Source organism: Pseudomonas sp. ICMP 3272 (assembly GCF_001466905.1).
Lineage (GTDB): Bacteria > Pseudomonadota > Gammaproteobacteria > Pseudomonadales > Pseudomonadaceae > Aquipseudomonas > Aquipseudomonas amygdali.
The window spans coordinates 1-57,671 of sequence record NZ_LKEK01000056.1; the positions used below are offsets into that span (position 1 = coordinate 1).

Sequence of the window (57,671 nt, forward strand, 5' to 3'; positions counted from 1 at the left end):
GATGTTCTGCGCAACGCCTGGACCGCAGCCGACTGCTCGCGCATTGCACTATCGTGCGGCGCTCCGCGTCGCATGCCGTTCTGGACGCTCCGCGTCCTCTTGCGACGCAGAGCGTCGCGACCTGCATTCCCACGCTGGAGCGTAGGGAACGATAATCCCGACTATCGTGCGATGTTCTGCGCAACGCCTGGATCACAGCCGACTGCTCGCGCATTTCACTATCGTGCGACGCTCCGCGTCGCATGCCGTTCTGGACGCTCCGCGTCCTCGTTGCGGCGCAGAGCGTCGAAAATCGATCCGATCACCCCTCCCCGCGCAATGCCTTGAGCTTCTGGATCACGGTCGCGGCTGACTGCTCACCGAGCAGTTGCTCGCGCATCTTGCCCTTGTCGTCGATGATGTAGGTCACCGGCAGCGCTTCGGAGGGCGGCAGGCTGTACTGCTCGGCAGGGTCCTGAGCCAGCACGGTGAATTTGATGCCCAGTGCGTTGGCAGCGCTTTTCAACTCATCGCCCTGCAGGTTGTCAAAGTTGACACCCAGCACCGTGACCTTCTTGTCCTTGAGCTGTTCGGACAATGCGTTGAATTCCGGTACCTCGGTACGGCATGGGCCACACCATTCGGCCCAGTAGTTCACCACCAGCCAATGCCCCTTGATTCGCTCACTGGCCACCTTCTGGCCGTTCTGGTCATTGCCCAGGTCCACGCCACATCCGCTGAGCAGCAAGCTGCCGAAAAGTATCACTGCTGCTGTTAATCGCCTTGCCATTTGTTTCCTTCCTCGCCCCGTTCAACCTGCAATCACTTATATCCAGGCTACGACTATTGACCATTCGATATGTCGGACAGTGCCATCGCTGGTTAGAATACGCCACCCCACACAAGATGCGACGTGCAAATGACCGATCTGACGCTGTATCACAACCCGCGCTGCAGCAAGTCCCGCGGCGCGCTGGAACTGCTTCAGGCCCGCGGCCTGACGCCCGATATCGTCCTGTACCTGGAAACCCCGCCAGACGCAGAGCGTTTGCGTGACCTGCTCGGCAAGCTGGGCATCACTGCCCGGCAACTGTTGCGTACCGGCGAAGACGATTACAAGCAACTCAACCTGGCCGACCCGAGCCTGAGCGACGAGCAACTGATCGCCGCCATGGCCGCGCACCCCAAACTGATCGAACGGCCGATTCTGGTCGCTGGCGACAAGGCTGTGATTGGCCGCCCACCCGAGAACATCCTGGAGCTGCTGCCGTGAGCACACCTTACATTCTGGTCCTCTATTACAGCCGCAACGGCTCCACCAGCGAAATGGCCCGGCAGATTGCCCGCGGTATCGAGCTGGGCGGCATGGAAGCACGACTGCGCACCGTTCCCGCTGTTTCCGCCGACTGCGAAGCGACCGCCCCCGAGATCCCGGAAAACGGCGCGCTGTACGCGACCCTCGACGACCTGAAAAACTGCTCAGGTCTGGCGCTGGGCAGCCCGACGCGCTTCGGCAACATGGCCGCACCGCTGAAATACTTCCTCGACGGCACCAGCAACCTGTGGCTGACCGGCGCACTGGTCGGCAAACCCGCTGGCGTCTTCACCTCCACCGCCAGCCTGCACGGTGGTCAGGAAACCACGCTGATGTCGATGCTGCTGCCGCTGCTGCACCACGGCATGCTGATCATGGGTCTGCCCTACAGCGAATCGGCGCTGCTGGAAACCGCCGGGGGTGGCACGCCTTATGGTGCCAGCCATCACGCCGGTGCCGACGGCAAGCGCGCGCTGGACCGTCATGAGACCGACCTGTGCCGTGCACTGGGCCAGCGTCTGGCCAAAACCGCCTTGCAACTGGACACCGCCCGCAGATGAATCGGCAGGGCGTGGTCTGACGCTTTCAGTTAAATCGCAAACTTGCAGCGCAAGGGTCGGTCTGAACCCTTGTCCTGCCTGTTGAATTTCTTTGGAGAACCGATGCAAGACTACAAATGGCTGAACGAGTATTGCCTGAATCGATTCGGCTCCGCCAAAGCACTGGAAGCCCACCTGCCCACCCCGAAGACACCGAAACAACTGCAAGCCATCAGCGCCGACCGCTATCTGTCGACCATGGCCCTGCGCGTGTTTCGCGCAGGCCTGAAACACAGCCTGGTGGACTCTAAATGGCCGGCGTTCGAGGAGGTCTTCTTCCGCTTCGACCCGGAAAAAGTCGTGCTGATGGGTGCTGATCACCTGGAGCGGCTGATGCAGGATGCGCGCATCATCCGCCACCTGGGCAAACTCAAGAGCGTGCCGCGCAATGCACAGCTGGTTCTGGACATCGAACAGGAGCACGGCAGTTTCGGCAAGTTCATCGCCGAGTGGCCGGTCGATAACATCACTGGCTTGTGGCAGTACCTGGCCAAACACGGCAACCAGATGGGCGGACTGTCAGCGCCGCGCTTTCTGCGCATGATTGGCAAGGACACCTTCATTCCTACCTGGGACGTGGTGGCCGCGCTGAATGCGCAGGATATTGTCGACCGCGTGCCCACCAGCAAACGCGATCAGGCCATTGTGCAGAACGTCTTCAACCAGTGGCACGCAGAAAGCGGTCGGCCGATGTGCCAGCTGTCAGCCATGCTGGCGTTCACGGTCAACCACTGACAGCTGTCAGATATTCACCACATTGACGAACCGCGATGCAGCGGTTTCGTCGATGCGCAGGTTACTGAAGTCGAACAGGTTGCGGTCAGCCAGTTGTGAGGGCTGTACGTTCTGCAGGGCGCGGAAGATGCTTTCCGTGCGACCCGGGGTCTTGCGCTCCCAGTCGATCAGCATGTCCTTGACCACCTGACGTTGCAGGTTCTCCTGAGAGCCGCAGAGGTTGCACGGGATGATCGGAAATTGTTTCAGGTCCGAATAGGCCTGAATGTCCTTTTCATGGCAATACGCCAACGGACGAATCACCACGTTACGGCCGTCATCGGCCCGCAGCTTGGGCGGCATGGCCTTCAGTGAGCCATTGAAAAACATATTGAGGAAGAACGTCTCGACGATATCGTCGCGATGGTGCCCCAGTGCCATCTTGGTAGCACCTATTTCATCAGCAAAGGTATACAGCGTGCCTCGACGCAGCCGTGAACACAGCGAGCAGGTCGTCTTGCCTTCAGGAATCAATTCCTTGACCACTGAATAGGTGTCTTTCTCGACGATGTGGTACTCGATACCCAGCTCTTTCAGATACGCAGGCAGCACGTGCTCAGGAAAGCCGGGCTGCTTCTGGTCCATGTTGACGGCCACGATGTCGAATTTGATCGGCGCGACTTTCTGCAAGTGCATCAGCACATCGAGCATGGTGTAACTGTCCTTGCCGCCGGACAGGCAGACCATGACCTTGTCACCCTCTTCGATCATGTTGAAGTCGGCAACCGCCTCGCCGGCCAGCCGACGCAGACGTTTCTGCAGTTTGTTCTGATTGACTGAAAGGGTGCCCATTTATGGAAATATCCGCTGACGGTAGCTTGAGAAAAGCCGGGCATTTTACCTACAACCGACCTTTGGTTAAATATGCTGCGCGCGTGCTGTTCAGGCTGGCAATCGCCTTTGATCAAAAACGACCACCGGGCGGCCAACATTTTCAGAGCGTAGCCACATTGCGGCATACTTGGCGTACTGGAGAACCCTAAAGCATGCCCGACCAACTCAATTCACGCGTTGAAACCTGTTACCAACAAGCCGAAACCTTCTTCAAGCGCACCTTCAAACGCCCGGTGGTCAGTTTCCAGTTGCGCGGCCAGAAGGCTGGTGTCGCTCACCTGCACGAAAACCTGCTGCGCTTCAATCCGCAGCTCTACAAGGAAAACGCCGAAGACTTCCTGCGCCAGACCGTGCCGCATGAAGTCGCGCACCTGATCGCCCACCAGCTGTTTGGCGGCAGCATCCAGCCGCATGGCGAGGAATGGCAGCTGATCATGCGCGGCGTTTATGAACTGCCGCCCAACCGCTGCCACACCTACGCTGTCAAGCGACGCAGCGTGATCCGTTACATCTACCGCTGCCCTTGCCCGGACAGCGACTTTCCGTTCACGGCCCAGCGCCACAGCATGGTTCGCAAGGGCCGGCGCTACCTGTGCCGCCGCTGCCGCGAGCCATTGGTGTTCAGCGGCGAGACGCGCACGGAATAACTCCCCAGACAAACGACAGGCATAAAAAAACCCATCCGAAGATGGGTTTTTTATCGCCTGACGGTTATCAGACGGTTTTGGTGGTATTCACCGCACCGGCTGGAGTCGGGCCTTCGGCAACGCCGAGGTCATCTTCAGGACGGGTTTCCAGGATGGCAGAGCCACCGGAAGTCAGCTCGGACTGCAGCTTGTCGGTGTCCAGCTCGCCGACCCACTTGGCAACCACAACGGTAGCAACAGCGTTACCTACCAGGTTGGTCAGGGCGCGGGCTTCGGACATGAAGCGGTCGATACCCAGAATCAGCGCCAGACCGGCAACCGGCAGGTGGCCGACAGCCGACAGGGTTGCAGCCAGAACGATGAAGCCGCTACCGGTTACGCCTGCAGCACCCTTGGACGACAGCAGCAACACCAGCAACAGAGTGATCTGGTGAGTGATGTCCATGTGGGTGTTGGTCGCCTGAGCGATGAACACGGCAGCCATGGTCAGGTAGATAGACGTACCGTCGAGGTTGAACGAGTAACCCGTCGGGATAACCAGACCCACGACAGATTTCTTGGCGCCCAGACGCTCCATCTTGATCAGCATGCGTGGCAGGGCCGATTCCGACGAGGAAGTACCCAGTACGATCAACAGCTCTTCACGGATGTAACGAATCAGCTTGAAGACGCTGAAACCGTGAGCGCGGCAGATTGCACCCAGCACCAGCACCACGAACAGCGCGCAAGTGATGTAGAAGCAGATCATCAACTGACCCAGCTGCACCAGCGAGCTTACGCCGTAGGCACCGATGGTGAAGGCCATGGCACCGAACGCACCGATGGGCGCCAGCTTCATGATCATGTTGATGATGTTGAACATCACGTGGGCGAAGCGATCGATGAAGTCCAGAACCGGCTTGCCGTACGAACCCAGACGATGCAGGGCGAAGCCGAAGATCACCGAGAACATCAGGACTTGCAGGATATCGCCGTTGGCAAACGCGCCGACGATGGTGTTCGGAATCACGTTGAGGATGAAGCCGACAATGCTCTGATCCTGACCGGCAGTGACGTAAGCCGCGATCTTGGATGCGTCGAGCGTGCTGACGTCGATGTTCATGCCGGCACCCGGCTGAACCACGTTGACGACGATCAGACCGATCAACAGAGCGATGGTCGAAACGATCTCGAAGTACAGCAGCGCATAACCGCCGGTCTTGCCGACCGACTTCATGTTCTGCATGCCGGCGATGCCGCTGACGACGGTACAGAAGATGATCGGCGCGATAACCATCTTGATCAGTTTGATAAACCCGTCACCCAGCGGCTTTAGAGCCTTGCCGGTGTCCGGGTAGAAGTGACCGATCAGGATACCGATGACAATCGCAACGATTACCTGAAAATAGAGGGATTTGTAGATGGGCTGACGAGTCGTCATTGCAGTTTTCCTCAAGGGCGTCGTCGGCATCTTCACCTGATGCACGCGAGCCTATAAAGCGCTAACCCTCCTGCACTGGAGGGATTTGTTTTGTCGAGCTGCGCAAGGCAGGCCTCTGCCATGTAGATAGCAATAGACGTGCCATAGAATCAAATAGCCATCAAAACCCCGCATTACAAGGCGCAGACGGGTAACGGTAGACGCAAACCGAAAAAGACGTGGCGGTTTTCCGCCGTATGGTGGGAAAAATGGGCACACAGTGGCGGGTATCCGCCGTCTTTATGTGGTGACAGGAGTGCTCGGTGACGCGCAGAGGTGACGCGCAGAGGTGTGACGAAGAGCGTCACGAACGGCATTCCCACGCTGGAGCGTGAGGAACGACAGGTGTCCGGGAGAACACTGCCCTCACTGCGCCAGGAAATGAATCCTGAACGCCGCGCCGCCCAGCGGGGAATCGCCCAGGGTCAGTTGTGCGCCGTAGCTTTCGATGATGTCCTTGACCACCGCCAGACCAATGCCCTGTCCGGGGTTCTGGCGGTCCAGGCGTTCGCCACGCTCGAGAATGCGCGCGCGCTGGCTCTGCGGAACGCCGGGGCCGTCGTCTTCGACGCACAGTTCATCGCCGCCCGCTGAGCGGGTAAAGCTGACGCGTACTTCGCTCAGGCACAGCCGATAGGCGTTTTCCAGCAGGTTGCCGAGCATTTCCAGCAACGCACCCTCTTCCATGTGCACCTGACAATGCTCCGGCAGGTCGAGCGTGGCCTTGACCTGTTTGTCGCGATACACCTTGTCGAGCGTGTTGCACAGGCTTTCGACCACGGGCCGCAGCATGACGTGGTGGCGCACCAGACCGCTCTTGCGCAGGCTGGCCCGTTGCAGTTGATAGCCGATCTGTTGGCTCATGCGCTCGATCTGCGATTGCAGCACCCACGCCTGCTCGACATCTTCGGGGCGCTTGGCGATGTTCTCGCTTACGCCCTGCAAGACCGCCAGCGGTGTTTTCAGGCTGTGGGCCAGGTCATCCAGCGAATCGCGGTAACGAATCCGCTGTTCACGTTCGCTGCGCAGCAGGCGGTTGAGCGAGTCGGTCAGACGCAGCAGTTCGCTGGGATGCTCCTCGCTCAGACTGTCGCGCACGCCGGCTTCCACCTGATCCAGTTCCTGGCTCAAGCCGCGCAAGGCACGCAGCCCCCAGGTCAGGCCCATCCACAGCAACCCGAGCAGCACCGCGAGTGCTGCGCCAAAGCCCAGATAGAGCTTGCGGCGCAAACCGTCGATGGTTTCCTGATAGCCGCGCAAGGGCTGCACGGCAACGATGCTGAACGCGGCATTGCGCCCGCCGAGCAGCCGGATCTCGACGTCATAGACGAAATACTCATCGCCATTGATTTCCTTGATCTTGGTGAACTCGCTGCCCTGCCCGTCATACTGCGGGCGGTAGTCGATGTTCTCGCCTTCGGTGGACAGTGAGCGCCAGACCATCTGCCCCTGGCGGTTATAGATGTAGCCCAGCAGACGGCTGCCTGGCAGGTTGAACTGTTCGCCCGGCAGCACGGACGGCATCAATAGATGACCGTCTTCGACGCGCGCCGCGGAAATCATGGTGGTCACGTCGGAAGCCAGGCGTTGCTCTATCGCCCCGCGCAGCGCCAGGCTGAACGCCCCCTGCAAAGCAGGCAGCATCAGCAGCATGAAGATCACCGCCAGAGTGGCGGCACCCAACATCAGGCGCAGGCGAAGCGAACGAATCACGTACAGCGCTCATTGAACAGATAACCCATGCCGCGCACGGTTTCGATAGGTTTGAACGCCACGTTGCTGTCCAGCTTGCGACGCAGGCGGCCGACCAGCACTTCGATCACGTTTGGGTCGCGCTCGTCGTCATCAGGATACAGTTGCTCCATCAGGCGCTCTTTGGGCACTACTTGCTGGTGATGGAGCATCAGGTATTCGAGGATGCGGTATTCGTAGGCGGTCAGCGCCAGCGGTTGTTCAGCCAGCGCGGCGTGCTTGCGATTGAGGTCCAGCAGCAGCGGGCCAGCCGTGATGGTGGACTGAATGAAGCCGCTGGAACGCCGCAACAGGGCGTTGAGCCGCGCTTCCAGTTCTTCGAACTGGAAGGGTTTGACCACGTAGTCGTCAGCGCCGGCCGCCAGCCCTTCGACCTTGTCCTGCCAATTGCCGCGCGCGGTCAGGATCAGAATCGGAAACGCCTTGCCCACCGTGCGCAACTGCCGAATCAGGTCCAGCCCACCGATGCCCGGCAAGCCCAGATCGATCACGGCCAGGTCGTGATTGAATTGCGTGACCTGATACAACGCTTCCTCAGCGTTGGCCACCGCTTCCACCACATGTCCCGCTTCGGTCAGACGGGTTCGCAGGTGGTGGCGCAGCAGCGCTTCATCCTCAACTACCAACAACTTCATGCAGCTCTCCCAGGCACAATCGCAGCCTCAAGACAAAGAATGAAACGACATCGTCGCATCAGTACTCAACAGGCGGGCGCTGACGGGCACGTGTTGTGTCACATCATAGCTGCCCAGCAGGATTTCGCGGCTGACAGGCACACCATTGTGAGTCCCTGTCAGGGTGCCGTAAACCGGCGGTGAATAAAGTGTGCCCACAGAAACATTGGTATGTGCCTGTTCCCCGAGCGCATGCCCCCAGCTGTTGGCGTCATCAAGCCTTTCGCTGGTCTTGCCGAACTCGATACGAGCCACGTCAAGCCGACCATCGCCCGCCTGTGCCGCAGCGCTGCCACCCAGAAAAGCCAAGGCCAGGAAAAACTTGTTGAGATTCAACATATCGACTCCTTTTGCGCTCGGGGACGCTGTCAAGGTACGGCCCAACAGTAATCGCGCCGGGCTGAACCCCGACTGAACACGGCATGAACCGGCGCTGAACAGTCATCTACACCGGATGCTGCGGAATCGGCTATGGTTGTTTGCGACCTCAAACTATCAAAAGGAGCTGACCATGCGTGTGTGGATTGCAATGATCATGATGGGCCTGACCGGACTCGCTCAGGCAGCTATCAAGACCGAGCAGATCGATTACAAGAGTGCCGACGGAACAAAGCTGGTGGGTTACTACGCTTACGACGACGCGGTAAAAGGTCCACGCCCCGGTGTTCTGGTGGTTCACGAGTGGTGGGGCCTGAACGACTACGCCAAGCGCCGCGCCCGCGATCTGGCCGCCCTGGGCTACAGCGCCATGGCTATCGACATGTACGGCGAAGGCAAGAATACCGAGCACCCGAAGGACGCGATGGCGTTCATGCAGGCTGCGCTCAAGGACAGTGATGCGGCCGACAAGCGCTTTGATGCCGGGCTGGAGCAATTGAAGAAGCAACCTCAGACCGACCCGAAAAAGATTGCGGCAATCGGTTACTGCTTCGGCGGCAAGATCGTGCTGGACGCGGCGCGGCGCGGCGAACCGTTGCTGGGCGTAGTGAGCTTCCACGGCGCACTGGTCACCAATACCCCGGCCAAACCGGGCATCAAAGTGCCGATGCTGGTCGAGCACGGCGCCAAGGACAGCATGGTCACCCCTGAAAACGTTGCTGCGTTCAAGAAAGAAATGGACGACGCCAAGGCTGACTACAAATTCGTCAGCATCGACGGCGCCAAGCACGGCTTCACCAACCCCGACGCCGACCGCCTGAGCCACGGCGAACACGGCGGCCCGGACATCGGCTACGACAAGGCTGCCGATGAGCGCTCTTGGTCAGACATGCAGGTATTCTTCAAAAAGATATTTGGTTGAGTAGCAGAGATAATCGCGTCCTGGGTCGTAAGAGGACGCAGAGCGTCCGGAAAGGCATGCGACGCAGAGCGTCGCACGATAGTTGAGATGATCGTTCCGCACGCTCCAGCGTGGGAATGCAGGTCTCGACGCTCTGCGTCGTCAAGAGGACGCGGAGCGTCCAGAAAGGCATGCGACGCAGAGCGTCGCACGATAGTTGAGATGATCGTCCCGCACGTTATGCGTCAATACCAGCGCTGAATATCGATCAAACCGCGCTGCCCCTCATAATCGCGAGCGCTGGAGTATCTCCAGTGCTCACCGACATCCACATAACCCCTCTTTACCGGGTTATGGTGAATGTAATCGAGCTTCTGACGCATCACCGCTTCATTCCACACCAGCTCCGCATGAGCCCCTTCCTGCCAGACCTGATAAACCCTGTCACTCTTGTGCAGACGCTTGACGAACCGCAGACGCTCCAGCGTGCTCTCGGCGTTGGCGTTCTCAAGTGCTTCGATTATCTGTCGAGCCGTAAACGACTTGAAACTACTCACACATTTGTCCAGAGCGGGCGCTTGGGCCACGAAGTGCAAATGGTTTTCCAGGACGACATACCCGAAGAGCTGCAGTCCCTGATGAGCCTGTTGATAGCGCCAGGCATTCAACAGAATGTCCACCAGAACAGGCCGGGTAAAAAGCGGCAACCACTCCACCACTGTGCAGGTCAGGAAGTGAGGCTTTTCAGGTTGGGTGATGGTGTACCGGCTTCGGCCCATGAGTTCATCCTTGAATCATCAGAGGCCCGAACGGTACATCCCGATTGAGTGGGAGGGAATGATGAAAGTGTGACCAGTTTTTTGCTCTACCTGGCAAAGAGGACGCGGAGCGTCCGGAAAGGCATGCGACGCGGAGCGTCGCACGATAGTTGAGATTATCGTTCCGCACGCTCCAGCGTGGGAATGCAGGTCGCGACGCTCTGCGTCGTCAAGAGGACGCAGATGTTACCAGTGCCCTTCCCTCAAACCCGTTCCCCCGGCAAAATGCCGCCCATGACTCAATTACCCGACCTTCCCGTCTGCTGTCCCGAACTCGTTCAGCACTGGCCGTTGCCGCATGCGCTGCCGGGCGCGGTGCTGGTCAGTGGGCGGTTCGATCCGCTCAAGCTGGTCGACGGCGACTTTCAGCGTGGTGCGGTGCAGATGCCTGCGAGCATTCAGCGCTCGGTCGCCAAGCGTCAGGTCGAATTTCTCGCCGGTCGGCTCTGTGCCCGCGAAGCCATGCGCCAACTGGATGGCCGCCTGCATGTTCCTGCGGTGGGTGAAGACCGCGCGCCGGTCTGGCCCGCTGATGTCTGTGGCTCGATCACCCACAGCACCGGCTGGGCCGCCGCTGTGGTGGCGAACAAGCGGCAATGGCGCGGGCTGGGGCTGGACACGGAAAACCTGCTGAGCCATGACCGTGCCTCGCGACTGGCCGGGGAAATTCTGACGGCTGCCGAGCTGGCCGACATGGCAGCAGGCCCGCAGGATCAGATCGCGTTGCGCGTGACCCTGACCTTTTCGATCAAGGAAGCGCTGTTCAAGGCGCTCTACCCCATCGTGCAAAAGCGCTTCTATTTTGAAGACGCGCAACTGCTGGAGTGGTCCGCCGACGGCAGCGCCCGCTTGCGCCTGCTGATCGATCTGTCCAGCGAGTGGCACGCAGGCAAGGAACTCGACGGCCAGTTCAGTGTGCTGGGCGATCATCTGTTGAGTCTGGTCGCAGTCGAAGGCTGATCAGCCGGACAGCGGACAATGCTCGCAACGCCCGACCCACTCCACCCGATGACTCAGGCAGCACACACGCCGTTGCCTGCGCGGTTCACCACCCTGCGCCTGCGGAACGTAACGCACCGCCTGAAACAGAGGATTGGCGCGCCCGTCCGGCCTTTTCTTCTCGCTTAACAGCGCCAGCCCCGCAGCCAGCGACACATCACTGCACGTGGCCAGTTGAGCAAGGCAGCCCTCCAGATAATCCCCGGCGCTGCTCCACAACACCGCGCAGGGCAGCCCGCCATAGGCGCTCAATGCGGCAATAAAGGGCTGCAGATTGTCATCAAGCAACCCGGCAAACTGTTGAAACGGATCAGCCGGAATGCCCCGCCAGGCCTCTCCCTCACCCGCCAAACGAACGCCATTCGGCAGGCCACGTTCATCCACTGCCAGTGCGACCTGCTCAAGCGCCAACGGCCAATGCCAGCCATGCACCAGACTGGCAACCAGCACCGGTGGAATAGCCTGCATGAAGTAAAACTTGGCCCACTGCGACACCAGCACCGGCAATTGGCTGGGCATCAACTGCGGCCCGTAAATGCTCAGCAGTAACTGATCAAGCCGCTCGGCTTGCAGCAGATCAGACAACGCCACTACAGGGCGCGAATCAGGGCGCGAATCATCTGCCGCCAGCAACGTCTGCCCGAAGCGCTCAAGCGGACCACTGAACAGCTGAGCACTCAACGCGGCACCTGCGTACGCGGCCAGGACAGGCTGAAACACGCGCCGCCCAAGCTGACACTATGGCCAATCAGCGCGCGGCCTTCGTGCCAATGGATGATCCGCCGCACAATCGACAGGCCCAGCCCATGCCCGCCTGACGCTCGGGTGCGGCTGTCATCGATACGCATGAACGGCGTGAAAATCTGCTCCCATGCCTCTTCCGGAACGCCGGGACCGTCGTCGTCCACATCAATACGGCACTGCTGCGCCTCCAGTCGGTAACTGATACGCACCTCGTTTTCCGCATGGCGCATCGCATTGCTCACCAGGTTCTGTACCGCACGATGCAGATAACGCGGTTCTGCCTCGACCCAGGCTGCTTCGCCCTCTTCAGAGGTCAAACATTCGCCCCGTGAAACCCTCACATCGGCGCGCAAGGGTGCCAGTTCGGCGATCACCTGATCGATCAGCGCATCCAGATCGACACGCTGGAAATTCAGGGTCGGCGCGCCCTGCTCAAGGCGCGCGTAAGTGAGCATTTCATCGACCAGCTTGTCGAGGTCCTGAATATCGCTGTCCATGCCGCGCATGTATTTGCGCCGCGCCTCGAGAGTGGTGGCGTCGCTGACCATCTCCAGACCGAAACGCAAGCGTGCAACCGGCGTGCGCAACTCGTGAGACACCGCGCGTACCAGTTCGCGCTGGATCATCAGCGAGCGTTGCAGGTGCTCGGCCATACTGTTGAACGCCGCCGCCACACGCCCCACCGAGTCGGAACCCTCGGTCGGCACGCGGGTTTGCAGGCTGCCTTGGGCGATCTGCGTCGCTGCGGCTTCCAGCTCCAACACGCGCCGCTCCAGACGCCGCACCAGCAAGTACACCACCAGACCGATAAAACACAGGCCCATCAAGGCGATCACCAGCAGCCAATGCAGCGGATAGGGGTTCATCTGATACAGCGGGCCGATTTCCAGCACCCAGTTGGTGTCGACGATTCCGGCCAGCACGCGGATCGAGTCGCCGCCCTTGCCCAGCGCCATGACCGTATCGCCCTCATAGACACGGCGGCGCTGGTCATCGTCCAGATCCGCCTGATCCAGCGCCAGCAGGTGCAGGTCGAAACCAAAGCCCTTGTCGATGCGCAGGGCTTGCAGGCGTGCCGGTTGCTCATCGACCGGAAAGCGCACCAGCTCGTCGATCAGCAGGTAAATAGTGGCTCGCGCCAGTTGCTCGGTGATCTGCTGCACCTCGCCGCTCAGCAGCAGCGGTTCCTTGTCGCTCAACTGACGATAGACCCTGGCGGCGTGCGGGCCGATCTGCTCGACCACCACCTGCCCACGCGCCAGACGACTGCGCGCGCCGCTGTCCAGTCCAGCCTGCTCGATGCTTTGCAGGCTGAGGGGAATGCCCAGCAAGCGCTCCCAGATCGCCAGGGCGCGGCGGCGCTCGATGTCGTTGAGCGGCACAAGGTTATCGGCCATCACCGTAAAGGTGCCGTGGGCCAGACGTTCGCGGTATTGCTCGCCGCGCGACTGATTGAGCACGTGCAGGGCGAACACGCCAAGCAGCGCGACCAGCACCAGTACGCCGAGCATGCCGCCGTAGATCCGCAGAAAGATCGAGTTCATAAGGTCAGCCGCTGAACACGTGGCCGCTCATGTCCTGCGCCGCTTCGGGCACAAACAGATAGCCCTTGCTGCGCACGGTCTTGATCAGACGCGGGTGGATGGGGTCGTCGCCGATTTTCGGGCGGATGCGCGAGATACGCACGTCGATAGAGCGATCCTGCCCGTCATAACCCACACCGCGCAGCGCAGTGAAGATTTCCTCGCGGGACAGCGTGCGCCCGGCGTTGGCCACCAGCAGCCACAGCAGGTCGAATTCGGCGCCGGTCAGTTCGATGCTCTGCTCGCGCAGCCAGGCCTCGCGCAGGGCGTTGTCCACCACCAACGGGCCGAACACCAACCGCCGCAGCTCTGCAGCAGGCACCTGCGGCGCTTCACTGCGGCGCAGCAAGGCATGAATACGCGCCAGCAGCACGCGCGGATGCACCGGTTTGCAGACGAAATCGTCAGCCCCGGTATCGAGCCCCTGAATATGATCGGTGTCATCGGTGCGCGCGGTGAGCATCAGAATCGGCCCGTCGTAACGGTCACGTACCGAGCGACAGATACTGAAACCGTCCTCGCCGGGCAGCATCAGGTCAAGAATCACCAGATCCGGCTGTTCGGCAATGATTCGCGCCGCCGCCAGCGCGCCATTGCCCTCAATACTCACGCGCAGGCCGTTGTTGTGCAGGTAATCGCTGGTCAGCTCGGCCAGTCGCTGGTCATCTTCGACAATCAGTACATGCCAGGTGTGTGGCTCCAAAGCAATCTCCCCTTGTTGTGATTGACCCATTGTTGTTATTCAAAACAAGGGTTGCGGCACCGCGTCGCAGGCGAGTGTAGCAACCGCCGCCCGCCTCGCACGACACCCGACGCGGCTTAGCACATCACATGCCAGACAGGTCTTGCAGCAGCGTTTTTTTGTGATAGGGTTCGCGCCCTCAAAAATCAGCAACCTGTCGCCAGCACCTACAGAAATCGGTGACAAACGGTCACGATCCAGTAGTTATGCGGCCTACACGCATGGTGTGCGATTCATACACAAACTACACACACTTTATCCACAGGCGGTGCGTTGCAATTCATGTCCAAAACGCATTATCTTGTAGCCCGGCGACGAGACACACCCTACATGTGGGGTTTTGCGCAAAAACACCAGCACAACTCAAATGGGAAATTCAAGCATTTTTGTTGCGTCTGAGGGGTTGAACTTCAAGCCAGTTTAGGCACCCAAACCGCTCGCGCTTGAGCCAGAGCCATCCCGTACACGTTTTGCAACATCGAACACGCATTCTTCATCAGATTTTCAAAGGATCGGGCACAGCCCGGTCCTTTTTGGCTTCAAAACCTGGAAGCGGCTTCACCTCCCGCTTCCACCTTCGTTTTGGAGCCCTTGAGTCGCCTTTTGCGACTTACTGCTCGAAACGAAACGGTGGGCAGCAATGCCCGAACAAACTTAAAGGAACGTGGAGTCACACATGCAAACAGACACAACTCGCGAGAACTCGCCGACCGGCGCGCCGCAGGCCAGCCAGACCCCACAGGACCTGTCTGCCACTGCTCCCGGTCAACTGCGCGTGATCAAGCGTAACGGCACTGTCGTTCCTTACACGGATGACAAGATCACCGTTGCCATCACCAAGGCGTTTCTTGCAGTTGAGGGCGGCAACGCTGCCGCCTCGTCGCGCATCCACGACACCGTTGCACGCCTGACCGAACAGGTCAGCGCCACGTTCAAACGGCGCATGCCTTCGGGCGGCACCATCCACATCGAAGAAATCCAGGATCAGGTCGAACTGGCGCTGATGCGTGCCGGCGAGCAGAAAGTGGCTCGCGACTACGTCATCTACCGTGATTCGCGCGCCAAGGAGCGTGCCGTTCGCGCCCCTGAAGATCAGGTCCAGGCTCACCCGTCGATCCGCATCACCCTCGCCGACGGCAGCTTTGCGCCGCTGGACATGGGTCGCCTGAACACCATCGTTACCGAAGCGTGTGAAGGCCTGGCTGAAGTCGACGCCAACCTGATCCAGACCGAAACCCTGAAAAACCTGTACGACGGCGTGGCGCTGAAAGACGTCAACACCGCACTGGTCATGACCGCACGTACCCTGGTCGAGCGTGAGCCGAACTACTCGTTCGTCACCGCCCGCCTGCTGATGGACACCCTGCGCGCCGAAGGCCTGGGTTTCCTCGGTGTCGCCGACAGCGCCACCCACCACGAAATGGCCGACCTGTACGCCAAGGCGCTGCCTGCCTACGTCGCCGCCGGTATCAAGTTCGAACTGCTCAACCCTGTGCTGGCCGAATTCGACCTCGAAAAACTCGGCAAGGCGATCAACCACGAGCGCGATCAGCAGTTCACCTACCTGGGCCTGCAAACCCTGTACGACCGTTACTTCATCCACAAGGATGGCGTGCGTTTCGAACTGCCGCAGATCTTCTTCATGCGTGTGGCCATGGGCCTGGCAATCGAAGAGAAAGCCCGTGAAGACCGCGCCATCGAGTTCTACAACCTGCTGTCGTCGTTCGACTACATGTCCTCGACCCCGACGCTGTTCAACGCTGGTACTCTGCGTCCACAGCTGTCCAGCTGCTACCTGACCACCGTGCCGGATGACCTGTCGGGCATCTACCACGCGATCCACGACAACGCCATGCTGTCCAAATTCGCAGGCGGCCTGGGTAACGACTGGACACCGGTTCGTGCGCTGGGCTCGTACATCAAGGGTACCAACGGCAAGTCGCAAGGCGTCGTACCGTTCCTGAAAGTGGTCAACGACACCGCCGTTGCAGTCAACCAGGGCGGCAAGCGCAAGGGCGCTGTCTGTGCCTACCTGGAAACCTGGCACATGGACATCGAAGAGTTCATCGAGCTGCGCAAGAACACCGGTGATGACCGTCGTCGTACCCACGACATGAACACCGCCAACTGGATCCCTGACCTGTTCATGAAGCGCGTCTTCGACGACGGCCCGTGGACCCTGTTCTCGCCATCCGAAGTACCGGACCTGCACGACCTGACCGGCAAGGCCTTCCAGGAGCGTTACGAGTACTACGAAGCGCTGACCGAATACCCAGGCAAGGTCAAACTGTTCAAGACCATCCAGGCCAAGGATCTGTGGCGCAAGATGCTCTCGATGCTGTTCGAAACCGGCCACCCATGGCTGACCTTCAAGGACCCGTGCAACCTGCGCAGCCCTCAGCAGCACGTGGGCGTGGTTCACAGCTCGAACCTGTGCACCGAGATCACCCTGAACACCAACAAGGACGAGATCGCGGTCTGCAACCTGGGCTCGATCAACCTGCCGAACCACATCGTCGACGGCAAGCTGGACACCGACAAGCTCAAGCGCACCGTCGATGTAGCAGTACGCATGCTCGATAACGTGATCGACATCAACTACTACTCGGTACCGCAGGCCAAGAACTCCAACCTGCGCCACCGTCCGGTCGGCCTGGGCATCATGGGCTTCCAGGACGCGCTGTACCTGCAACACATCCCGTACGGTTCCGATGCTGCGGTGCAGTTCGCCGACACGTCCATGGAGGCGGTCAGCTACTACGCCATCCAGGCGTCCTGTGACCTGGCCGACGAGCGCGGTGCCTACGAGACGTTCCAGGGTTCGCTGTGGTCCAAAGGCATCCTGCCGCTGGATTCGCAGCAGATCCTGATCGAGCAGCGTGGCGAGAAGTACATTGATGTCGACCTGAAGGAAACCCTGGACTGGGCGCCGGTTCGTGCCCGTGTGCAGAAAGGTATCCGTAACTCGAACATCATGGCCATCGCACCGACCGCCACCATCGCCAACATCACTGGCGTGTCGCAGTCGATCGAACCGACCTATCAGAACCTGTATGTGAAATCGAACCTGTCCGGCGAATTCACCGTGATCAACCCGTACCTGGTTCGCGACCTCAAGGCCCGCGACCTGTGGGACTCGGTCATGATCAACGACCTGAAGTACTACGACGGTTCGGTACAACAGATCGAGCGCATCCCGCAGGAGCTCAAGGAGCTTTACGCGACTGCCTTCGAAGTGGACACCAAGTGGATCGTCGACGCGGCAAGCCGTCGTCAGAAGTGGATCGACCAGGCTCAGTCGCTGAACCTGTACATCGCTGGCGCATCGGGCAAGAAGCTGGACGTGACCTACCGCATGGCCTGGTACCGTGGTCTGAAAACCACTTACTACCTCCGTGCCCTGGCCGCGACCAGCACCGAGAAGTCCACCGTCAACACCGGCAAGCTCAACGCAGTATCGAGCGGCGGCCACGGCCCGGACGACTCGGCGATCACCGCCCCGCGTCCAACCGAAGCAGCACCGGCCGGCCCGGCCCCAGTGCCAAAGGCTTGCGCAATCGACGAGCCGGATTGTGAGGCTTGCCAGTAAGGGTTAGCGTTCAAACACCTGACTGCAGTATGCAAAAAGCCCCTGAAAAGGGGCTTTTTGCTGCGCGGAGGAAAGCGCTGTTCAGACAACGGTAATTATCGTTCCAATGCTCCGCGTAGGAATGCCTTTCGTGACGCTCTGCGTCACATCTTCGCCATAACGAACCTGTCGAACCGATCAGCTCACTGTGTTTTTGCTACATTGGTGAATAATTCAAAACGTCAGAGGTGCCGCATGCCTCCACCCTCGCTTCAGACCAAAAAAGAGTATTACGCCAAGGTGCGTAGATCCAACTATGCAGCCAGCCTACGCTTGGCAGGTTTTGACAGCACCCCACTCGACGCCGAACGCCCTCTTCTAACCCGCGAAGAACTGCTGAAAATCTATAGCAATAAAGAGGTCTGATGCTCGTCCGATAGACGCTGCTCAAAGTTCGATCACTACTCAGTCGCGCAACCAGATAAAGCCAAACGCGACGCCGCCGCAGATGCATTCAGAATGCGGCTTCATTGCCCAAACCTTCCCGGAAACCTAAACCGCTCGTCGAATCAAACTCTTTTAAACAGCCTGAAATCCAGCGAAGACAGACTGCCTTCAAAAAGTCATCCACTCGGAAGCGCCCGGTTGCCGCAGCTTGAAGGCACTACTGAAAAAAATGAAGCCAAAAAAGGTCAAAAAAACCGCACCAAGGTGCGGCAAATGATCCGGTTGCCCAAAAGCCACCAGCACTATATCCTGCGTTTCGAAATGTAAAAAACACTAGATAAGGGATTCGCCTGAATTTTTCCCTGTGTTTTAGCCTGATCCGATCCGATGTTGAAACGGGTAAGAAAAAGCGTGAAGCTCTCGCCGAAAATTACTCATGGATAACCAAGTGCCGGGCAAAATCTGTATAATCCCGCGCTCGCTTCAGGGTACTCAAATGACCATTTGCATACGCAAAGCTGGCTCACCTCAAAGCAATCCAGATCATTCGCTTTGCTCGCCTGTCGGGCGTTGCCACGGCAGCAAATCGAGCGAACGACCGACCACCCAATAGCCGGTCAATCGCAGCATCAGTAATCAGGTAATTCCCATACTCCAGTGCCTTCGTCTTCCACGTGACGTCGGCGCACCACATCTTGAAATCTAATCACGGGCGCCAAGGCGACCCCTAAGCAGGAGCCTCATCACCATGCTGAGCTGGGACGAATTCGATAAGGAAGACGGCGAAGTAGTCGCCAAAGCGACCAACGCCGGTCATGCCAACGAAGCCAACATGGACCGCCTCGACAGCGCCGGTGGCCTCGCAGCCCAGGAAGCCCGCGCCGTAACCGCCGCAGACTCCGCTGCCCTGATCCGCGCCAAGAAAGCGCTGGACGCACTGGACGTCGCTGAAGGCCTGGCCGAACTCGAAGGCGCCAGCGCCCGCGTCGCCGTTGACGAAAAAATGATGATCAACTGCCGCGCCGACCTCAACCAGCTCGTACCTTTCAAGTACGACTGGGCCTGGCAGAAGTACCTGGACGGTTGCGCAAACCACTGGATGCCGCAAGAAGTCAACATGACCGCCGACATCGCCCTCTGGAAAAACCCGGAAGGCCTGACCGACGACGAGCGCCGCATCGTCATGCGCAACCTGGGCTTCTTCTCCACTGCCGACTCGCTGGTTGCCAACAACCTGGTACTGGCCGTGTACCGCCTGATCACCAACCCGGAGTGCCGCCAGTACATCCTGCGCCAAGCCTTCGAAGAGGCGATCCACACCCACGCCTACCAGTACTGCATCGAATCGCTGGCCATGGATGAAGGCGAGATCTTCAACATGTACCACGAGATCCCATCGGTCGCTAAAAAAGCAGCCTGGGGCCTGAAGTACACCCGTTCGATCTCCGATCCAAAGTTCGAAACCGGCACCGTCGAAACCGACAAAGAGCTGCTGCGCAACCTGATCGCCTACTACTGCGTACTGGAAGGCATCTTCTTCTATTGCGGCTTCACCCAGATCCTCTCCATGGGCCGCCGCAACAAAATGACCGGCGTCGCCGAGCAGTTCCAGTACATCCTGCGCGACGAGTCCATGCACCTGAACTTCGGCATCGACGTGATCAACCAGATCAAAATCGAAAACCCGCACCTGTGGGATGCCGAGATGAAAGAAGAAGCCACGCAGATGATCCTGCAAGGCACCCAGCTGGAAATCGAATACGCCCGCGACACCATGCCCCGCGGCGTGCTAGGCATGAACGCGGCGATGATGGAGGACTATCTGAAGTTTATCGCTAACCGTCGTTTGAGCCAGATTGGGCTGAAGGAAGAGTATCCGGGGACGACGAATCCGTTTCCTTGGATGAGTGAAATTATGGACTTGAAGAAAGAGAAGAACTTCTTTGAGACTCGGGTTATTGAGTATCAGACTGGTGGGGCGTTGAGCTGGGATTAAGCTAAAACAAAGGCCAGCAATGGAAGTTGCTGGCCTTTACAGCTATCAATTTTATAAAAAGTTTATACCGTACGGTGCCAGTAATACTCTAAGCTGCGACTATCTGTTCCCAGGATAGCTTAGCAACTGAAAACATTTAGCAAAGTCATTCGTAAAACACAAAAGAAAAGTTACGCCCTTTCACTAGCACACTGCTCCCAAACAGGTCTTCTTTTAGAGAAAAAACCTCATCTCTAAAATTATAGAATTCAGTAGCAGAAAGATACACTCTTCCTAAAAATTCTTCTTGGGCATCTAACACCTGATTAGCAGTCCACTTAGGCAGTTCCTCTTTTAAATAGCCAAGCATTCTGGGCATTAATATTTTTGCGCGCTTATCACATACGGCTTTGATCACACGCATCAGAACACTGGCACTATTAGGGTTATCCACAAGAACAATATCCAACTCACCCATTTTTAGAGAGTCAAGATAATACGGTCCCGATATTATTTTTTTTTCTTTAAATGAAAAAACAACAGCGTCCCAATTTGTAATAGTGGTTAAAAGCAAACTATCGTGACCGCGATAAGCTATCCCTGCATTATTAAATGCCCAGGTCTCACGAATAGGCCATACATCAACAGACCACCCACCAACCTCTAATCTATAGCCTCCAAACTTATTTTGACTAAAATCATGCTCACAGATCATAAAGAAATCTCTCAAACGATCACTTGAACAATCAACTACGAGATCAATATCAGAATTAAAATTCTTCGTACCAAACAGGGCTATATCCCTTAACAGCCCACCAAACACAAGTACTTCTCCGGCATTAGAAAGGTCACCAATAAAATTAGTGACGCTAGCACGCTTGACCGAGCTAAAAAATCTTATAACCCGCTTCTTGAAGGCTTGATTACTAGGCGCAATGTCTATCATAAAGAGGTTTTAACTCTGCGTGCAAGGCTACTAGGTAACTATCTGTCATTCCGGAGATAGCGTCAGCAAGAAGCTGAGCTTCTTTGTAACCTACTGACAAATCGTTCTTAGGGTCGTCAAAAATACGACGATAGCTTTCGGAAATTCTAGAGTATACATATTTCCCGAAAGGCGTCTCAGATTTGAATTTCTTATTCAGTCTACCATGCACTCCAACCCACAACATATCCATCGTTTCTTCAATATAATTATTACCCCTCAATTCCAACTCCAAAACACTTTTATGCTTAAAACCATAAGCCATATCAAAGTTTTTTAGTACACTACAAAATTTTGCAGCTTTAGAAACACTCATGACGCCTTTGTAGATTTGATCACCGACCAAGAAAGAATCTGCTACCATTGAAAACTTTTCGACTACAGCTTGTACCATCGCAGTGATTGCGTGAACTCTAAACATCTGCATAGAACAATCATTTAACTCTTGAGGACTTAAACTCCCCTTCTCAAACTCAGTACTATGAGCCCTCGCGGATGCAATCACGCTAATAGCCACCTCATCATCAACACAATTTTTTTCAAGATACCTTATAAGATCGTAATAAGATGCCAACCCTTTCTTCACAGTGTCTTCAGCATCAAGAACTGAGTATGCGATATCATCACAGGCCTCCATTATATACGTCAATGGGTGTCTGACGCCTTCTGAAAGTCCAGTCTCGCCCCAGACCTCATCGACTATCTTTTCTTCGGACTTAAAAAAGCCCTGCTTTTTCCAACGGTCAGTATGAATATTTTTAGTAGATACAGGGTATTTAATTAAAGCTGCGATAGTGGCGTACGTCAGATTTAAGCCAAACTGGTCATTAAGAATTTGAAGCTTAGTCACAAGCCGAACTGTCTGAGCATTACCATCAAAATTCAAGAAATCCCGGGCAGCTTCACTATCCCCAGAAAAGACTTCATCCTCATGTTTTTTAAACCAATTTCTTATTGCGTATTCACCCTGATGCCCAAAAGGAGGGTTACCTAAATCATGGACCAAGCCAATTGCGGCCAACAGCGCGGGTATACTACGCTGTAAAAACTCCGCACTTTTGGCCGACTTAAATAACGCAATATTTTCGTAAACCAGACGAAGACCTATACTTCTAGCCAGTGTAGCCACTTCGTGAGAGTGGGTAAGCCTAGTACGAACACTATCATTTTTATCTAGTGGGAAAACCTGAGTTTTATCTGCGAGCCGTCTTGTAGGTGCTGAAAAAAGAATCCGGTCATAGTCTCGCTCGATCTCAAATCGTCCGTTGGCTGTCGCCGAAATATCTTTAGTTTTTAATCTATCTTTTCTACGACCTTCATTTAAAAGCAAATTCCAATTTAGCATACAAGACTCCTTTCATTTATAGCACTGACTTTACTTACCAAAAATAAGCAGCTGCAAAAATCTTTGAAACAAGCATAATACTTATGAATTTCCGCTCATCCCCACTATAGCGATTATCCGCCGCAACTCCAAATCAAACGGCACCACCCACAACCTCAACCCCTCCGAAAACTCAAAAACCGGCAACGCTTCCTGAAACGCCCTCCGCTTCGGATAAATCAGCACCAAATCCCCCTGCCCGCCCAGATACTTTTGACCATACGCAAACATTTGATAAAAATCAGCCTGGCTCAGGCCATAATTTTTGCTACCCAGCTCGCTGTCCAGCCGCTTCCATTTGGTGTCCAGAACCCAGCTCTTCTCCCCTTGAGTAATCATCAAGTCAGGCCGTAGCTGAAAGACCGTTTTGCCCTGATGGGTGCACAGATACTCACTGCTGCGCTGGGTATGCAGCGTTGCATCTGGCGGTAGTGAATCCTTTAGGCACGCAGCCACGTAGCGTTCAAACAGTTTCTCCATCGGGAACAGTAAGCTCATGCCCTGCCATTCGCCTGCAACTGCCAGTGGTGTCTGCTGTTGGATGATGAGTTCGCACCAAGGCTTTACCGGCTGGTAATGGGCCATGAGCCGGTCGTGACGCCACTGTTTGAAATCTTGAGTGGTGTCTCGGCTGTTTGGGATTTCTAGCAACAACGAGCGCAGTTCGTGGGAGAGACGCCAGTTACTGGGGTCTTGAGTAGTTTTACAAACGATGTCTAACGCTGTTTTGAGAAGGCGGTTCTCGGGCCGGTCGGGCAGGAATACGTCGTGACGAATTTGGAAGTGGTGTTGTCGGCCAGGAGGTTGGCGCATTTGACGGGCGGTGTTGAGTTGGCCGCGCAAATATCGCTGTTCCTCTTCGACTCGTTGGTAGTCGAAGCGAAGACCGCGCTTGATGAGGTGGTCGAGCGCTTCCAGAAAGCTGCTCATTACCCATTCGGTCAAGGGCGCATCGAAGCGCTGTAACGCGGTTGCGCCGACCTTTCGGGTTGGTAGGTCTAATGACTTCTGAATCATGCGTCTCAGCAAAGCTCGGCTTTGCTGGATGCAGTCACCTTGTTCGAAATGTTTGGGCAGAATTTCGATCCGCGTGCCGCAGGGTGTTTCCAGCGCGCCAACGTAGTTGTCGAGTTTAAGCCAGCGGCGGCCTTCGACTTGAACCAGTGCTGCGCCAGCCTTGCTAAAGCGGGAACTGGTTTCGCAGAGCCAGTCAAAAGCAGTGGTAGACACTTGGGCTACATCAAGCGTCGGGTTGGGAATATTGCTGGTGGTCAGCCGAGCATATTCTCGGACCGTGACAGTGGTCTTCACCCCTGCTGCTCGCTGAGAAACTTGATGATCTTGCGTCCGAGGCTTCGCGTATTCAGCGCGGTACCCAACGCGGACGTAATGGAAATGCCGTGCTTGCTCGCAAGCTCGCGCAACAGTGGCTTTGCAGGCTTAATGTGCTGACTTCCGCGATACACATCGATACGACCATCGGCAGACTGCCTTATATCTACCCCATCCGTTCTAACGTTTTTTGCTTCCAGCGGCGCACCGACTTTCAGGTTGTGATCAATCACACCCAGGTACGATTCAATCTTCTGGAACGCTGGCAGATTCAACTCCCAACGCTCATTGCTCTGGCCAACCTCGACCGTATCCCCAAACAACGCAATGAGGTCTTGGCTCGGCTGAATCAGAAAACTATTTTCCGAGGCCTTGCGTTGATCGTTGAGGACCCACTGGATACGCTGCCAATCTTCGAAGAAGTACTCCTGAAGTAGCGGCAGGATTTGCTCTCGAAAGATGCCTGCCAGCCGCTCCAATGTCGGATCGCTTTCGAGAGGCATGAAGTACGCGTGCCCCAGACAATGATCTTGATCAAGAAGGACGGCTATGCGCTGGTTCATCACACTGAGCAATTCGTCGATAGCGATGCCATCAACCTCTATGTCTTCAAGCAGCTCAGGGTTAGGCGGCACCTCAATGAACGTGAAGCGACGACGCAGGGCAACATCAAGTGCAGCCAATGATCGGTCAGATGTGTTCATGGTGCCGATCAAGTGAATGTTGCTGGGGATGCTGAAGCGCTCTTTCGAGTAAGGCAGCGTAACCTCAAGTGCTTCTGATGCGCCTGCTCGCTTGGAAGGTTCGATTAGGGTAATCAGCTCGCCGAAGATGCGTGAGACATTGCCTCGGTTGATCTCATCAATGATCAGAACTTTTGACCGTTCACTCTGAACGACCTCTGCCGTCCGGAAATCTTCATTTCGTTTGCTGAGCATGTGCTCAATCAATACGGGAACGATATTGCGATAGCCTTTGACCAAGTAAGGATCATAAGTAGAGTTCGGTAGTTTTTCCTCCCAACTACCTGTACTCAAGTCATTAATACTCAGTACACCTTGAGAAACATCATCAGCCAGAGCATTAAGTAGACTCATAGCAAGGCCAAGATTCTTGCCTTTTGGTTTTTCTAACTCAATAATATCGTCATTTGCTCGAATTACCTTATAGCCTGTGCCGTAGCGATCACCAACTTTGAATGCTCGGTATTTTCCGCTCAGTTCACTCGCAATTGACTCGCAGAGGCTTTTGAAAACGCCTGAAACCACTTCGTAACGGATCTGGCCTTGCTCATCAGTCGTAGCGCGAAGCCCTTCAACAAAGTCTTCGTAGCTGAAGCTCTGATGAAAGGTCACAAAGCGCACGTCGCCTGCTGCGAGCAGCTCGTCAAACCGAGCTTTTAATGCTGATCGGCTACCAGCATTCTTAGCAAGAAAAGGCTGATCAAGGATCTGCAACGTCGCTTCGACTGTGGCGTAGGTTTTCCCCGTACCGGGCGGACCGAAGAAAATCTGATTGAGCGAAGGCATTGCCGAACGTCCTTGTAGGAAAAGTCCGACAACAGTATCTAGATTGCCAGCATGGGTAAAGCGAAGCGTCGGTAGTGTCGTGTTTATGTAGCAGCCCTGAGAATGCGACGCAGAGCGTCGCGAACTGCATTCCTACGCGGAGCGTTGGAACGATATGGGTTGCTGAGCCAGATACCTCGCCTGAAGATCAGAAACCCCTGACATCCTCTCCCTCCCCAGTCCGATATCGACACGTTGCCAGCGCCAGTATCATATGCGTCGGTGCCTAAGAAACACCCAACGTAGATGCAGCGAGTTCACGCATAGCTTCAGATTCCAATCGTTCTAATTGAACGGGGAATCTCGGCTTTGCTGATCCGCTCAGTTGGGTTTTCTTACGCCCGCTCTACGTTGGTCTTTAACGTCATTTCAGTTCATACGTAGAGGTCAGCATGTTAAGCAATCTATTTCAGGCCAGTGCTCGTCAGCCGCGCGAGGTGTGTGCCAGTTTCACCCCAACCCCCTTCCACCGCCACAACCGCCAACTCCTCGCCCTCCTCCTCGAAAACCAGCCCTGGTTCAGCGCCCGTGATCTGGGTCGCATGATCGGCTGGCCGTTGAACGAGCGGACGCTGCGCAAGCTGGACGCTGACCAGCATCGAATGATCACGCTCGACCTGCACGGCGAAGCGCAGTCAGAGCTGATGGTCAGTGAGTCAGGGGCGTACGCGATGATGGTGCATCACTACCATGCGGAGAATCGTGGGTTGCGGCAGTGGCTAACCAACGAGGTGGTGCCTGCGTTGCGGGATGGGCAGGTGCCGTTTGATGACTGCACGCCGCACCTGAGCATGCTGCAGTGGCCGGGGTTGTCGGTGAGTATGTTGCACTGGCACGGCGAGCCGTGGATACGGTTGCGGGACATGCCTATAGTGTTAGCGCATCCGCAGATGCAGGTTGATGCACGGCCGCACCGCTTGGCGAAGTCGTGGTGGCGGGCTGTGTTGCCTGTCTCTCGGTTGGGTTGAATGTGGCGTGATGGTCGTGACGCTGGGTGACGACCATCGTGTTTTTACGGAATCAGTCTTTCAGACGGCGTCGGTAGTCGCTGATCATTTCTTTGGTGACATCTTCCTTGTAGCAGATCGGTGCGTAACCGCCTTTGCGACTGTACGCGCTGCGTTTGCCACATTGACTGCCATTGCTGGCAGAGTTGTAGGGGCACGGGCAGCGGCCGGGGTAGCTGTCGATGGATTCCTGGATGATGGCTTTGACGATTGAGGCGTCTGTTACCTGGGTTTCTCTGGCGTTTGCGGAGAAGGTACAGAGGAATGCGAGTATGGCGACGAAGCCTGTCCCTGTCTTTTTCATGGCTATTCCTTAGCGAGTGCAGACGGGTGTCTGTTGCAAGGTTTTACCATGATGCTATTAGGCCATCAAATTTTGTTTGTTGAGGTGATCTGGTGGCGGCATGGATAGGCCAAGCCTGAAACTTGGTTCGCAGAGGATGTACCGCACGCATAGGTTTTGCTGCCGGTTCCCGGCAGATCGCGAACAAGTTCGCTCCTACGCCCTGCGGGCAGAAGCTTGGACTTATGAGTGATCCAGCATTCGCGTGATGGTTGGATATGACGCAGAGCGTCACGAGATGCGTGCCAACGCGGAGCATTGGCACGATAGGTATTACCGAGTGCCTGCGCGGCTACTGCACCCCGCAGGCATCCTCCATCAGAACTGCCAATCCAGCGACAAGCCCACGCCGTGGGTTTTATCCCGCGCACCGAGCAAGCCGTTGTAGTCCAGGTTGATGCGTGCATCCTTGCCCAACGCCAGGCTGGCGCGGGCACCGACTACGGCGGCGTCGCGGTCCATGGAGACGCTTTGTACGTTGAAGCTGTTGCCGGCGCTGGCGAAGGCCAGGTGTTGTTCCGACGAGGTGTCGCTCAGGTTGTGCTGCCAGCCGAGGGTGGCGGAGACGTCGAGTTTTTGTGTGTCGTTGAGGTTGAAGCGGTTTCCGGCGCGCATGCCCAGGGTCGAGAGCACGGTGTCGCGGGTGTCGTCGCTGCCTTTGAGGGCCGTGGCACCGCCTTTTTCGGTGAAGCTGTCGCTGTCGAAGTGGACGTAAGCCAGGTTGGCGAATGGCTCCAGTGCCAGCGGTTGCAGGTTCAGGCGGTAGGCGGCTTCGGTGAAGACCTGGCTTGACTGGGCGTCACGCTTGACCTTCTGACGGTCGGAAAACGCGCCGAATTGCAGATCGCGTTTCACGTCGATGCGGTGCCAGCTGTGCGACGCGCCTGCGGTGAGGCGCAGTGCGCCCTGTTCGTGGCCGATGTAGGCGCCCAGGTGGTAGCTGTCTGCCGAGGCCCGCGAGTGGGTGTCGTCGCCCAGGCTCAGCGAGGTATCGCTGTAACCTGCCATCGCGCCCAGACGGGTGTGTTCGCTGATCAGGCCGTCGACGCCTGCCAGCAGGCCGCCCAGCGATGAGGTCGAGCTGGCGCTGTCGCTACTGCCGCTATTTTTGCCCCAGGCACCCAGCGCTTTGACCCACACCGAGTTATCTTCAGTGCCCGGTGCTGGCTGGTCGTACAGGCCTTCGACGCGCAGGCGATCACCCACGGCGTCGCGCAGTTGGCGGCTGTCGTTGATCAATTGCGTGGCGATGGCCGGGTGCACTTCGCCGGACAGTTGGGTGAATGCGCGGCGTGCGCTGGCGGCGTCCTGGCTGAGGATGATGCTCTCATAGACGGAGTTGCCCGCACTCAGTTGCTCAATGGCTTGGGCCACGCTGCGTTGATTGGACGTTTGCGCCGCGCTGGCGAAGCTGTCGCCATTGCGCTCCAGGGCCAGGGTTACGCCAGTGCCTGTGTAATTCAGGTTGCCGTCGAGGAATGCGTAGTTATCCGTCACCGAACCGAACTGACCCTGAATGCCGCCAGCCGCTTGCAGTACGTTGAACTGCTGACCCAGAACGCTGCGGGTCTGGTTGCTGCTGAGCAGTGCTGCGTTGTCGTTTTCCAGAGACAGGGCCATGTTGGCGCCACTCACGGTCGCGGTGCCGCCGACCACAATGCGGTCGCTGGCGGTGGGCGAGAATTCAACCGCGTAGGTCGAGCCCGGTGCCAGGTTGAGGTTGCCCGCCACTTGCAGGGTGCCGATGGAGTTGCCCGGTGCAATTGTGCCGCCACGGTTGGCGTTCAGCGACGCGATGCTACCGTTGCCACCCAGAATGCCGCCATTGTTGACGGTGACGGCAGAGGCCAGCGAGCCGTTGATGGCCAGGCGTCCTTGATTGACCAGCGTCGGGCCGCTGTAGCTGTTGGCCCCGCTCAGCACCAGGGTGCCGATGCCTTGCTTGGTCAGTCCGCCGTGACCGGAGATGCCGTTGCTCCACACATCCAGCCCGCATTGCGGCCCGGTGCAGGTGCGTTGGGTCGGTTTGCCTGCGTCGACAATCGCGCCGACACCGGGCAGGTCAGCCACGAACTGGCTGTCGCCGTAGGCGCCGTCGATGCGGAATTCGGCAGGAATATCTGCCTCGGTCACGAACATGCTCGGGCCGTTGATAGCCTTGCCGAGGTTGATCATGCCCCAGCCGTATAGCGCGTCGACGCCCGGTGCGCCAAGGTCGGTGGCGGTGGTCTTCAGCACGTCGGCGACCTGCGCGCCGGTCATGTACGGGAAGCGCTCCATCAGCACAGCCATACTGCCTGCGACATGAGGTGCGGCCATCGAGGTGCCGTTCTTGTTGGCCCAACCGACGGTGAGGTCTGCCAGGCTGGTGCCGTTAAGGACCGAGCTGTAGATGCGCGTGCCCGGTGCCGAAACGCAGAAGCTGGCGGTGTAGCCGCAGCGCGACGAGAAGGTGCTCAGGGTATACGGCGTGGTTGCAGCTGCGGCGGCGTCGGGGTTTTGTTGCAGGGCGGCGACGGTCAGCCAGTTGGGGGCGATCTCCGGTACGAAATAGCCGAGTCCGGCCATTGCGTCGGGGTTGTTGAGGTTGTAGTCGTTGCCTGCGGCGAAGATGGTCACCACGCCGCTGCGTGCCGCGTCGATGGCACCCTGATACGCGCCACCCGGACGCGTGCCGAGGATCTGGCGGATCTGGTCGAACTGCACTTGCGCGTCCTGCACGGTGAAGTGCGGGAACGCCGGATCGCGACCGCCCTTGCTGAAACGGTCGGTAATGCCGATGCCCCAGCTGTTGTTGATGACCCGTACGCCGCTGTTGACCAGCGCGTTCCAGCCAGCCTGATACACCGCGCCGTCGTTGCCCAGCACGATGCCGTCTTCCGGGCCTGGGTCGCCGTTGTCGGCGCTGATGATTTGCGCGTTGTAAGCCACGCCATGCATCGGCCCGCCATCACGATCGCCACCGGCGATGCCGCCCACGTGGGTACCGTGGTTCCCGAGTTTGCCGCCGGAGTCCAGAGTCGGTGCGCCGTCGTAGCGGAACGCGTCGCCCGCCTTCACCGGGATGTACGGGTCGGTGTATTCACGGATACCGCTGGTGACCAGGTTGATCACCTTGTTGGTGCTGGAAAACTCTGGATGCGGGGCATAGACCGGCTGGTCGAAGATGCCCAGTTTGATGCCCTTGCCGGAGTAGCCAGCGGCGTAGGCTTGATCGGCATTGATCGCGCCCAGCCCCCAGTCGGCATTGAATTCGGCGCTGCGCCAGCTGGCAGCATTGCCCGCCTGCCCTGCTTCCACATAGGGTGCGGCATGTGCCACGCCCAAGGTCGCGAGGTAGCAGGCCAGTGCGCCGCAAGAGGCGCGGTTGATGGCGCGAATGGCCTGACCGAGGGGTTTGACAGAGGTGTGTCGAGTGGTGGATGCATCTTTCATGAAACGACCGTCCTTAGTTAACGCGCACGAATCTCCGCGCGCATGCATCTGCATGCGCGTCGTTCTTTTTGGTTGGGGGGTTGGTTTGAGGGTTGGTTTAGGTGCTGCCGGGTTTAGAACTGCCAGTTAAGGCTCAGGCCGACACCGTGGCTTTTTTCCCGGCTGGCCAGTTGGCCGCTGTAGTCGAGGCTGACCCTGGCGTCCTTGCTCAACGCTACGCTGGCATGAGCACCGACCAGCGCGGCGTCACGGACCAGCGGCGAGCTTTCGATACCGAAACTGCCACCGCCCGAGGCAAATGCCAGGTGCTGCTCGGAATCGGTGTTGCTCAGGTTGTGCTGCCAGCCGAGGCTGCCCGACAGGTCGATTTTCTGTCGGTCGCTGATCGCGATGGTTTTCAGCGCCCGTACACCGAGAGTGCTCAGCACCGCATCGCGGTTATCGCTACCGGCAGACAGGGCCGCCGCGTCACCCTTCTCGGAGAAGCTGTCGGTGTTGAGGTGGACGTAGGCCAGATTGGCGAACGGCTCAAGGGTCGCGGGTTGCAAGTGGATGCGATACGCCGCCTCGGTGAACACTTGGGTGCTCTGTGCGTCGTGTTTGGTTTTCTCCTTGCCCGCTGCGCCGCCGACCTGCACGTCGCGTTGTGCATCGATACGATGCCAACTGTGCGCGCCGCCGAGGGTCAGGCGCAGTGCGCCGATTTCATGGCCGAGGTAAGCGCCCAGGTGGTAGCTGTCCACCGAAGCCCGGGAATGCGTGCCGGAGCCCATGTTCAATGAGCTGTCGCTGTAGCCCGCGACCACGCCCAGACGTGTGTCATCGGCAAGGTTGCCATCGACACCGGCCAGCAGGCCGCCAATCGAGGTGGTGTAACCGGCGGTATCGTCACGCGAGTCGGTCTTGCCCCAGGCACCCAGGGCTTTGATCCAGACATTATCTTGTGTGGCCGTGTTGCCATCCGTGCCGAATACGCTGGCCCCGAGACGCTCACCCACTGCATCGCGGATCTGCCGGCTGTCGTTGATCAGCACGCTGCCAATGGCCGGGTAGATCTCGCCGGACAGTTGCTGAAAGCTATCTCGGGCAGCAGCTGCGCTTTGAGTCAGCAACAGGTTTTCGTACACCGCGTTGCCTGCGCCAAGTTGTTCGGCAGCGGTTGCTACGGCAGATTGATTCGGGGTTTGGGCGACGCTGCTGAATGCGCTGGTTTGCTCGACGTTCAGCGCGACGCCGGTGGCTGCGTAGTCGAGTCGGCCACCCAGAAACGCGTAGTTCGAAGTCACTGAGCCGAACTGGCCGTTCACGCCATTGGCGGCTTGCAGCACGTTGTACTGGCGACCTACGACGCTTTGGATCGGTGCAGAACTCAAGGCCACCGGCGTCGCGTTCTCCAGCGCCAGCGTCATGTTCGCGCCTGACACGGTGGCGCTTCCAGTGGCGACGATGCGGTCACTGGCGGTGGGCGAAAGCTCAACGGCGTAGGTCGAACCCGGTTGCAGGGTGACATCACCGTTGACCTGCAACGTACCGATGGAATTACCCGGCGCAACGATACCGCCACTGCGCGCTGTCAGCCCACCGATCTGGCCGTTACCGCCCAGCGTGCCGCCCGCATTGACCTGCACAGCGGAAACCAGCGAGCCGTTGACCGACAGCACGCCGCCATTGACCAGGGTATCGCCTCGATAGGTGTTGGCACCTTGCAGAATCAGTCGACCGGCACCGGATTTGATCAGGCTGCCTTGGTACGGACGCTGAGCGGCTGCGGCGGCACGCGCGGTGCCGGTGGCGTAATCGGCTTGGTCCTGCTGGCTGGCGGTGCTGGCAACGCCGTTTTGCCAGCCTTTGCTGATCAGGGTTTGCTGCCAGGTGGCCTGCTCGGCAGTGTCTTCGGCCTGACGCTGAAGCAGCGCCTGATCGGAAATATCGTTGCTCCATACATCACTCACACCGGCACCCAGGTTGGCGTCGAAGGTGCCGAGCAATTGACCGGGACCGCGCATCGCCCGCTCAAGATCGGCCACGCCCCAGCCCACGCTGTTGGTCGGTGCCTGAGTGACCGAGCCATCGAGCTGGGTGGCGGTGGTCAGCAACACTTGCAGCGCCTGCTCGTTGTTCAGGTACGGGAAGCGTTCCATCACCAGTGCCAGCGCCCCGGTGGCGTGCGGTGCAGACATTGAGGTGCCGGACTTGATCCCGTAACCGCCGCCGGGCACGGTGCCGTTGATCAGTCGTCCGGGCATGGTGATGCACCAGTATTTGGACAGGCCGCACTGGTTGTAGCGCTGGCCATTGCTGCTGTCGAGGCCCGACACAGCCAGCCAGTGGCCTTCGAGGTCTGGCTCGAAATACGGCAACGACGCCCGCACGCTGGCGTTGGCGTAACCGCTGTTGCCTGCACTGAACACGTTGATCACGCCCTTGCGCGAGACGTTCGCCGCTTCGTCCAGCCAGGTTCCACGGTTGTAGTGCTGAGCGTAGGCCGCACGCACACCTGCCTCGGTGGCGTAGGTCACGTCGGATGGCTGGCTGCCCCAGCTGTTGTTAATGGCGCGTACTCCGGCATCCGCCAGCGCCCCATACACCGCCTTGAAATACTGCGGGTCCGGGCTCGGGCCGAACAGGAAGCTGTCGTTCTGATTGGTGTTGCCGACGTAGATCTGTGCGTTGTACGCCACGCCATGCACGCCGACGCCATCGCGCGCCGCGCCCATGGTGCCGGTGACGTGCGTGCCGTGGGTGTCGTTGTTCGGGTTGATGGCGCCGGTGATGCTGAACGGCGAACCGTCAACGTAGGTGCCGGTAGCGATGACTGCGTGGTAGCGGGATGGCGTGGCTTCAGGGTGGGAAGGGTCGAAACCCGAGTCCAGCGCACCGATCTTGACGCCTGAGCCAGTGATGCCAGCGGCGTAGGCCTGATCAGCCTGAATACGCCCCAGGCCCCAGTCGCTCTGGAATTCTGCCGAACGCCAACTGGCAGCGTCACCCGGTTTGCCCTGCTCGACATAATCCGCGTAGGCAGAGCAGCCAAACGTAAAAGACAACGCACAAAGAGCGCCGCTTGCTACAGGTTTAAACGAATAACGGACAGCACCCAAACGCTTGGACTTTCGCATCCCTGCACACCTGATAATGGTCGGCTCTTCATTGAGCGATCCCAGAACATAGTCTGCAGTTATGCACTTGGCAACAGATTTATTTCAATTCTGATACAAGTTTCAGGACATAAGGATAATGCATCACTGGATATATAGCTCAGTGATATCCATTTGAATGTATTGAGTTTGTTTGGCTTTTTGATATGGAGATAACTGAATTCCGTAGTGGCCATTTAGTTGCACGCCATTCTCTTGTCTTCAGTTTTACAGCCAATACTTTCAGCAACTTCAGTTAGTGGCCTTATTTATTCGGATGAAAAAATAATTGTCCGACAATAATGGATAATCATCCAAATGGAGTCTGCGCTACGGCAAACCGATGACGCAGAGCGTCATGAACTGCATGCCCACGCGGAGCGATGGGCACGATAGGTGGTGGGGTTGAGAGTTGTATAAACGCACACGGACGCAACACCCCAATTCTCGTTACCACGCTCCGCGTGGTAATGCCGTTCCGGACTCTCTGCGTCCTCTCCGGCTACGCCTTCTGAGGTCAGGCTTAGGTGCGGACAGTGGGGTTGCTGTGTGAACGCACACAGCCGCAATACCCCGACTCTCGTTACCACGCTCCGCGTGGTAATGCCGTTCCGGACGCTCTGCGTCCTCTTCGGGCTACGCCTTCTGAGGCCAGGCTGAGGTCCGGACAGTGGGGTTGTAGTGTGAACGCACCCAGGCGCAATCCCCCCAATTCTCGTTACCACGCTCCGCGTGGTAATGCCGTTCCGGACGCTCTGCGTCCTCCCCGGGCTATGCCTTCTGAGGTCAGGCTGGGGTCTGGGTAGCGGGGTTGCTGTGTGAACGCAACCAGGCGCAATACCCCCAATTCTCGTTACCACGCTCCGCGTGGTAATACCGTTCCGGACGCTCTGCGTCCTCTTCGGGCTACGTCTTGTGAGGTCTGGCTGGGGTATGGGTAGAGGGGTTACTGTGTGAACGCACCCAGGCGCAATACCCCCAATTCTCGTTACCACGCTCAGCGTGGTAATACCGTTCCGGACGCTCTGCGTCCGATCCAGAGAGCGCGGAACAGCGCAGATAGATTCTGGGGTCTGCGATCAGCGCACATGGCCAAATCCAACCCAGATCATCGTTACCACGCTCCGCGTGGTAATGCCGTTCCGGACGCTCTGCGTCCTCTGCGTATGCTTAGCGACTGAACCGCTCGGCCAGGCTGTGCAGGTACTGCGCCATTTCTTCCAGTTCGCCGCTGATCTGCGAGCCTTGCTGCGCCTGGCTGGCACTCTCGTCGCAGAGTTGCGCGATACGGGTAATCTGCTGGCTGATGTTTTCCGCAACGTGGCTCTGCTCTTCGGACGCCGAGGCCATTTGCTGGCTCATGCCGGTGATGCGGGTCACCGACTGGCTGATGCCGTCCAGCGCCTTCTGCACGGCTTCGACGCTGGCAACGCTTTCCTGGGAGATCTGCTCGCCTTTGTTGGCGGTCTGCACGGCACGGTCGGCACCATCACGCAGCGAGGTGATGATTTGCTGGATCTGCTCGGTCGAGGACTGCGTACGGGAAGCCAGCGAGCGAACCTCATCGGCCACCACCGCAAAGCCACGCCCCTGCTCACCGGCACGGGCCGCTTCGATGGCTGCGTTAAGCGCCAGCAGGTTGGTTTGTTGAGCGATGGAGGTGATCACATCGACCACGCTGCCGATTGATTGTGTGGCGCTGGCCAGTTCACCCACAGCGTTGCCGATGTCGGTGACCGAGTTGGCCATGTGCCGAATCGCCAACAGGCTTTCATCGGCCAGACCACGCCCCTGCTGCGCCAGTTTGTCGGCTTCCTCGGCGGCGTGGGCAGTGTTCTGTACGTTGTGGGTCACTTCCTGAATGGTCGCCGCCATCTGATTGATGGCCGTGGCCGATTGATCCGCCTCACTGCGCTGCTGGTCCAGCGACTCGGCCTGGCGCAGGGACAACTGCGCAGAACGCCCGGCATGCTGGCGTACGCTCTCGCCGGTATCGGCCAGGCGCGTCAGAGCAGTTTGCAAGCGGGCTTCTTCGCTGAGCATGGCCAGATCGAGTTGCGCCTGCGGGCCACGGTTGTCGCTGTAGGTCAGCGCAACCAAAGAACTGGTGAACGCTTTGGGGTGTTCTTCGAGGGTGTTGCGAATGCTGCGGCGCTGACGCATTTCCAGAAAACCGCCCAACACCACCATCACGATCGGAATCATGATGATCGAAGGCAGATCGTCGAGCAGGTAGACGCCGACAGCGAGTGCCAGGGCGCAGAGGATCATCGGTAGCTGACGAACCAAGTGATAGGCCGCCGAGCTGGTTGCCGACACCGCCGATTTGCCGGCACGCAACCGTGCATACAATGCTTCTGCACGACGAACCTGATCGCGGGTCGGCAACGAGCGGACGGACTCATAGCCGACGATCCGACCGTTTTCATACACCGCCGTCACGTAGGCGCTGACCCAGTAATAGTCACCCTGTTTGGAGCGATTCTTGACCACGCCCATCCACGGCTTGCCCTGCTTGATGGTTTCCCACATATGGGCGAACACCGAAGCCGGCATATCCGGATGGCGCACAAGGTTATGCGGCTGCCCGACCAGTTCTTCGCGGGTAAAACCGCTCAACGCGACGAAGGCGTCGTTGCAGTAGGTGATGTGGCTATTGAGGTCGGTGGTGGAGATGAGGCGTTCAGATGCCGGAAAAGTCCGTTCAGTCTGTGTGATAGGCATGTTGACGCGCATTAAAATTCACTCCGTGATAATGCTTGATATGCCGGGCGTGTGTTGAAGGTGTAGCACAACCCTTCAGGGTGGCAACCGGCAGTCCTCGTGCACTGTTATCGCCCACAAAACGCAGGGCTTTAATCACAGGCGGCAATTGCGCGTGTCGCAGAACAGCAGACGGGCATGATTGCCACGCCGAAGTTTGCGTCCTGACGAGGATGCCTGCACCATGCCGCCCCTGAACGCAACGCGACTCAAGGCACCTTATGGCACGCAACACGACATCTGCTCTGGCAGCACTGATCCGCACGTTTCGCAGGCTACTGCGCAGGGTTGCCGGTCAGACAGCGGATCAGCAAAAGCATGCGCAGCCCACCAAACCCGCAGCGCGCTCATCGCAACCGCCTGTCAAAACCAACCCCGCCAAACGCCCGGAAAAGCATCGCGAACCGGCCACAGCAAAGCCGGCAGCGCCTGCGTGTCCGCACTGTAAAAAACCATGGTGATCAAGGTGGCCCGCACCGGCAAGAATGCCGGTGAGTTCTGGGGCTGCGTGGCGTATCCGAAATGCCGGGGCATTCGACCGATCTTTCGTTGAACGCCAGACCGGTCACGCCCGCTCAGGGAAACAACGGGGTCAACTGATGCCCGCCAACAGTTCCCGCGCCATGCGCCGATGCTCCTCGTCGGATTCGGCAATGACCTGTTGCAGAATTTCACGAGCCGACTCGATATCGCCCTCCTCGATCAGCACCTGCGCCTGATTGATCTGGCTAAGCGGTGGCTCTTCAAGGTCCAGCAGGTCGAACTCTGCGTCGTCGCTCATGAAACTGTCGAGAAAGTCATCGCTCAGGTCGTCAGCAGCGGCAGGTGCCACCACCTCGATGGGCTCAATGACATCGGGCTCGGAGAAATCACTGAGGAACTGCTCATCCGAGAGCTCAAAGACTTCCGGCAGTTGAGTCAGGTCCGAGGAAAAACCAGGGTCGACGTCAGCGGGCGCTGGCGCAGCAGTCGCCGCTGCTGGCTTGATGCGCGGCGGCGGGCTGTCGAACGGATCGACCAGATCCCAGTCGGCGTCCATCGACAGGTCATCGAGGTTCAACTGAAACTCATCCTGCGGATTCAGCGCCGCTGCGGCGGTTTCGTCCAGCTGCGCCGCAGGTTCAGGCTCCAGGTCGGGCTGCAGATAGGCGGCAGATTCTGGCTCGGGCTCGGTTTTCTCGAAAGACAGCGCGGTAGCGGCGACCGCAGCAGCGGGGATGACTGCCGCCAACGGCGCAACTTCGGCGGCCTTGATTTGTGGAAAGCGGTCGCGGATGTCTTGGATGGTCTGCGGATCAACGCCGTGCTCCAGCGCTGATTGCTCTTCCCGAACAAAACCACTGCCGTCGCCCTGCTCCGCCAACAATTCCAGCAGGCGGATGCGAATATCATCGCGCTCCGGCTGCTTTTCCAGGGCGCTGCGCAGAATGCCCATCGCCTCGGTGAAACGCCCGTAGGCGATGTAAATGCTGACGCCGTCCAGCGCATCCGGCGTAGCGCCAGCCGAACGCTGCGCTGCCGGTGGTTTGGTTGCTGCCGGGGTGGGTGGCGTCTGCACCACAGGCTGTGGCGCAACGGCGGGTACTTCGAACACCGGAAGCATGGTCGCCTGAGCAGGCTTGATCAGTTGCTCATCGGGCGCAACAGCAGGCGCTGCGGACTGTTTGCGCTGCTGGCGTCGTTTCGAATAAGCAAACGCCACAAGCAGAAGCACAATCAACATGGCAGCAAGCAGTATCGGCAGGCTCAGGAATGAATCGGTGCTCGGCGTATCGGCAACAGCCGGCTGAACGGGAGTGGCCGGGGTTATTGCAGGTGTAGCAGGCGTGGCAGGTCGGGCAGCGGATTGCGCAACGGCAAGATCACTGCGCAACGCGGTGATTTGCTTGTCCTTGCCACTCATCTGCTCTTGCAGCTCTTGAGTCTGGGCTTTGAGCGCCTCCAGCGATTGAGCCAGTTGCTGGTTTTCAATGGCGGCCGCTGACAGTTGCTCGGCGGTGCGCTGCAGCTCGGCAGGCTTGGGTGACGACGCCTCCGGGCTGGCGGCAGGCGCAGCGGCACTTGGCAATACAGCGGAATCGGGCAGCAACAAATCCTGGCCAACTTTAAGCGCAGAACCGGCGCCCGCCGCGAACGCCTGCGGGTTGAGCAAACGAATGCCGTCTGCCAGCTGGTTTGCCGAAACCTTGTTACCCGGCCCTTGCAAGCGGCTGGCAATGCCATTCAGGGTATCGCCATTGGCAACCGTGTAATGCTTGCCCTGCACGGCGGCCGGTGGCGCGACCGGCATGCGGCTTTCCTGCGCCGAGGCCGTCGAACGTTGCGTATTGCGACTGCGCGTGGCGGCCAGACCTTGCGGTGAGGTGGCAGGATCGAGCAGCAGGGTGTATTCGTGCAGCAAATCGCCATTCGGGCGCGCCAGCTGGACGAGAAAGCTCAGGTAAGGCTCGGTGACCGGTTTGGTGGAAACCACCCGGATCACGCCGCGATCGCCGCGCAGCACTGGGGTGAAGCGCAGGTCGTTGAGAAAGAACACCCGCTCTATGCCCGCCTTGGCAAAAGCCTCGGGCGACGCGAGCCTGGCGACAACGTCTTCGTTGCTCAGACCGCCGGTCTCCAGCAACTGGATCTCGGCATTCAACGGTTGGTTGAGCGCCGAGTGCAAGGTGATTTCACCCAGCCCCAGCGCAGACGCCAGCGTAGAGCAGGCCAGCAATGACGCCGCTATGACGCTCTTGCAAAACACCACGCGCGCCCTGCGACCTGCACCTTCGACAGCAGCCAGTGAACTCTTCAGCATGCGAACCCTTATAGAAACCACGGCAGGCTTCTCACGTAATCAGTTGGACTTCAGTATCCGTTGCACGATTATGGTTGAGAACGCCCGGCTTCGTCTCAGGATCTTTCCAGATTGGCCAGAATCTGCGAGTGCACCCGCATGCTGACGCGCAAATCTTCCTCGCTCACGCCCTCGAACAGCTCGATACGCAGCACATTGGCGATGGTTTCAATCTTTTCAATCAGTGGCAAGGCAGTATCACTGAGCAGGATCTTTTTCGCGCGTCGATCCTCGACCACCGCCTGGCGCTGAACCAGGCCCTGCTTTTCAAGACTGTCGAGCAAACGCGCCAGAGTCGGCCCTTCGACGCCCACGCTTTGCGCAAGCTCGCGCTGGGTGGGTGGTTCGGTGAAACGGGCGAGGTGCAGCAGGACCAGCCAGCGCGCTTGAGACAGGCCAAGATCGGCAAGTCGACGATCCAGTTCGGCGCGCCAGCCCCGGGTGAGATGTCCGAGTTGCATCCCGAAACGGTGTTCATCAGTCAATGGCATAAGGAAACTCATGATTCAAACTAATTATTAGCGAGCTAAGCATGGTCCTTATGTTCAGGCAAGCGCGGGACGGTGACGTTTCGTCGCACGCTGTTATACCTCAAATTCCGATTGCAGCGCCGCTCGCACGCAATACAAAACGCCCTCCGGCACCCGCCCGGCAAATTGCTCGGCAATCGCCGACACCGGTGGCAGTTCTCCTTCGCCATCGAGAAAGGCATCCTGAACCTCGCCCAACAGGTCTTCCGGTAAGTCCAGTGCCTGCTCGATGGACAGCTGCTGCTTGCCGATGGCCTCGGCCAACAGGGTGTAGACATTCTTTTCCGAGCACTGCAACTGACCGGCAATCTGCGTAGGGGTCATGCCGGCACGCGCCAGGCTGATCAGCTCGTGGCGTACATCGGCCACCACCCGTGGTGCCTCGGCCTTGCCACTGAGTACTTCAAGAAAGGCCTCGCCGTAACGCTCCAGCTTGCGTGCGCCCACGCCGCCCACCCTGGCCATCTCGGCCATCGATCCGGGTTTGCTGCGCAGCATTTCCAGCAGGGTCGAGTCCGGGAAAATGACGTAAGGCGGCACGGCATGTTCCTCGGCCAGTTTGCGCCGCAAGGCACGCAATGCTTCCCACTGCTCGCGCTCTTCGCCGCGCACCAGTTGGCTCGCCGGGCTGCCGGAACTGCTCTTTGAAGTGGTTTGTGGCTTGAGGTCGCGGCGCAGTTCCAGAGTAACTTCACCACGCAGCAAAGGCCGGCACGTGTCGCTCAGGCGCAGGCCGCCATAGCCTTCAAGGTCGATGTCTGCCAGCCCGCGCGCCACCAGTTGGCGGAACAACGAGCGCCATTCGGCCTCGGTGCGTGCCTTGCCCACCCCGAACACCGACAGGTGCTGATGGCCGAAGCTTTCTACCTTGTCGTTGGATTTGCCCAGCAGCACATCGACCAGATGACCGACGCCATAACGCTGGCCGGTACGGTAGATGGCCGACAGCGCCTGACGCGCAGGTTCGGTGGCATCCCAGGTCTGCACGCCATCGACGCAATTGTCGCAATGCCCACACGGGTTGGGCATGTCTTCGTCGAAATAGGCCAGCAGGGTCTGCCGACGGCAACGGGTTTCTTCGCACAGGGCGAGCATGGCGTCGAGCTTGTGCTGCTCCAGACGCTTGTGGCGCTCGTCGCCTTCGGAGTTCTGCAACATCTGCTTGAGCATCAGCACGTCTTGCAGACCGTAGGCCATCCAGGCATCGGCAGGCAGGCCATCACGCCCGGCCCGGCCGGTTTCCTGATAGTAGGCCTCGAGCGATTTGGGCAGGTCCATGTGCGCAACAAAACGCACGTTGGGTTTGTCGATGCCCATGCCGAACGCGATGGTCGCGACCATGATCAGCCCTTCCTCATTAAGGAAGCGTTTCTGGTTGGCAGCACGGGTTTCCGATGGCAGCCCGGCGTGATACGGCAGCGCGGGATAGCCGTTTTCGCTCAGAAAAACGGCCACTTCATCGACTTTCTTGCGCGACAGGCAGTAGACGATACCGGCATCGCTGCGCCGTTCGGAGAGGAACGCCAGCAGCTGTTTGCGCGGCTGTTCCTTGGGCACGATGCGATAGAAGATGTTTGGCCGGTCGAAGCTGGACAGAAAGCGCTCGGCGTTTTGCAGGTGCAGGCGCGTGACGATTTCTTCGCGGGTACGCTTGTCGGCGGTGGCAGTCAGCGCAATGCGCGGCACATCCGGAAACAGCTCGGCCAGTTGCCCCAGTTGCAGGTACTCAGGGCGGAAATCATGACCCCACTGCGATACGCAGTGCGCTTCATCGATGGCAAACAGGGCGATTTGAAGGTTTTGCAGGAACGACAGCATGCGCGGCTGAACCAAGCGCTCCGGGGCGAGGTAGAGCATTTTCACTTCGCCCAGGCGAATGCGGTTAGCCAGTTCGCGCTGTTGCTCGGCACTGAGGGTGGAGTTGAGTGCAGCAGCGGACACACCCAGTTCATCCAGTGTGGCAACCTGATCGTCCATCAGCGCGATAAGCGGCGAGACGACCACACAGAGCCCCTCACGCAACAGCCCCGGCACCTGAAAACACAGGGACTTGCCACCACCGGTCGGCATCAGCACCAGTGCATCGCCACCGTTGGCTACACGCTCGATAATGGCACCCTGGCGACCACGAAAGCTGTCGTAACCGAAGATGTCTTTAAGTACGCGTTGTGCCTGCTCAAGCATAAAAACCCCGGAATATCCTGCTGCACTGCAAAACGGGGGAGTATACCCGAGCACTCGAGAGCAATGGATGGCTCGGACATGAGCGGTCGAAATTAACCGCAATTGGCCTGCGCGCTGGCGCCAAGGACGCTCAGGGCCTAGAATCCAGCATCGTTTATTTTCAAGGTAGCGCTTCCATGTCCTTCGCTGAGCAATTAACCCGCCTGCAAGTCTTCCTCGATGCAGATGAACTGCACGAAGAAGCACTGGACTACGTGGCCGCTCATGGCTACCTGACCGCCCTGTCCATCTGTGCCGAAGACGTGCCGGAGCGCGAGTGGATCGACGCGCTGTTCTCCGAGCCGCCGCAGTACAGCAGCGAGGCGCAACAGACAGAAGTCGAAGCCACGCTGATCGCACTCAAGGCACACATTGCCCGCCAGCTGGCGTCGGACGAAGAGTTCGAACTGCCGTGTGATCTCGACCTGGGCGACGATCCGGATGATTCGGACCTGCGTGGCTGGTGCATCGGCTTCATGGAAGGCGTGTTCCTGCGTGAAAACGCCTGGTTCGAAAGTGCCGAGGAAGAAGTCAGCGAAATGCTCCTGCCGATCATGGTCGGTTCGGGCCTGTTCGATGAGCAGCCGGAGTTCGCCGACATTGCCCAGGACGCCAACCTGATGGACGACATGATCGTGCAAATCCCCGAAGCACTGACCGCCCTGTACCTGCTCTGCCAGGCTCCGGACGAAAAGCCGGCGATCCTCAAGCCCCGCCACCACTGAGTCTGCGCCTATGGCGCAAGACCCACCGCGCACCAGCCGTCACCGGTCGGTGCGCTATCTGCTGATAGCGGTTGGCTGGTTGAGCGTGGTACTGGGCGTCGTCGGTATTTTCCTGCCGGTGCTGCCCACCACGCCCTTTCTCTTGCTGGCCACCGCCTGCTTCGCCCGCAGCTCTACACGTTTCTACCACTGGCTGGTCGACCACCCGCGGCTTGGCCCATGGATTCGAGACTACCTTGAAGGCAACGGCATCCCGCTCAAGGGCAAGGTGTACGCAATCGGCCTGATGTGGCTGAGCATCAGCCTGTCGTGCTACCTGATCGCACAGCCTTGGGCACGAGCCTTCATGCTGACCAGCGCGGTGCTGGTGACCATTTACATCATCAGGCAGAAAACGCGCCCGCCTCGCAAATGATGCCCCGCTGCGCCCGCCAGTGCCGATGCAGACAGGCACGCGGTTCAGACGATCACTTCTTCTTGTCTTTGCCGAACGCCTTTTCCAGCGCCTCGTTGATCGTGCGTAACACCTTGACCCTCGCCCAGCGCTTGTCGTTGGCCTCGATCAGTGTCCACGGCGCAATTTCGGTACTGGTGCGATCCACCATGTCGCCCACTGCCTGGCGGTAATCCGGCCATTTCTTGCGGTTGCGCCAGTCGTCTTCGGTGATCTTGTAACGCTTGAACGGGATCTTTTCGCGCTCTTGAAAACGTTCCAGCTGGGTCTGCTGATCGATGGCCAGCCAGAATTTGACCACCACAATGCCTGCGTCCGTGAGCTGCTCTTCGAAGTCATTGATTTCGGCGTAAGCGCGCTTCCAGTCGGACTCGCTGCAAAAGCCCTCGACCCGCTCGACCAACACCCGGCCGTACCACGAGCGGTCAAAAATAGTGAATTTGCCGCGCGCCGGTATCTGCCGCCAGAAACGCCACAAATACGGCTGAGCGCGTTCATCCTGAGTCGGCGCAGCAATCGGTACGATAGCGTACTGACGCGGGTCGAGCGCCGCTGCAACACGACGTATCGCGCCGCCCTTGCCTGCCGCGTCGTTGCCTTCGAACACAGCCACCAGTGCATGGCTTTTCATGCGTTTATCGCGCATGTTGCCGGACAGGCGAGCCTGCTCGGTGATGAGCTGCTGTTGGTAGTCGTCCTTGCTCAGGTGCAGGCTCAGGTCGAGGCTGTCCAGCAGAGTCAACTCATTGTCATGGATCGCCAACGGGCCAACGGTGAGCGCAGCGGGCTCGGGCTCGACCTTGTTCAGCGCGGCCTGCATGCCTTCCAGCAGCAGACGGCCGACCGTCAGGCTGCGGTAGTTGGCGTCCACGCCTTCGATCACATGCCAGGGCGCATATTCGCGGCTGGTGCGACGCAACACCCGCTCACCGAAGCGCACGAACTTGTCGTAGGTCTTGGACTGTTGCCAGTCCAGCGGGCTGATGCGCCAGCTGTGCAGCGGATCATCCTTGAGGGTTTTGAGGCGCAGCTTCATCTGCTTCTTGGACAGGTGGAACCAGAATTTGAAGATCAGCGCGCCTTCGTCACAGAGCATCTTTTCCAGGCGCTCGGCACCGCTGATGGCCTGATCGAGCACCGCGTCCTTGAAACGCCCGTGGACCCTGCCCTGCAACATCTGGCTATACCAGTTACCAAAGAAGATTCCCATGCGCCCCTTGGCAGGCAGTTGTCGCCAGTAACGCCAGGCGGGTGGATGGGCCAGCTCTTCGTCGGTCTGCTGATCGAAGGTGCGTACCTCGATCAGGCGCGGGTCCATCCATTCGCTGAGCAGTTTGACGGTCTCGCCCTTGCCTGCGCCCTCTATGCCGTTGATCAGCACGATGATCTGCCGACCGGCCTGCTCGTGCAGGTCTATCTGCGCTTCCAGCAAGGCTTCGCGCAACTCGGGCAAAGCAGCTTCGTAGGTCTCGTCGTCAATGGCATGACCGATTTCAGCGGATTCAAACATGCACAACTCCTGATTGGGGATGGCTCAGAGAACGCCCGGTGGACAACCCTCAGTGAGCATTCTGACCACCGATTGCAGGCATCGGTCAATCCGCGCAGCAGTGATCGCACTTTTATCCTCGCACACGGCTAAAATGCGCCCACTGCCACCGCTGAGCCTGACATGACCATTACCCGCCACGCCCGGATAGACTGGGACGAACAAGGCAACCCGCGTTCCCGCGATTTCTCCGATGTCTACTTTTCCACCGAGTCCGGTCTGGACGAGACGCGCCATGTGTTTCTGGTCCAGAACGACCTGCGCCGACGCTTCACCGAATTGCCGGACGACGGCAGGCTGATCATTGGTGAAACCGGCTTCGGCACAGGGCTGAATTTTCTCTGTGCCTGGCAGTTGTTCGACGAGTGCGCGCCCGCCAATGCGCGCCTGCAGTTCGTCAGCGTCGAGAAATACCCGTTGAGCCGCGCCGACCTGCAACGCGCGCTGGCATTGTGGCCGGAGCTGTCAAGGTTCGCTCGGCAGTTGCTCGATCAATATGTGGCTGTGCATGAAGGCTTTCAGCGTCTGGTATTCGATGACGGCCGCGTGACCCTGACCCTGCTGATTGGTGACGCGCTGCAGATGCTGCCGCAGCTGGACGGGCAGATTGATGCGTGGTTTCTCGACGGGTTTGCGCCAGCGAAAAACCCGGAAATGTGGACACCCGAACTGTTTGCCGAACTGGCGCGCCTGTCTGCACCGAGCGCCACGATAGGCACGTTTACCAGCACCGGCTGGGTGCGGCGCTCGCTGAACGCAGCAGGCTTCAAAATGAAGCGGGTGCCGGGCATCGGCCATAAATGGGAAGTGCTGCGCGGCGCGTTTATCGCCTGGCCTGAAGATGCTGCACCCTCTCCTGCCGCCAAACCCTGGTTCGCCCGCCCCGCTCCGATTAGCGGCGAGCGCAAGGCGCTGGTGATCGGCGCAGGGCTGGCAGGCTGCGCCACGGCGCAGAGCCTGGCACAGCGGGGTTGGCAGGTCAGCCTGCTGGAGCGTCATGCCGCACCGGCGCAGGAAGCCTCGGGCAATCCGCAGGGCGTGCTGTACCTGAAACTGTCGGCGCACGGTACAGCGCTGTCACAGTTGATCCTCAGTGGTTTCGGTCATGCGCGAAGGCTGCTTGAACGCTTGCAGCGCGGAGTCGACTGGGACGCTTGCGGCGTGCTGCAACTGACCTTCGACGACAAGGAGGCACAACGCCAGAAACAACTGGCCGATGCCTTCCCCGAATCACTCCTGCACCTGCTGGACCAGCCTGCGGCCGAAGCGCAGAGCGGCGTTGCGCTGAACAGTGGCGGGCTGTTTTACCCCGAGGGCGGCTGGGTTCATCCGCCTGCGCTGTGTCACGCACAGGCCGCGCACGCCAATATCCGTCTGATCGCTCATCAGCAGGCATTGGAGCTGAGACGCGTCGATGATCAGTGGCAGGTCTGGAGTGACGAACAGTTGATCGACAGTGCTCCGGTCGTGGTGCTGGCCGGGGCAGCTGATATACAGCAGTTTTCGCAGAGCGCCGACTTACCGCTCAAACGCATCCGCGGGCAGATCACCCGTTTGCCGCAGACTCAGGCCAGCACGGCATTGCGCAGCGTGGTGTGCGCCGAGGGTTATGTGGCTCCGGCGCGTCTTGGCGAACATACGCTGGGGGCCAGTTTCGATTTTAACAGTACTGATCTGACCCCCAACCTGGCCGATCATCTGGACAATCTGGGGCTGTTGCGGGAGATCTCGGAAGACCTCACTTCGCGCCTCGAGACCGCCGATTTGTCGCCCGAGCAATTGCAGGGTCGCGCAGCCTTTCGCTGTACCAGCCCGGATTACCTGCCCATCGTCGGTCCGCTGGCCGACCGCAAGGCGTTCATGCAGACCTATGCCGCGCTGGGCAAGGACGCACGTCAGGTGCCGGACATCGCCTGCCCGTGGCTGGACGGCCTGTACGTCAACAGCGGCCATGGTTCCCGCGGGCTTATCACCGCGCCGCTGTGTGGCGAACTGATCGCCGCCTGGCTTGATAACGAACCCCTGCCCTTGCCGCGTAGCGTTGCCGAAGCCTGTCACCCCAATCGGTTTGCCCTGCGCGGGTTGATTCGCGGCGGCGGGAAGTAGCTTTATGATTGTCGTTCGGGAATGCTGGTCGCGACGCTCTGCGTAGCAAAGAGGACGCAGAGCGTCCTGAACGGCATGACGACGCGGAGCGTCGCACGATAGCTGATATCTGGTCGCGACGCGCTTGCGCTCAGGCGTTACTCTTGAGTTTCTGTCAGAACGATTGGGCCGCTCATGCTGCAAGTGCGAAACGTATTCAAGCGCTACACCACGGCACAGGGACCGCTGGATGTCTTGCGTGGTGTCGATCTGCATCTGACACAGGGCGCAAGCCTGGCGTTGATGGGCGAATCCGGCAGTGGCAAAAGCACCTTGCTGCATCTGGTGGCGGGCCTTGATCAGGTCGATGAGGGCAGCATCGAGATTGCCGGCCAACGCCTGGACCTGATGAACGAAAGCCAGCTGGCGAACTGGCGGCGGACCGAAATCGGCCTGGTGTTTCAGCAGTTCAACCTGATCGGCAGCCTGAAAATAGCTGACAATCTGGCGTTCCAGGCACGACTGGCCGGGCGATTCGATGCGCTCTGGCAGGCGCACCTGATCGAGCGTCTGGGTCTGGGCACGCTGCTGAATCGCTATCCCGAACAGCTCTCCGGCGGACAGCAGCAACGAGTGGCGATAGGCCGCGCCCTCGCTTCTCGACCCGGCCTGCTGCTGGCTGACGAGCCCACCGGCAATCTCGACGAGACCACCAGCGACGAAGTGCTGCAACTGCTGCTGGATGTGCTCGCCGACAGCCCTACCAGCCTGTTGATGGTCACCCACAGCCCGCGGGTCGCTGACCGACTGGGGCGCAAAGTGGTACTGCATCTCGGACGTCTGGCTGTCGAAGGCGAGCGCTGATGCGGGTTTTCTACTGGACCCTGCGCGCCCTGCTGAGCCATTGGCGCCGTCATCCGGTGCAGTTTTTCAGTGTGCTGACCGGCTTGTGGCTGGCCACCGCGCTGCTTACCGGTGTGCAGGCGCTCAATAGCCAGGCGCGGGAAAGCTACCAGCGCGCCAGCCAGCTGATTGGCGGCGAGCCGCAGACCCGTATCGCCGCCAGCAGCGGCGGGCTGTTCCCACAAGCATTGTTTATCGAGTTGCGCCGCGAAGGCTGGCCCGTATCGCCCATGCTGCAAGGCCGTATCGTGCTTCAAGGGCGCGAAGACCGTCGCCTGCAACTGATGGGTATCGAGCCGGTGACTTTGCCGACCGGCTCGCCACTGGCCGGGCAGACGCTGAACGCCGAACAGGTCGTGGACTTCCTCACGCCGCCGGGCATGACCTGGATTGCGCCGCAGACCCTGCAAGCGCTGGGGCTCGAAGAAGGCCAGCAGCCGTTGACCGAAACCGGTGTTCCGCTGCCCCCCTTGCACGCCAAACCCGACATGGCGCCCGGCGTTTTACTGACTGACATAGGCTTTGCGCAACCGTTGCTGGGCCAGCCGGGGCAATTGTCCGGAATGCTGCTGGCCAAGGATTTTGCCCGGCAGAACCCTGCGCTACCGGCAGCCCTGAATGACCTGCTGGTGATCAAGAAAAGCGGCGAAGAAAACAATCTGGAGCGCCTCACCGAAAGCTTCCACCTGAATCTGAATGCGCTCGGGGTGCTGTCCTTTATCGTTGGCCTGTTCATTGTCCACGCGGCCATTGGCCTGGCCCTTGAACAGCGCCGTGGCCTGCTGCGCAACCTGCGTGCCTGTGGCGTCAGTGCACGTCTGTTGATCGCTGCGCTGGGCGTAGAACTTGGGGCACTGGCGCTGTTAGGCGGTATTTTTGGCGTGGTCAGCGGCTATCTGCTGGCCAGCCTGTTATTGCCGGATGTCGCGGCCAGCCTGCGCGGCTTGTACGGCGCGGAGGTCGCCGGCCAGTTGAACCTCAGTCTGTGGTGGTGGCTGAGCGGTATCGGCCTGAGTCTGCTTGGTGCGTTGCTGGCCGGTGCCAACAGCCTGTTGCGGGCTGCGCGCCTGCCGTTGCTGGCGTTGGCCGATGCACAGGCATGGCAGCAAGCCCATGCACGCTGGTTGCGGCGTCAGGCGTGGGTGGCGGTGCTGGGCGCGTTGGTGGGCGTGAGCGCGCTGTTATTCGGCACCAGTCTGATGCTGGGGTTTGTGATGATGTCCGCCCTACTGCTCAGTGCCGCGCTGGCCCTGCCGGTTTTGCTGGACACCATGCTTGGCGGTCTGTTGACGCGCAGCCGCTCGGTGCTCGGGCAGTGGTTTCTGGCGGATTGCCGTCAACAGTTGCCCGCCCTGAGTCTGGCGCTGATGGCCCTGCTGCTGGCGATGGCCGCGAATATCGGCGCAGGCAGCATGACCTCGGGTTTTCGGCAAACATTCAACAGTTGGCTGGAGCAACGCCTGACCGCCGAACTGTATGTCAGCCCGCAGAATCCGGAGCAGGCCGAGCCGCTGAACACCTGGCTGAGCCAGCAACAGGATATCGGCGCCGTGCTGCCCAACTGGCAAGTGCCGGTGCAAGTTCAGGGCTGGTCAGCGGACCTGTTTGGCGTGATCGATCACGACACCTATCGCCAGCACTGGGCGTTACTGGAATCCGTCGCCGGTGATCCGTGGAATCTGTTGCGCGATGAAGACACAGTCATGCTCAGCGAACAATTGGCCCGCCGCCTTCAACTGGGGCTGGAAGATACGCTGAACATCCCGGTGCCCAATGGCAAGTGGACCCCGCGCATCGTCGGGATCTATGCCGACTATGGCAACCCCAAGGGCCATCTGCTGGTCAACTCCCGGCACCTGCTCGCTCACTGGCCGCAATCGATGCCGGTGCGTTTCAACCTGAGAGTCGATCAGGCGGCAATCCCCTCACTGGTCACCCGGCTGCAAGAGCGTTTCAAGCTGGACGATAATCACATCATTGATCAGAGCCAGCTCAAGGGGTGGTCGAGCCAGGTCTTTGAACGTACATTTGCCGCCACTGCCGCACTCAACAGCCTGACACTGGGCGTGGCTGGCGTGGCGCTGTTCATCAGCCTGCTGACCCAGAGCCAGAGCCGCCTCGGGCAGCTCGCCCCATTGTGGGCGCTGGGTGTCACGCGACGGCAACTGATGCTGCTCAACCTGGGACAGACCTGGCTGCTGGCGGTCCTGACACTGGTGCTCGCGCTGCCACTGGGGCTGCTGCTGGCCTGGTGCCTGGATGCGGTGATCAACGTTCGCGCCTTTGGCTGGCGCCTGCCGCTGCAGGTGTTCCCGCTGCAACTGCTGCACTTGATGGCACTGGCGATGCTGGCGACTTTGCTGGCCTCGGCCTGGCCGCTGCTGAAGTTGTATCGCAGCCGTCCAGCGGATCTAATCAGGACATTCGCCAATGAACAGTAAATGGCTGATGCCGCTGGTCGTCGCAGCGCTGCTCACCGCCTGCGACGACAAACCGCAACCTGAAAGCGGTTTCGCCGGTCTGGGCAATACGGCCGACAGCTATGCGCAGGTGACGCCGGGCAAGGTCTTTTCATTCCCGCAGGACCACGGCCAGCACCCCGGCTTTCGTATCGAGTGGTGGTACATCACCGCCACCCTCAAGGATGACGCGGGCCAGCAGTTCGGCGTGCAGTGGACGTTGTTTCGCAATGCCCTGCGCCCCGGCCAACAGACTGGCAGCGGCTGGAATGACGGCACGATCTGGCTGGGCCATGCAGCAGCCACATCGAGCAGCGGCCATTACGTGGCAGAGCGTTACGCACGGGGTGGAGTCGGCCAGGCAAACGTGACGTCGGTGCCCTTCTCGGCGTGGATCGACGATTGGGCATTCACCAGCACTGCTCAAACCGGAGACCCGCTCGCATCGATGCAACTCAAGGCCAGCGGCAAGGACTTCCGCTACGACCTGAATCTGACCTCCAGCAAGCCGCTGGTGTTGCAGGGCGAACAAGGCTACAGCCAGAAATCGGAAGCGGGCCAGGCGTCGTACTACTACAGCCAGCCTTTCTTCGACGCCAAAGGCAGTGTGGTAATTGAAGGAAAAACCTATCAGGTCACCGGTAATGCCTGGCTGGACCGGGAGTGGAGCAGCCAGCCACTGACCGCCAACCAGAGCGGCTGGGACTGGTTCTCGCTGCAACTGGCAGGCGGCGACCGCTTGATGCTTTACCGCATCCGCCACAAGGAAGGTACACCCTACCTGACCGGCAACTGGATCAGCGCCGATGGCACCACCCGGATGCTGCACGCCAATGAGATCAGCCTGGAGCCACTGAAAGAAACATTGATCGGCGAGCATAAAGTGCCCACCCGCTGGAGAGTCAGGGTCCCCGGCAAAAACCTGGACATCACCACCGATGCGCTGAACCCGGCCGCCTGGATGGGCGTGAGCATTCCCTACTGGGAGGGGCCGGTGAGGTTCAGCGGGAGTCAGGAAGGCGTGGGGTATCTGGAGATGACCGGGTATTGAGCACTCCGATTAGCCGTCATGCCCGGCCCAGTTTTTCCAGCGCCGCGTCGGCCAGGAAGGTGGAACGACTCTTGATGCTGTGATCCCGTACATAGCGATCGATCTGCTTGATCACGAAACCAGGCAGTGTGACGTTGACCTTCTCCGTCTTACCAAGATAAGGCGTTACGTCAATCTCGATCATGCCCCAGCCCATTCCGGCGAAATCGGCATTCCTGGCGTGCTGAGCAACAGTGCCGGCCTTGGGTATGGTTCCACCACCAGCTGCTATTTCCTGAAGCATGATATGAGCAATCTCCACCGCCGCGGCGTGGGCTTCCTCGAACGTATCGCCTGCGGTTACGGCACCTGGGATATCGGGAATCTGGATACCAAACGCCGTGGTTTCGCTTCCCCATTCTATGCACATTGGATATTTCATTTTTTTCTCCAAAAGGGTATCAGGGCAAAACTGGACTAAACCAGCCCGGCAAGCTTTTTGATGGCCCGCACCGTTCCGAATGGCAAGTCTTTCTTGGGATCCGGCACGGGGACTGTCTGAAGTTTTTCAGGATGCTTGAACATATGGTGACTGCCTGAAACACGATCCAGAATCCATCCATCTGCTTCAAGCTCCTTTATCAATTGCCTGCTCTGCACCCCCACCTCCAGTCATTCGACTTAAAAAATATAACCCTGGGCGCATGTTAAGACAATACAAAAAAGGCACCCAGAGTTATCTTTTTTATTCCTTCACAACTTATTTCGCGAAGACTAGCCTGTGGTTGCCTGGCTCGACGAGGGAGCCAGCCAATGCAGCCAAACCCGCTGAAAACAAACTCTTATAACTTTTTGATCTAAAACTACCATGCCCTCACTGGGTCAGTTTCTGGGTGACTGCACTTTCTCAGTCACCTCCCCAACGGAAACCCGGTAAGGACTTATGTGCGGATTAGCAGGTGAACTTCGTTTTGACCATCAACCAGCGGACCTGGCCGCTGTTGAACGCATTACCCATGAGCTGGCGCCTCGCGGCCCGGATGCGTGGGGGTTTCACAGCCAGGGGCCGGTTGCCCTTGGTCATCGCCGTCTGAAAATCATGGACCTGTCGGATGGCTCGGCGCAGCCCATGATCGACAGTCATCTGGGCTTGTCCATGGCCTTCAACGGTGCGATTTACAACTTCCCGGAATTGCGTGCCGAGTTGGAAAGCCTTGGCTATCAGTTCCATTCCGGTGGCGACACCGAGGTGTTGCTCAAGGGCTATCACGCCTGGGGCGCAGACATGCTGCCCAAGCTCAATGGCATGTTCGCCTTTGCCATCTGGGAGCGTGACAGCAAGCAGTTGTTCATCGCCCGTGACCGTCTCGGCGTAAAGCCGTTGTACCTGTCGAAAACCGACAAGCGCCTGCGCTTCGCGTCTTCGCTGCCAGCCCTGCTCAAGGGTGGTGATATCAGCGGAATGCTTGATCCAGTGGCGCTCAACCATTACCTCAACTTCCACGCCGTGGTGCCTGCACCGCGCACGCTGTTGGCGGGCGTCGAGAAGTTGCCGCCAGCCAGCTGGATGCGCATCGACGCCAGCGGCAAGGTCGAGCAGAAAGTCTGGTGGACCCTGCCTTACGGTCCACATGAAGACGAGAAAAACCTCACGCTCGAAGACTGGCGCGACCGCGTACTGGACAGTACCCGTGAAGCGGTGGCGATCCGTCAGCGCGCTGCGGTGGATGTCGGCGTGCTGCTTTCCGGCGGTGTCGACTCCAGCATGCTGGTCGGCCTGTTGCGGGAAGTGGGGGTCGAAGACCTGTCGACCTTCTCTATCGGCTTTCAGGATGCCGGTGGCGAGCGTGGCGACGAATTTCAGTATTCCGACCTGATCGCCAAGCATTACGGCACACGCCACCACCAGCTGCGTATTCAGGAAAGCGAGATCATCGAGCAGTTGCCTGCGGCGTTCCGCGCCATGAGCGAGCCGATGGTCAGCCACGATTGCATCGCCTTCTACCTGCTGTCGCGTGAAGTGTCCAAGCATTGCAAGGTGGTACAGAGCGGCCAGGGCGCTGACGAACTATTCGCCGGTTACCACTGGTACCCGCAAGTGGACGGCGCGAGCGACCCGGTTGCAGCCTACCGCGATGCGTTTGTCGACCGCAGCTACGCCGAATACGCCGAGACGGTGCAGCCGAAGTGGCGCACAGCCAACGACGCAGCCGGTGATTTCGTTCGCGATCACTTTGCCCAGCCCGGTGCCAGCGCCGCGGTCGACAAGGCCTTGCGCCTGGACAGTACGGTGATGCTGGTCGATGACCCGGTCAAGCGTGTCGACAACATGACCATGGCCTGGGGCCTGGAAGCGCGTACGCCGTTCCTTGACTACCGTCTGGTTGAACTGTCGGCTCGCATCCCGGGTAAATTCAAGCTGCCCGACGGTGGCAAACAGGTGCTGAAAGAAGCTGCGCGTCTGGTCATTCCTTCGGAAGTGATCGACCGCAAAAAAGGCTACTTCCCGGTCCCTGGCCTCAAACACTTGCAGGGCGACACGCTTAATTGGGTGCGCGAACTGCTGACCGACTCCAGTCAGGACCGCGGCCTGTTCAACCCTGCCATGGTCGACAAGCTGCTGACCAACCCCGAGGGCCAGCTCACGCCATTGCGCGGCTCCAAGCTGTGGCAACTGGCAGCGCTGAACCTGTGGCTCAGCGAACAGGGACTGTGATCGATGAAACAGAACGCGACGACTTATAGCCAGCGCCTGTTGCGCGGCCAGTCGCCCTCGTACGAACGCCTGCAGGCACGACTCGCTGAAGACGGCAGCCAGATAGATGCAGACCCTCTGGCGCTGCATTGTGGCTGGGGACGCTTGCTGATCGGTCACACCTACCCTGATCCGGCCGCGCTGGCTCAGGACCTGCTCAACGAAAAACCCGGCGAGCGCGACATCGCCCTGTACGTGGCAGCGCCGCAACAGGTGTTGGCGCAGTCGCCGCAACAGTTGTTTCTCGATCCGTCGGACACGTTGCGTCTGTGGTTCAGCGATTACCGCCCGGCGCACCGTGTGTTTCGCGGCTACCGCATCCGCCGTGCGCACAATGAAAACGACTGGCAGGCCATCAACAACCTGTATCTGGCGCGCGGCATGTTGCCAATCGACCCCGAGCTGCTGACCCCGCGCCATGAAGGTGGGCCGGTGTATTGGGTGGCCGAAGATGAGGGCAGCAACACGATCATCGGCAGCGTCATGGGCCTTGATCATCAGAAAGCCTTCAATGACCCGGAAAAAGGCAGCAGCCTCTGGTGCCTGGCGGTTGACCCGCAATGCACACGCCCCGGCGTGGGTGAAGTGCTGGTGCGGCATTTGATCGAGCACTTCATGAGCCGCGGTCTGAGCTACCTCGACCTGTCGGTGCTGCATGACAACGATCAGGCCAAGGCGCTGTACGCCAAGCTGAATTTCCGCAACCTGCCGACCTTCGCCATCAAGCGCAAGAACGGCATCAACGAGTCATTGTTTCTCGGCCCTGGCCCGCAGGCGGACTTCAATCCATATGCGCGAATCATCGTCGAGGAAGCCCATCGTCGTGGTATTGACGTGCAGGTGGATGACGCCGATGCCGGCCTGTTTACCCTCAGCTACGGCGGTCGGCGTATCCGATGCCGCGAGTCGTTGAGCGATCTGACCAGCGCAGTGAGCATGACCCTGTGTCAGGACAAGAGCCTGACCCATCGTGCGTTGAAGGCTGCCGGTCTGCGCTTGCCCGCGCAGCAGCGGGCAGGCAGTGCGGACGACAACCTGGCGTTTCTTGAAGAGCACGGGCAAATCGTGGTCAAGCCGCTGGATGGCGAGCAAGGCCAGGGCGTTGCCGTCGATCTACGGACCATTGAAGACGTTCAGAGCGCTATCGAGCAGGCCCGTCAGTTCGACACGCGCGTCATTCTGGAAAGCTTTCATGAAGGCCTCGATCTGCGCATCGTGGTGATCGGCTTTCAGGTGGTGGCTGCAGCGATCCGTCGTCCGGCTGAGGTCATTGGTGATGGCCGCCATACCATCAAACAGTTGATCGAGGCACAGAGCCGTCGCCGCGCCGCCGCGACCGATGGCGAAAGCCGTATTCCGATGGACCAGGAGACCGAGCGCACAGTGCGCGAGGCCGGCTTTGACTATGCCGATATCCTGCCAATGGATCAGCGTCTGGCCGTGCGCCGCGCTGCAAACCTGCACACCGGCGGCTGCCTGGAAGATGTCACGGCCATTCTGCACCCGGTGCTCAGCGATGCAGCAGTACGTGCAGCGCGGGCGCTGGACATCCCGGTCGTCGGCCTGGACCTGATGGTGCCGGCCGCCGATCAGCCCGAGTACGTGTTCATCGAAGCCAATGAACGCGTGGGCCTTGCCAACCACGAACCGCAACCCACCGCCGAACGTTTCGTCGATCTGTTGTTTCCGCACAGCCTGCCTGTGCATATCTGATCGCAGTTGCGGACACAGGCTGCAAAAGGGCTATCAGCCCTTGCAGCCTGTGGCTTGCAACTGTTCCATAAGGAGCATCCATGACCCCTGCAAATATCCCCGATCCGGATCTGAAATACCTGCAGAAAGTTCTGTTGGAAATGCTCGCGATTCCAAGTCCGACCGGTTTTACCGACACCATCGTGCGTTACGTGGCCGAGCGTCTTGAAGAACTGGGCATCCCGTTCGAGCTGACCCGCCGCGGCACGATCCGCGCCACGCTCAAGGGCAAGCAGAACAGCCCTGACCGTGCAGTATCAGCGCACCTGGACACCATCGGTGCCAGTGTTCGGGAAGTCAAAGACAATGGCCGCCTGGCGCTGGCGGCAGTCGGTTGCTGGTCAAGCCGGTTTGCCGAAGGTAGCCGGGTCAGTGTATTCACCGACACGGGTGTGATTCGTGGCAGCGTCCTGCCGTTGATGGCGTCCGGTCATGCGTTCAACACCGCCGTGGATGAGATGCCGATCAGTTGGGATCACGTCGAGCTGCGTCTGGACGCCTACTGCACTACACGTGCCGACTGCGAATCGCTGGGCATCGGCATCGGCGACTTCGTGGCGTTCGACCCGCTGCCGGAGTTCACCGAAAGCGGCCACATCAGCGCACGCCATCTGGATGACAAGGCCGGTGTCGCGGCGCTGCTTGCAGCGCTGAAATCCATTGTCGACAGCGGTGCCGAGCCGTTGATCGATTGCCACCCACTGTTCACCATCACCGAAGAAACCGGTACGGGCGCAGCAGGCGTATTGCCCTGGGACGTAAGCGAGTTCGTCGGTATCGACATTGCGCCGGTTGCACCGGGACAGCACTCCAGTGAGCACGCGGTGAGCGTGGCGATGCAGGACTCGGGCGGTCCGTACGACTACCATCTGTCCCGCCACTTGCTGCGTCTGGGCGTGGAGAATGAGCTACCGGTACGCCGTGACCTGTTTCGCTATTACTACAGTGATGCGCATTCGGCAGTGACTTCGGGGCACGACATTCGCACTGCCCTGCTGGCCTTCGGCTGCGACGCAACTCACGGGTATGAGCGTACGCACATCGATAGTCTGGCGGCGCTGAGCAAACTGCTGGGTGCTTACATATTGAGCCCACCTGTGTTCGCCAGCGATGCCAAACCGGCCCAGAGTTCACTGGAGCGGTTCAGCCATCAGATCGAACATGATGCGCAGATGGAATCCGACACCCGTGTGCCACCGGTCGACAGCCTGATCGGGCAGAATCGCGAGGAAAGTTGAGGGCCTGTGAATTGCGGTGCCTGGCACCGCAGTTCTATCATCGCTGCTCATCGACACGAGAACCGCCATGCTGATCCCCTACGACCAACTGGAACCCGACACCCTCACCCGCCTGATCGAGGATTTCGTCACGCGTGAGGGCACTGACAATGGCGACGAGACGCCCCTGCAAACCCGTGTACTGCGCGTGCGACATGCGCTGACCAAAGGCCAGGCGGTGATCTTTTTTGATCTCGAGAGCCAGCAATGTCAGTTGATGCTCAAGCACGATGTGCCCAAGGAGTTTTTTGAATAACCTTGGGCGGGCCTGAATCGGGTTTTCAATGAGGCGAACAACGTCGCCTATTGAAGCGGCGTTGTCGCTTGTTGCGAAAGTTTGTTGGCGATGCGCTTGTAGACCTCGGCTCGGTGAACCTTGATGTCTTTCGGGGCGTTGATCCCGAGCCTCACCTGATTGCCGTTGATACCCAGAATCTGCACGGTGATGTCATCACCGATTGAAAACGTTTCACCAATTTCCCGCGTCAGTACCAGCATTTTTCCCACCCTTCTCGTTGCGCAAAAAGGCAGGGTGCATCGCGAAACCGAGCGCTTCAATGCGCTGATGGCAAATCAGTAACGCCCTTCAAACGCATCGGAAAAGACTGAAGGAAGGGTCTTACTTTCTAGCTAAATCTGTAGGAAATATCCTTGGCAGCTGCAGTTTTTCATGCAGCAGACCAGCGGGGCCCCAGCAGGATGATGGTGGCGCCGATCACGCAGAAAGCCAGCCCCAGCCAGTCCGTGCCCAGCGGCCTGACCCGCTCGACCAGCCCCAACCAGGCAATCGACGCTACGATGTAAATCCCGCCATACGCCGCGTAGGCTCGTCCCGCATAGGCCGCTTCCACACGTGTCAGCAACAGCGCGAACAGTGTCAGGCTGATGAGTGCCGGAATGACCCACAGCGCGCTTTTGCCTTGGCGCTGCCATAGCCAGAAGGCATAG

The 57,671-nt window shown here is 59.0% G+C and carries 46 protein-coding genes and 2 pseudogenes (1 of these 48 running past the window's edge); 21 read left to right on the forward strand and 27 right to left on the reverse strand.

What is annotated here, in order from left to right:
* Nucleotides 1-301 precede the first annotated feature (301 nt).
* A complete protein-coding gene (locus AO068_RS15295; RefSeq protein ID WP_058408793.1) occupies nucleotides 302-769 on the reverse strand; it encodes a TlpA disulfide reductase family protein in 468 nt (155 codons plus the stop codon).
* Nucleotides 770-898: 129 nt separating this feature from the next.
* On the opposite strand from AO068_RS15295, the gene arsC reads away from it, so the two are divergent.
* The 3 genes from arsC (at nucleotide 899) to AO068_RS15310 (ending at nucleotide 2,628) form a co-directional block, all read left to right on the forward strand.
* Complete coding sequence (arsC, locus tag AO068_RS15300) at nucleotides 899-1,252, forward strand: arsenate reductase (glutaredoxin) (protein WP_002554622.1); 354 nt, start codon at nucleotides 899-901, stop codon at nucleotides 1,250-1,252.
* The gene (gene wrbA, locus AO068_RS15305) at nucleotides 1,249-1,854 is read left to right on the forward strand and encodes an NAD(P)H:quinone oxidoreductase (RefSeq protein ID WP_058408794.1); all 606 of its coding nucleotides are present in this window, start codon (nucleotides 1,249-1,251) and stop codon (nucleotides 1,852-1,854) included. Before arsC ends, wrbA begins: the two co-directional genes overlap by 4 nt.
* Nucleotides 1,855-1,956: 102 nt before the next feature.
* The gene (locus AO068_RS15310; protein WP_058408795.1) at nucleotides 1,957-2,628 is read left to right on the forward strand and encodes a DNA-3-methyladenine glycosylase I; all 672 of its coding nucleotides are present in this window, start codon (nucleotides 1,957-1,959) and stop codon (nucleotides 2,626-2,628) included.
* Between the two features lie 6 nt (nucleotides 2,629-2,634).
* Here AO068_RS15310 and ttcA read toward each other — a convergent pair whose 3' ends face one another.
* Entirely contained in the window at nucleotides 2,635-3,459 is an 825-nt protein-coding gene (gene ttcA / locus AO068_RS15315; protein WP_002554625.1) for a tRNA 2-thiocytidine(32) synthetase TtcA, read from the reverse strand.
* Nucleotides 3,460-3,653: 194 nt separating this feature from the next.
* On the opposite strand from ttcA, the gene AO068_RS15320 reads away from it, so the two are divergent.
* Nucleotides 3,654-4,148, forward strand: a complete 495-nt coding sequence (locus AO068_RS15320) for a SprT family zinc-dependent metalloprotease (protein WP_002554626.1) — start codon at nucleotides 3,654-3,656, stop codon at nucleotides 4,146-4,148.
* Nucleotides 4,149-4,215: 67 nt separating this feature from the next.
* On the opposite strand, the gene AO068_RS15325 is transcribed toward AO068_RS15320, so the two are convergent.
* The 4 genes from AO068_RS15325 to AO068_RS15340 form a co-directional block, all read right to left on the reverse strand.
* On the reverse strand, nucleotides 4,216-5,568 hold the full coding sequence (locus AO068_RS15325; protein ID WP_002554627.1) for a dicarboxylate/amino acid:cation symporter: 1,353 nt from the start codon (nucleotides 5,566-5,568) through the stop codon (nucleotides 4,216-4,218).
* Nucleotides 5,569-5,973: 405 nt separating this feature from the next.
* Nucleotides 5,974-7,320, reverse strand: coding sequence for an ATP-binding protein (locus tag AO068_RS15330; RefSeq protein ID WP_058400175.1), 1,347 nt, complete (start codon nucleotides 7,318-7,320; stop codon nucleotides 5,974-5,976).
* The gene (locus tag AO068_RS15335) at nucleotides 7,317-7,994 is read right to left on the reverse strand and encodes a response regulator (protein WP_002554629.1); all 678 of its coding nucleotides are present in this window, start codon (nucleotides 7,992-7,994) and stop codon (nucleotides 7,317-7,319) included. Before AO068_RS15335 ends, AO068_RS15330 begins: the two co-directional genes overlap by 4 nt.
* Nucleotides 7,995-8,021: 27 nt before the next feature.
* Nucleotides 8,022-8,372: a hypothetical protein gene (locus AO068_RS15340; protein ID WP_002554630.1), complete on the reverse strand. Its 351-nt coding sequence runs from the start codon at nucleotides 8,370-8,372 to the stop codon at nucleotides 8,022-8,024.
* 172 nt (nucleotides 8,373-8,544) lie between these two features.
* Between AO068_RS15340 and AO068_RS15345 the strand changes: the two genes are divergently transcribed.
* Entirely contained in the window at nucleotides 8,545-9,333 is a 789-nt protein-coding gene (locus AO068_RS15345; RefSeq protein ID WP_058408796.1) for a dienelactone hydrolase family protein, read from the forward strand.
* A gap of 224 nt (nucleotides 9,334-9,557) precedes the next feature.
* Here the strand turns inward: AO068_RS15345 and AO068_RS15350 are convergent, their stop codons facing one another.
* Nucleotides 9,558-10,091 (reverse strand): REP-associated tyrosine transposase, encoded by a 534-nt coding sequence (locus AO068_RS15350; RefSeq protein ID WP_058408797.1) that lies wholly within the window; start codon nucleotides 10,089-10,091, stop codon nucleotides 9,558-9,560.
* A gap of 273 nt (nucleotides 10,092-10,364) precedes the next feature.
* Between AO068_RS15350 and AO068_RS15355 the strand changes: the two genes are divergently transcribed.
* A complete protein-coding gene (locus AO068_RS15355; RefSeq protein ID WP_201022886.1) occupies nucleotides 10,365-11,090 on the forward strand; it encodes a 4'-phosphopantetheinyl transferase family protein in 726 nt (241 codons plus the stop codon).
* Here AO068_RS15355 and fhuF read toward each other — a convergent pair whose 3' ends face one another.
* The 3 genes from fhuF to AO068_RS15370 are packed head-to-tail and all read right to left on the reverse strand — an operon-like array spanning nucleotide 11,091 to nucleotide 14,189.
* Nucleotides 11,091-11,849 carry a siderophore-iron reductase FhuF gene (gene fhuF / locus AO068_RS15360; protein ID WP_058428158.1) on the reverse strand — a complete coding sequence of 253 codons (759 nt, stop codon included), beginning with the start codon at nucleotides 11,847-11,849 and terminating at the stop codon, nucleotides 11,091-11,093.
* Nucleotides 11,807-13,417, reverse strand: coding sequence for an ATP-binding protein (locus tag AO068_RS15365; protein ID WP_058408799.1), 1,611 nt, complete (start codon nucleotides 13,415-13,417; stop codon nucleotides 11,807-11,809). The genes fhuF and AO068_RS15365 overlap by 43 nt, the downstream gene beginning before the upstream one ends.
* Nucleotides 13,418-13,421: 4 nt before the next feature.
* Complete coding sequence (locus tag AO068_RS15370; protein WP_161794678.1) at nucleotides 13,422-14,189, reverse strand: response regulator transcription factor; 768 nt, start codon at nucleotides 14,187-14,189, stop codon at nucleotides 13,422-13,424.
* Nucleotides 14,190-14,874: 685 nt separating this feature from the next.
* On the opposite strand from AO068_RS15370, the gene AO068_RS15375 reads away from it, so the two are divergent.
* From AO068_RS15375 to AO068_RS15380, 3 genes are all read left to right on the forward strand, one after another.
* Nucleotides 14,875-17,787, forward strand: coding sequence for a ribonucleoside-diphosphate reductase subunit alpha (locus AO068_RS15375; protein WP_058408800.1), 2,913 nt, complete (start codon nucleotides 14,875-14,877; stop codon nucleotides 17,785-17,787).
* A gap of 234 nt (nucleotides 17,788-18,021) precedes the next feature.
* On the forward strand, nucleotides 18,022-18,192 hold the full coding sequence (locus AO068_RS29285; protein ID WP_122265372.1) for a YhfG family protein: 171 nt from the start codon (nucleotides 18,022-18,024) through the stop codon (nucleotides 18,190-18,192).
* A 769-nt stretch (nucleotides 18,193-18,961) separates the two neighbouring features.
* The gene (locus AO068_RS15380; protein ID WP_002554639.1) at nucleotides 18,962-20,209 is read left to right on the forward strand and encodes a ribonucleotide-diphosphate reductase subunit beta; all 1,248 of its coding nucleotides are present in this window, start codon (nucleotides 18,962-18,964) and stop codon (nucleotides 20,207-20,209) included.
* 145 nt (nucleotides 20,210-20,354) lie between these two features.
* On the opposite strand, the gene AO068_RS15385 is transcribed toward AO068_RS15380, so the two are convergent.
* The 4 genes from AO068_RS15385 to AO068_RS15400 form a co-directional block, all read right to left on the reverse strand.
* Nucleotides 20,355-21,134, reverse strand: coding sequence for a hypothetical protein (locus AO068_RS15385; RefSeq protein ID WP_058408801.1), 780 nt, complete (start codon nucleotides 21,132-21,134; stop codon nucleotides 20,355-20,357).
* Nucleotides 21,115-22,518: a dGTP triphosphohydrolase gene (gene dgt / locus AO068_RS15390; protein ID WP_058408802.1), complete on the reverse strand. Its 1,404-nt coding sequence runs from the start codon at nucleotides 22,516-22,518 to the stop codon at nucleotides 21,115-21,117. Before dgt ends, AO068_RS15385 begins: the two co-directional genes overlap by 20 nt.
* A gap of 81 nt (nucleotides 22,519-22,599) precedes the next feature.
* On the reverse strand, nucleotides 22,600-23,868 hold the full coding sequence (locus tag AO068_RS15395; protein WP_058408803.1) for an McrC family protein: 1,269 nt from the start codon (nucleotides 23,866-23,868) through the stop codon (nucleotides 22,600-22,602).
* Nucleotides 23,865-25,418, reverse strand: a complete 1,554-nt coding sequence (locus tag AO068_RS15400) for an McrB family protein (protein ID WP_058408804.1) — start codon at nucleotides 25,416-25,418, stop codon at nucleotides 23,865-23,867. Before AO068_RS15400 ends, AO068_RS15395 begins: the two co-directional genes overlap by 4 nt.
* 431 nt (nucleotides 25,419-25,849) lie before the next feature.
* Between AO068_RS15400 and AO068_RS15405 the strand changes: the two genes are divergently transcribed.
* Complete coding sequence (locus AO068_RS15405) at nucleotides 25,850-26,425, forward strand: BRO-N domain-containing protein (protein ID WP_058408805.1); 576 nt, start codon at nucleotides 25,850-25,852, stop codon at nucleotides 26,423-26,425.
* Nucleotides 26,426-26,477: 52 nt separating this feature from the next.
* Here AO068_RS15405 and AO068_RS15410 read toward each other — a convergent pair whose 3' ends face one another.
* The 5 genes and pseudogenes from AO068_RS15410 to AO068_RS29730 all read right to left on the reverse strand — a co-directional run.
* A complete protein-coding gene (locus AO068_RS15410) occupies nucleotides 26,478-26,768 on the reverse strand; it encodes a hypothetical protein (RefSeq protein WP_058408806.1) in 291 nt (96 codons plus the stop codon).
* A gap of 357 nt (nucleotides 26,769-27,125) precedes the next feature.
* On the reverse strand, nucleotides 27,126-30,242 hold the full coding sequence (locus AO068_RS15415) for an autotransporter serine protease (protein WP_058408807.1): 3,117 nt from the start codon (nucleotides 30,240-30,242) through the stop codon (nucleotides 27,126-27,128).
* A 113-nt stretch (nucleotides 30,243-30,355) separates the two neighbouring features.
* A complete protein-coding gene (eprS, locus tag AO068_RS15420) occupies nucleotides 30,356-33,361 on the reverse strand; it encodes an autotransporter serine peptidase EprS (RefSeq protein ID WP_058408808.1) in 3,006 nt (1,001 codons plus the stop codon).
* A gap of 1,188 nt (nucleotides 33,362-34,549) precedes the next feature.
* Nucleotides 34,550-35,584 carry a methyl-accepting chemotaxis protein gene (locus AO068_RS15425; protein ID WP_407719288.1) on the reverse strand — a complete coding sequence of 345 codons (1,035 nt, stop codon included), beginning with the start codon at nucleotides 35,582-35,584 and terminating at the stop codon, nucleotides 34,550-34,552.
* A 249-nt stretch (nucleotides 35,585-35,833) separates the two neighbouring features.
* A pseudogene (locus AO068_RS29730) lies at nucleotides 35,834-36,115 on the reverse strand (PAS domain-containing protein); the annotation flags it as partial.
* Between the two features lie 248 nt (nucleotides 36,116-36,363).
* Between AO068_RS29730 and AO068_RS29290 the strand changes: the two are divergent.
* A pseudogene (locus AO068_RS29290) lies at nucleotides 36,364-36,695 on the forward strand (topoisomerase DNA-binding C4 zinc finger domain-containing protein).
* Nucleotides 36,696-36,734: 39 nt separating this feature from the next.
* On the opposite strand, the gene AO068_RS15435 reads toward AO068_RS29290, so the two are convergent.
* From AO068_RS15435 to recQ, 3 genes are all read right to left on the reverse strand, one after another.
* Nucleotides 36,735-38,942, reverse strand: coding sequence for a FimV/HubP family polar landmark protein (locus AO068_RS15435; protein WP_058408809.1), 2,208 nt, complete (start codon nucleotides 38,940-38,942; stop codon nucleotides 36,735-36,737).
* A 95-nt stretch (nucleotides 38,943-39,037) separates the two neighbouring features.
* Entirely contained in the window at nucleotides 39,038-39,472 is a 435-nt protein-coding gene (locus tag AO068_RS15440; protein WP_002552570.1) for a MarR family transcriptional regulator, read from the reverse strand.
* A gap of 93 nt (nucleotides 39,473-39,565) precedes the next feature.
* Nucleotides 39,566-41,695 (reverse strand): DNA helicase RecQ, encoded by a 2,130-nt coding sequence (gene recQ, locus AO068_RS15445; protein ID WP_005746239.1) that lies wholly within the window; start codon nucleotides 41,693-41,695, stop codon nucleotides 39,566-39,568.
* A gap of 176 nt (nucleotides 41,696-41,871) precedes the next feature.
* Here recQ and AO068_RS15450 point away from each other — a divergent pair, with 176 nt between their 5' ends.
* Nucleotides 41,872-42,459, forward strand: a complete 588-nt coding sequence (locus AO068_RS15450) for a UPF0149 family protein (protein ID WP_002552569.1) — start codon at nucleotides 41,872-41,874, stop codon at nucleotides 42,457-42,459.
* 10 nt (nucleotides 42,460-42,469) lie between these two features.
* Nucleotides 42,470-42,874, forward strand: coding sequence for a YbaN family protein (locus tag AO068_RS15455; RefSeq protein WP_058408810.1), 405 nt, complete (start codon nucleotides 42,470-42,472; stop codon nucleotides 42,872-42,874).
* A 52-nt stretch (nucleotides 42,875-42,926) separates the two neighbouring features.
* Here the strand turns inward: AO068_RS15455 and pap are convergent, their stop codons facing one another.
* Complete coding sequence (gene pap, locus AO068_RS15460) at nucleotides 42,927-44,423, reverse strand: polyphosphate:AMP phosphotransferase (RefSeq protein WP_004664251.1); 1,497 nt, start codon at nucleotides 44,421-44,423, stop codon at nucleotides 42,927-42,929.
* 162 nt (nucleotides 44,424-44,585) lie between these two features.
* Here pap and mnmC point away from each other — a divergent pair, with 162 nt between their 5' ends.
* The 4 genes from mnmC (at nucleotide 44,586) to AO068_RS15480 (ending at nucleotide 50,960) form a co-directional block, all read left to right on the forward strand.
* Complete coding sequence (gene mnmC, locus AO068_RS15465; protein ID WP_058408811.1) at nucleotides 44,586-46,568, forward strand: bifunctional tRNA (5-methylaminomethyl-2-thiouridine)(34)-methyltransferase MnmD/FAD-dependent 5-carboxymethylaminomethyl-2-thiouridine(34) oxidoreductase MnmC; 1,983 nt, start codon at nucleotides 44,586-44,588, stop codon at nucleotides 46,566-46,568.
* A 174-nt stretch (nucleotides 46,569-46,742) separates the two neighbouring features.
* Nucleotides 46,743-47,411, forward strand: coding sequence for an ABC transporter ATP-binding protein (locus AO068_RS15470; RefSeq protein WP_058408812.1), 669 nt, complete (start codon nucleotides 46,743-46,745; stop codon nucleotides 47,409-47,411).
* A complete protein-coding gene (locus tag AO068_RS15475; protein ID WP_058408813.1) occupies nucleotides 47,411-49,891 on the forward strand; it encodes an ABC transporter permease in 2,481 nt (826 codons plus the stop codon). The genes AO068_RS15470 and AO068_RS15475 overlap by 1 nt, the downstream gene beginning before the upstream one ends.
* Nucleotides 49,881-50,960 carry a lipocalin-like domain-containing protein gene (locus tag AO068_RS15480; RefSeq protein ID WP_058408814.1) on the forward strand — a complete coding sequence of 360 codons (1,080 nt, stop codon included), beginning with the start codon at nucleotides 49,881-49,883 and terminating at the stop codon, nucleotides 50,958-50,960. The genes AO068_RS15475 and AO068_RS15480 overlap by 11 nt, the downstream gene beginning before the upstream one ends.
* 16 nt (nucleotides 50,961-50,976) lie before the next feature.
* Here AO068_RS15480 and AO068_RS15485 read toward each other — a convergent pair whose 3' ends face one another.
* The gene (locus AO068_RS15485; protein WP_058400155.1) at nucleotides 50,977-51,381 is read right to left on the reverse strand and encodes a type II toxin-antitoxin system HicB family antitoxin; all 405 of its coding nucleotides are present in this window, start codon (nucleotides 51,379-51,381) and stop codon (nucleotides 50,977-50,979) included.
* Nucleotides 51,382-51,416: 35 nt separating this feature from the next.
* Nucleotides 51,417-51,599, reverse strand: coding sequence for a type II toxin-antitoxin system HicA family toxin (locus tag AO068_RS15490; RefSeq protein WP_058408815.1), 183 nt, complete (start codon nucleotides 51,597-51,599; stop codon nucleotides 51,417-51,419).
* A gap of 283 nt (nucleotides 51,600-51,882) precedes the next feature.
* On the opposite strand from AO068_RS15490, the gene AO068_RS15495 reads away from it, so the two are divergent.
* The 4 genes from AO068_RS15495 (at nucleotide 51,883) to AO068_RS15510 (ending at nucleotide 56,979) form a co-directional block, all read left to right on the forward strand.
* A complete protein-coding gene (locus AO068_RS15495; protein WP_044322414.1) occupies nucleotides 51,883-53,655 on the forward strand; it encodes an N-acetylglutaminylglutamine amidotransferase in 1,773 nt (590 codons plus the stop codon).
* A gap of 3 nt (nucleotides 53,656-53,658) precedes the next feature.
* Nucleotides 53,659-55,407, forward strand: coding sequence for an N-acetylglutaminylglutamine synthetase (ngg, locus tag AO068_RS15500; protein WP_054071106.1), 1,749 nt, complete (start codon nucleotides 53,659-53,661; stop codon nucleotides 55,405-55,407).
* A gap of 80 nt (nucleotides 55,408-55,487) precedes the next feature.
* A complete protein-coding gene (locus tag AO068_RS15505; protein ID WP_002552559.1) occupies nucleotides 55,488-56,684 on the forward strand; it encodes an osmoprotectant NAGGN system M42 family peptidase in 1,197 nt (398 codons plus the stop codon).
* Nucleotides 56,685-56,751: 67 nt separating this feature from the next.
* Nucleotides 56,752-56,979 (forward strand): YheU family protein, encoded by a 228-nt coding sequence (locus AO068_RS15510; protein ID WP_003314533.1) that lies wholly within the window; start codon nucleotides 56,752-56,754, stop codon nucleotides 56,977-56,979.
* 47 nt (nucleotides 56,980-57,026) lie between these two features.
* On the opposite strand, the gene csrA is transcribed toward AO068_RS15510, so the two are convergent.
* On the reverse strand, nucleotides 57,027-57,221 hold the full coding sequence (gene csrA / locus AO068_RS15515) for a carbon storage regulator CsrA (RefSeq protein ID WP_002552557.1): 195 nt from the start codon (nucleotides 57,219-57,221) through the stop codon (nucleotides 57,027-57,029).
* 170 nt (nucleotides 57,222-57,391) lie between these two features.
* On the reverse strand, nucleotides 57,392-57,671 hold the 3' portion of the coding sequence (locus tag AO068_RS15520; RefSeq protein WP_058408816.1) for a YnfA family protein. Its footprint extends 53 nt past the window's final position; the window shows 280 of its 333 coding nt (coding positions 54-333); the start codon falls outside the window, past its right edge; its stop codon occupies nucleotides 57,392-57,394.

Bases quoted from the DNA above. Each gene is read 5' to 3' on its own strand.
- AO068_RS15450 (WP_002552569.1), top strand. From the start codon at position 41,872: ATGTCCTTCGCTGAGCAATTAACCCGCCTGCAAGTCTTCCTCGATGCA.
- AO068_RS15325 (WP_002554627.1), bottom strand. From the start codon at position 5,568: ATGACGACTCGTCAGCCCATCTACAAATCCCTCTATTTTCAGGTAATC.
- AO068_RS15480 (WP_058408814.1), top strand. From the start codon at position 49,881: ATGAACAGTAAATGGCTGATGCCGCTGGTCGTCGCAGCGCTGCTCACC.
- AO068_RS15355 (WP_201022886.1), top strand. From the start codon at position 10,365: ATGACTCAATTACCCGACCTTCCCGTCTGCTGTCCCGAACTCGTTCAG.
- AO068_RS15385 (WP_058408801.1), bottom strand. From the start codon at position 21,134: ATGATAGACATTGCGCCTAGTAATCAAGCCTTCAAGAAGCGGGTTATA.
- AO068_RS15365 (WP_058408799.1), bottom strand. From the start codon at position 13,417: ATGAACTCGATCTTTCTGCGGATCTACGGCGGCATGCTCGGCGTACTG.
- AO068_RS15415 (WP_058408807.1), bottom strand. From the start codon at position 30,242: ATGAAAGATGCATCCACCACTCGACACACCTCTGTCAAACCCCTCGGT.
- AO068_RS15400 (WP_058408804.1), bottom strand. From the start codon at position 25,418: ATGCCTTCGCTCAATCAGATTTTCTTCGGTCCGCCCGGTACGGGGAAA.
- pap (WP_004664251.1), bottom strand. From the start codon at position 44,423: ATGTTTGAATCCGCTGAAATCGGTCATGCCATTGACGACGAGACCTAC.
- arsC (WP_002554622.1), top strand. From the start codon at position 899: ATGACCGATCTGACGCTGTATCACAACCCGCGCTGCAGCAAGTCCCGC.
- AO068_RS15410 (WP_058408806.1), bottom strand. From the start codon at position 26,768: ATGAAAAAGACAGGGACAGGCTTCGTCGCCATACTCGCATTCCTCTGT.
- AO068_RS15425 (WP_407719288.1), bottom strand. From the start codon at position 35,584: ATGATTCCGATCGTGATGGTGGTGTTGGGCGGTTTTCTGGAAATGCGT.
- AO068_RS15310 (WP_058408795.1), top strand. From the start codon at position 1,957: ATGCAAGACTACAAATGGCTGAACGAGTATTGCCTGAATCGATTCGGC.
- AO068_RS15440 (WP_002552570.1), bottom strand. From the start codon at position 39,472: ATGCCATTGACTGATGAACACCGTTTCGGGATGCAACTCGGACATCTC.
- AO068_RS29285 (WP_122265372.1), top strand. From the start codon at position 18,022: ATGCCTCCACCCTCGCTTCAGACCAAAAAAGAGTATTACGCCAAGGTG.
- AO068_RS15370 (WP_161794678.1), bottom strand. From the start codon at position 14,189: ATGGGTCAATCACAACAAGGGGAGATTGCTTTGGAGCCACACACCTGG.
- AO068_RS15505 (WP_002552559.1), top strand. From the start codon at position 55,488: ATGACCCCTGCAAATATCCCCGATCCGGATCTGAAATACCTGCAGAAA.
- AO068_RS15335 (WP_002554629.1), bottom strand. From the start codon at position 7,994: ATGAAGTTGTTGGTAGTTGAGGATGAAGCGCTGCTGCGCCACCACCTG.
- csrA (WP_002552557.1), bottom strand. From the start codon at position 57,221: ATGCTGGTACTGACGCGGGAAATTGGTGAAACGTTTTCAATCGGTGAT.
- AO068_RS15320 (WP_002554626.1), top strand. From the start codon at position 3,654: ATGCCCGACCAACTCAATTCACGCGTTGAAACCTGTTACCAACAAGCC.
- AO068_RS15345 (WP_058408796.1), top strand. From the start codon at position 8,545: ATGCGTGTGTGGATTGCAATGATCATGATGGGCCTGACCGGACTCGCT.
- AO068_RS15485 (WP_058400155.1), bottom strand. From the start codon at position 51,381: ATGAAATATCCAATGTGCATAGAATGGGGAAGCGAAACCACGGCGTTT.
- AO068_RS15435 (WP_058408809.1), bottom strand. From the start codon at position 38,942: ATGCTGAAGAGTTCACTGGCTGCTGTCGAAGGTGCAGGTCGCAGGGCG.
- AO068_RS15375 (WP_058408800.1), top strand. From the start codon at position 14,875: ATGCAAACAGACACAACTCGCGAGAACTCGCCGACCGGCGCGCCGCAG.
- AO068_RS15475 (WP_058408813.1), top strand. From the start codon at position 47,411: ATGCGGGTTTTCTACTGGACCCTGCGCGCCCTGCTGAGCCATTGGCGC.
- AO068_RS15495 (WP_044322414.1), top strand. From the start codon at position 51,883: ATGTGCGGATTAGCAGGTGAACTTCGTTTTGACCATCAACCAGCGGAC.
- recQ (WP_005746239.1), bottom strand. From the start codon at position 41,695: ATGCTTGAGCAGGCACAACGCGTACTTAAAGACATCTTCGGTTACGAC.
- eprS (WP_058408808.1), bottom strand. From the start codon at position 33,361: ATGCGAAAGTCCAAGCGTTTGGGTGCTGTCCGTTATTCGTTTAAACCT.
- ngg (WP_054071106.1), top strand. From the start codon at position 53,659: ATGAAACAGAACGCGACGACTTATAGCCAGCGCCTGTTGCGCGGCCAG.
- AO068_RS15295 (WP_058408793.1), bottom strand. From the start codon at position 769: ATGGCAAGGCGATTAACAGCAGCAGTGATACTTTTCGGCAGCTTGCTG.
- AO068_RS15510 (WP_003314533.1), top strand. From the start codon at position 56,752: ATGCTGATCCCCTACGACCAACTGGAACCCGACACCCTCACCCGCCTG.
- mnmC (WP_058408811.1), top strand. From the start codon at position 44,586: ATGACCATTACCCGCCACGCCCGGATAGACTGGGACGAACAAGGCAAC.
- dgt (WP_058408802.1), bottom strand. From the start codon at position 22,518: ATGCTAAATTGGAATTTGCTTTTAAATGAAGGTCGTAGAAAAGATAGA.
- AO068_RS15350 (WP_058408797.1), bottom strand. From the start codon at position 10,091: ATGGGCCGAAGCCGGTACACCATCACCCAACCTGAAAAGCCTCACTTC.
- AO068_RS15380 (WP_002554639.1), top strand. From the start codon at position 18,962: ATGCTGAGCTGGGACGAATTCGATAAGGAAGACGGCGAAGTAGTCGCC.
- AO068_RS15470 (WP_058408812.1), top strand. From the start codon at position 46,743: ATGCTGCAAGTGCGAAACGTATTCAAGCGCTACACCACGGCACAGGGA.
- ttcA (WP_002554625.1), bottom strand. From the start codon at position 3,459: ATGGGCACCCTTTCAGTCAATCAGAACAAACTGCAGAAACGTCTGCGT.
- AO068_RS15405 (WP_058408805.1), top strand. From the start codon at position 25,850: ATGTTAAGCAATCTATTTCAGGCCAGTGCTCGTCAGCCGCGCGAGGTG.
- AO068_RS15455 (WP_058408810.1), top strand. From the start codon at position 42,470: ATGGCGCAAGACCCACCGCGCACCAGCCGTCACCGGTCGGTGCGCTAT.
- AO068_RS15340 (WP_002554630.1), bottom strand. From the start codon at position 8,372: ATGTTGAATCTCAACAAGTTTTTCCTGGCCTTGGCTTTTCTGGGTGGC.